The 57671-nt window shown below is 64.6% G+C and carries 50 protein-coding genes and 1 pseudogene (2 of these 51 only partly in view); 17 read left to right on the forward strand and 34 right to left on the reverse strand.

What is annotated here, in order from left to right; genetic code table 11:
* On the forward strand, positions 1–1215 hold the 3' end of the coding sequence (locus ACQR1H_RS14780; RefSeq protein WP_316238671.1) for a bifunctional [glutamine synthetase] adenylyltransferase/[glutamine synthetase]-adenylyl-L-tyrosine phosphorylase. The gene continues 1743 nt to the left of window position 1, outside the view; only the last 1215 of its 2958 coding nucleotides appear in the window; its start codon lies beyond the left edge, outside the window; it ends in the stop codon at positions 1213–1215.
* Positions 1216–1244: 29 nt separating this feature from the next.
* On the opposite strand, the gene ACQR1H_RS14785 is transcribed toward ACQR1H_RS14780, so the two are convergent.
* The 5 genes from ACQR1H_RS14785 to ACQR1H_RS14805 are packed head-to-tail and all read right to left on the reverse strand — an operon-like array spanning position 1245 to position 7261.
* Complete coding sequence (locus tag ACQR1H_RS14785) at positions 1245–1487, reverse strand: formate dehydrogenase subunit delta (protein WP_315805076.1); 243 nt, start codon at positions 1485–1487, stop codon at positions 1245–1247.
* A complete protein-coding gene (gene fdhD / locus ACQR1H_RS14790) occupies positions 1477–2325 on the reverse strand; it encodes a formate dehydrogenase accessory sulfurtransferase FdhD (protein ID WP_315805077.1) in 849 nt (282 codons plus the stop codon). Before fdhD ends, ACQR1H_RS14785 begins: the two co-directional genes overlap by 11 nt.
* A 1-nt stretch (position 2326) precedes the next feature.
* Positions 2327–5206, reverse strand: a complete 2880-nt coding sequence (gene fdhF, locus ACQR1H_RS14795) for a formate dehydrogenase subunit alpha (RefSeq protein ID WP_316182737.1) — start codon at positions 5204–5206, stop codon at positions 2327–2329.
* Between the two features lie 25 nt (positions 5207–5231).
* On the reverse strand, positions 5232–6788 hold the full coding sequence (locus ACQR1H_RS14800; protein ID WP_316238670.1) for a formate dehydrogenase beta subunit: 1557 nt from the start codon (positions 6786–6788) through the stop codon (positions 5232–5234).
* Positions 6785–7261: a formate dehydrogenase subunit gamma gene (locus ACQR1H_RS14805; RefSeq protein WP_316238745.1), complete on the reverse strand. Its 477-nt coding sequence runs from the start codon at positions 7259–7261 to the stop codon at positions 6785–6787. The genes ACQR1H_RS14800 and ACQR1H_RS14805 overlap by 4 nt, the downstream gene beginning before the upstream one ends.
* A 262-nt stretch (positions 7262–7523) precedes the next feature.
* On the opposite strand from ACQR1H_RS14805, the gene ACQR1H_RS14810 reads away from it, so the two are divergent.
* Complete coding sequence (locus ACQR1H_RS14810; RefSeq protein ID WP_316238669.1) at positions 7524–8417, forward strand: LysR family transcriptional regulator; 894 nt, start codon at positions 7524–7526, stop codon at positions 8415–8417.
* 57 nt (positions 8418–8474) lie between these two features.
* Here the strand turns inward: ACQR1H_RS14810 and ACQR1H_RS14815 are convergent, their stop codons facing one another.
* From ACQR1H_RS14815 to ACQR1H_RS14840, 6 genes are all read right to left on the reverse strand, one after another.
* Positions 8475–8816 (reverse strand): antibiotic biosynthesis monooxygenase, encoded by a 342-nt coding sequence (locus ACQR1H_RS14815; RefSeq protein WP_434864280.1) that lies wholly within the window; start codon positions 8814–8816, stop codon positions 8475–8477.
* 115 nt (positions 8817–8931) lie between these two features.
* Positions 8932–9444 (reverse strand): isoprenylcysteine carboxyl methyltransferase family protein, encoded by a 513-nt coding sequence (locus tag ACQR1H_RS14820; protein WP_434864281.1) that lies wholly within the window; start codon positions 9442–9444, stop codon positions 8932–8934.
* 337 nt (positions 9445–9781) lie between these two features.
* Positions 9782–10120: an antibiotic biosynthesis monooxygenase gene (locus ACQR1H_RS14825; RefSeq protein ID WP_434864282.1), complete on the reverse strand. Its 339-nt coding sequence runs from the start codon at positions 10118–10120 to the stop codon at positions 9782–9784.
* A 99-nt stretch (positions 10121–10219) separates the two neighbouring features.
* Complete coding sequence (locus ACQR1H_RS14830; protein WP_434864283.1) at positions 10220–11560, reverse strand: hypothetical protein; 1341 nt, start codon at positions 11558–11560, stop codon at positions 10220–10222.
* A gap of 1193 nt (positions 11561–12753) precedes the next feature.
* Positions 12754–15078, reverse strand: a complete 2325-nt coding sequence (locus ACQR1H_RS14835) for a sensor histidine kinase (protein WP_315805085.1) — start codon at positions 15076–15078, stop codon at positions 12754–12756.
* 207 nt (positions 15079–15285) lie between these two features.
* Complete coding sequence (locus tag ACQR1H_RS14840; protein WP_315805086.1) at positions 15286–16599, reverse strand: cation diffusion facilitator family transporter; 1314 nt, start codon at positions 16597–16599, stop codon at positions 15286–15288.
* Here ACQR1H_RS14840 and ACQR1H_RS14845 point away from each other — a divergent pair.
* Positions 16580–16708: a hypothetical protein gene (locus ACQR1H_RS14845; RefSeq protein ID WP_315716165.1), complete on the forward strand. Its 129-nt coding sequence runs from the start codon at positions 16580–16582 to the stop codon at positions 16706–16708. The genes ACQR1H_RS14840 and ACQR1H_RS14845 overlap by 20 nt on opposite strands.
* 74 nt (positions 16709–16782) lie before the next feature.
* Here ACQR1H_RS14845 and ACQR1H_RS14850 read toward each other — a convergent pair whose 3' ends face one another.
* From ACQR1H_RS14850 to ACQR1H_RS14885, 8 genes are all read right to left on the reverse strand, one after another.
* Positions 16783–17751: a quinone oxidoreductase family protein gene (locus ACQR1H_RS14850; protein ID WP_316238664.1), complete on the reverse strand. Its 969-nt coding sequence runs from the start codon at positions 17749–17751 to the stop codon at positions 16783–16785.
* 136 nt (positions 17752–17887) lie between these two features.
* The gene (locus tag ACQR1H_RS14855; RefSeq protein ID WP_172114347.1) at positions 17888–18307 is read right to left on the reverse strand and encodes a CBS domain-containing protein; all 420 of its coding nucleotides are present in this window, start codon (positions 18305–18307) and stop codon (positions 17888–17890) included.
* Between the two features lie 212 nt (positions 18308–18519).
* Complete coding sequence (gene oxlT / locus ACQR1H_RS14860) at positions 18520–19833, reverse strand: oxalate/formate MFS antiporter (protein ID WP_316238663.1); 1314 nt, start codon at positions 19831–19833, stop codon at positions 18520–18522.
* 244 nt (positions 19834–20077) lie between these two features.
* A complete protein-coding gene (oxlT, locus tag ACQR1H_RS14865; protein WP_315716169.1) occupies positions 20078–21364 on the reverse strand; it encodes an oxalate/formate MFS antiporter in 1287 nt (428 codons plus the stop codon).
* Between the two features lie 209 nt (positions 21365–21573).
* A complete protein-coding gene (locus ACQR1H_RS14870; protein WP_434907741.1) occupies positions 21574–23073 on the reverse strand; it encodes a tripartite tricarboxylate transporter permease in 1500 nt (499 codons plus the stop codon).
* A gap of 41 nt (positions 23074–23114) precedes the next feature.
* Positions 23115–23609: a tripartite tricarboxylate transporter TctB family protein gene (locus tag ACQR1H_RS14875; protein ID WP_434907742.1), complete on the reverse strand. Its 495-nt coding sequence runs from the start codon at positions 23607–23609 to the stop codon at positions 23115–23117.
* A 9-nt stretch (positions 23610–23618) separates the two neighbouring features.
* The gene (locus ACQR1H_RS14880) at positions 23619–24617 is read right to left on the reverse strand and encodes a Bug family tripartite tricarboxylate transporter substrate binding protein (protein ID WP_316238661.1); all 999 of its coding nucleotides are present in this window, start codon (positions 24615–24617) and stop codon (positions 23619–23621) included.
* Between the two features lie 388 nt (positions 24618–25005).
* A complete protein-coding gene (locus tag ACQR1H_RS14885; protein WP_315805093.1) occupies positions 25006–25143 on the reverse strand; it encodes a hypothetical protein in 138 nt (45 codons plus the stop codon).
* A gap of 451 nt (positions 25144–25594) precedes the next feature.
* Between ACQR1H_RS14885 and ACQR1H_RS14890 the strand changes: the two genes are divergently transcribed.
* Positions 25595–26071: a peptidoglycan-binding domain-containing protein gene (locus ACQR1H_RS14890; protein ID WP_434907743.1), complete on the forward strand. Its 477-nt coding sequence runs from the start codon at positions 25595–25597 to the stop codon at positions 26069–26071.
* A gap of 197 nt (positions 26072–26268) precedes the next feature.
* On the opposite strand, the gene ACQR1H_RS14895 is transcribed toward ACQR1H_RS14890, so the two are convergent.
* The 4 genes from ACQR1H_RS14895 to ACQR1H_RS14910 form a co-directional block, all read right to left on the reverse strand.
* The gene (locus tag ACQR1H_RS14895; protein ID WP_315805095.1) at positions 26269–26604 is read right to left on the reverse strand and encodes a hypothetical protein; all 336 of its coding nucleotides are present in this window, start codon (positions 26602–26604) and stop codon (positions 26269–26271) included.
* A 592-nt stretch (positions 26605–27196) separates the two neighbouring features.
* Entirely contained in the window at positions 27197–28474 is a 1278-nt protein-coding gene (frc, locus tag ACQR1H_RS14900; RefSeq protein WP_316182746.1) for a formyl-CoA transferase, read from the reverse strand.
* 65 nt (positions 28475–28539) lie between these two features.
* Positions 28540–30273, reverse strand: coding sequence for an oxalyl-CoA decarboxylase (gene oxc, locus ACQR1H_RS14905; protein WP_434907744.1), 1734 nt, complete (start codon positions 30271–30273; stop codon positions 28540–28542).
* A 61-nt stretch (positions 30274–30334) separates the two neighbouring features.
* Positions 30335–31030, reverse strand: coding sequence for a GntR family transcriptional regulator (locus ACQR1H_RS14910; RefSeq protein WP_409997984.1), 696 nt, complete (start codon positions 31028–31030; stop codon positions 30335–30337).
* Between the two features lie 225 nt (positions 31031–31255).
* Between ACQR1H_RS14910 and ACQR1H_RS14915 the strand changes: the two genes are divergently transcribed.
* From ACQR1H_RS14915 to arr, 8 genes are all read left to right on the forward strand, one after another.
* The gene (locus ACQR1H_RS14915; RefSeq protein ID WP_434872435.1) at positions 31256–33397 is read left to right on the forward strand and encodes an acetate--CoA ligase family protein; all 2142 of its coding nucleotides are present in this window, start codon (positions 31256–31258) and stop codon (positions 33395–33397) included.
* A gap of 124 nt (positions 33398–33521) precedes the next feature.
* Positions 33522–34337, forward strand: a complete 816-nt coding sequence (locus tag ACQR1H_RS14920) for an IclR family transcriptional regulator (RefSeq protein ID WP_434907745.1) — start codon at positions 33522–33524, stop codon at positions 34335–34337.
* Between the two features lie 52 nt (positions 34338–34389).
* Positions 34390–35796, forward strand: coding sequence for a hypothetical protein (locus tag ACQR1H_RS14925; RefSeq protein WP_434907746.1), 1407 nt, complete (start codon positions 34390–34392; stop codon positions 35794–35796).
* Between the two features lie 146 nt (positions 35797–35942).
* Complete coding sequence (locus ACQR1H_RS14930; protein ID WP_434907747.1) at positions 35943–37745, forward strand: adenine deaminase; 1803 nt, start codon at positions 35943–35945, stop codon at positions 37743–37745.
* Between the two features lie 168 nt (positions 37746–37913).
* Positions 37914–39701, forward strand: coding sequence for a glyoxylate carboligase (gene gcl / locus ACQR1H_RS14935; protein WP_434907748.1), 1788 nt, complete (start codon positions 37914–37916; stop codon positions 39699–39701).
* A 33-nt stretch (positions 39702–39734) separates the two neighbouring features.
* Positions 39735–40526: a hydroxypyruvate isomerase gene (gene hyi, locus ACQR1H_RS14940; protein ID WP_434907749.1), complete on the forward strand. Its 792-nt coding sequence runs from the start codon at positions 39735–39737 to the stop codon at positions 40524–40526.
* Positions 40527–40861: 335 nt separating this feature from the next.
* Positions 40862–41836 (forward strand): N-acetyl-gamma-glutamyl-phosphate reductase, encoded by a 975-nt coding sequence (gene argC / locus ACQR1H_RS14945; protein ID WP_434907750.1) that lies wholly within the window; start codon positions 40862–40864, stop codon positions 41834–41836.
* Between the two features lie 90 nt (positions 41837–41926).
* The gene (gene arr / locus ACQR1H_RS14950) at positions 41927–42340 is read left to right on the forward strand and encodes an NAD(+)--rifampin ADP-ribosyltransferase (protein WP_316218501.1); all 414 of its coding nucleotides are present in this window, start codon (positions 41927–41929) and stop codon (positions 42338–42340) included.
* Positions 42341–42473: 133 nt separating this feature from the next.
* On the opposite strand, the pseudogene ACQR1H_RS14955 reads toward arr, so the two are convergent.
* Positions 42474–42746 (reverse strand): annotated as a pseudogene (locus ACQR1H_RS14955) (alpha/beta fold hydrolase); the annotation flags it as partial.
* Between the two features lie 157 nt (positions 42747–42903).
* On the opposite strand from ACQR1H_RS14955, the gene ACQR1H_RS14960 reads away from it, so the two are divergent.
* On the forward strand, positions 42904–43827 hold the full coding sequence (locus ACQR1H_RS14960; protein WP_434907751.1) for a LysR substrate-binding domain-containing protein: 924 nt from the start codon (positions 42904–42906) through the stop codon (positions 43825–43827).
* Positions 43828–44025: 198 nt separating this feature from the next.
* Here the strand turns inward: ACQR1H_RS14960 and ACQR1H_RS14965 are convergent, their stop codons facing one another.
* The 5 genes from ACQR1H_RS14965 to ACQR1H_RS14985 form a co-directional block, all read right to left on the reverse strand.
* Positions 44026–45444 carry an ABC transporter substrate-binding protein gene (locus ACQR1H_RS14965; protein WP_434907752.1) on the reverse strand — a complete coding sequence of 473 codons (1419 nt, stop codon included), beginning with the start codon at positions 45442–45444 and terminating at the stop codon, positions 44026–44028.
* A 605-nt stretch (positions 45445–46049) separates the two neighbouring features.
* Positions 46050–46385, reverse strand: coding sequence for a hypothetical protein (locus ACQR1H_RS14970; protein WP_434907753.1), 336 nt, complete (start codon positions 46383–46385; stop codon positions 46050–46052).
* 89 nt (positions 46386–46474) lie between these two features.
* Positions 46475–47131 (reverse strand): DUF1007 family protein, encoded by a 657-nt coding sequence (locus ACQR1H_RS14975; RefSeq protein WP_434907754.1) that lies wholly within the window; start codon positions 47129–47131, stop codon positions 46475–46477.
* Between the two features lie 214 nt (positions 47132–47345).
* On the reverse strand, positions 47346–47837 hold the full coding sequence (locus ACQR1H_RS14980; protein ID WP_434907755.1) for a hypothetical protein: 492 nt from the start codon (positions 47835–47837) through the stop codon (positions 47346–47348).
* 120 nt (positions 47838–47957) lie between these two features.
* Entirely contained in the window at positions 47958–48935 is a 978-nt protein-coding gene (locus ACQR1H_RS14985; protein ID WP_434907756.1) for an alpha/beta hydrolase family protein, read from the reverse strand.
* A gap of 895 nt (positions 48936–49830) precedes the next feature.
* On the opposite strand from ACQR1H_RS14985, the gene ACQR1H_RS14990 reads away from it, so the two are divergent.
* Positions 49831–50220: a DUF1236 domain-containing protein gene (locus tag ACQR1H_RS14990; protein WP_434907864.1), complete on the forward strand. Its 390-nt coding sequence runs from the start codon at positions 49831–49833 to the stop codon at positions 50218–50220.
* Between the two features lie 55 nt (positions 50221–50275).
* On the opposite strand, the gene ACQR1H_RS14995 is transcribed toward ACQR1H_RS14990, so the two are convergent.
* The 3 genes from ACQR1H_RS14995 to ACQR1H_RS15005 form a co-directional block, all read right to left on the reverse strand.
* Positions 50276–50629, reverse strand: coding sequence for a VanZ family protein (locus tag ACQR1H_RS14995; RefSeq protein ID WP_316218496.1), 354 nt, complete (start codon positions 50627–50629; stop codon positions 50276–50278).
* 129 nt (positions 50630–50758) lie between these two features.
* A complete protein-coding gene (locus ACQR1H_RS15000; RefSeq protein WP_315805112.1) occupies positions 50759–51358 on the reverse strand; it encodes a thiamine pyrophosphate-dependent enzyme in 600 nt (199 codons plus the stop codon).
* Positions 51355–51906, reverse strand: a complete 552-nt coding sequence (locus ACQR1H_RS15005) for a thiamine pyrophosphate-binding protein (protein ID WP_316218495.1) — start codon at positions 51904–51906, stop codon at positions 51355–51357. Before ACQR1H_RS15005 ends, ACQR1H_RS15000 begins: the two co-directional genes overlap by 4 nt.
* 149 nt (positions 51907–52055) lie before the next feature.
* Between ACQR1H_RS15005 and ACQR1H_RS15010 the strand changes: the two genes are divergently transcribed.
* Together ACQR1H_RS15010 and ACQR1H_RS15015 are read left to right on the forward strand one after the other, a co-directional pair.
* The gene (locus ACQR1H_RS15010) at positions 52056–53105 is read left to right on the forward strand and encodes a hydroxyacid dehydrogenase (RefSeq protein ID WP_434907757.1); all 1050 of its coding nucleotides are present in this window, start codon (positions 52056–52058) and stop codon (positions 53103–53105) included.
* Positions 53106–53536: 431 nt separating this feature from the next.
* Positions 53537–53749, forward strand: a complete 213-nt coding sequence (locus tag ACQR1H_RS15015; protein ID WP_315805115.1) for a hypothetical protein — start codon at positions 53537–53539, stop codon at positions 53747–53749.
* A gap of 8 nt (positions 53750–53757) precedes the next feature.
* Here ACQR1H_RS15015 and ACQR1H_RS15020 read toward each other — a convergent pair whose 3' ends face one another.
* Together ACQR1H_RS15020 and ACQR1H_RS15025 are read right to left on the reverse strand one after the other, a co-directional pair.
* The gene (locus ACQR1H_RS15020; protein WP_316182759.1) at positions 53758–54330 is read right to left on the reverse strand and encodes a GNAT family N-acetyltransferase; all 573 of its coding nucleotides are present in this window, start codon (positions 54328–54330) and stop codon (positions 53758–53760) included.
* An 8-nt stretch (positions 54331–54338) separates the two neighbouring features.
* Positions 54339–56696 (reverse strand): Orn/Lys/Arg decarboxylase N-terminal domain-containing protein, encoded by a 2358-nt coding sequence (locus ACQR1H_RS15025; RefSeq protein ID WP_434907758.1) that lies wholly within the window; start codon positions 56694–56696, stop codon positions 54339–54341.
* Between the two features lie 143 nt (positions 56697–56839).
* Here ACQR1H_RS15025 and cobT point away from each other — a divergent pair, with 143 nt between their 5' ends.
* Positions 56840–57671, forward strand: the 5' portion of a protein-coding gene (gene cobT / locus ACQR1H_RS15030) for a nicotinate-nucleotide--dimethylbenzimidazole phosphoribosyltransferase (RefSeq protein WP_434907759.1). 224 nt of this gene lie beyond the right edge of the window; only the first 832 of its 1056 coding nucleotides appear in the window; it begins with the start codon at positions 56840–56842; the stop codon falls past the right edge of the window.

The raw sequence follows: 57671 nt of genomic DNA on the forward strand, positions 1-57671 counted from the left end.
GTCGCGCTCGTGCTCGGCGCTGCGCCGCGGCTCGGCGACATGCTGGCGCGGCAGCCGCGGCTGATGGACGGCCTGATCGATCCGCGCTTCTTCGGCGCCATCCCGGACCGGCGCGAATTGTCGGAGCGGCTGGCCTCGACGCTACAGGATGCCGGGACCTATGAGGAGTTTCTCGATCGCCTCCGGCTGTTCGGCCAGGAAAGCCTGTTCCTGATCGGCACGCGCATCCTCTCCGGCACGGTGTCGGCGCAGCAGGCCGGCACCGCGTTCGCCGACGTCGCCGAGGGCATCGTGCACACCGTGCATGATCTCGTGACCGAGCGCTTCGCCGCCCAGCACGGCCGCATCAAGGGCCAGGAGACCGCGATCGTCGCGATGGGACGGCTCGGGGCCCGCGAGATGACGGCCTCGTCCGATCTCGACCTGATCCTGCTCTATGATTTCGACGGCGATGCCCCGGATTCCGACGGCGAGCGCTCGCTGCAGGGCGCCCACTACTTCGCGCGCTTCACTCAGCGGCTGATCTCAGCCTTCACCTCGCGCACCAATTACGGCGTGCTCTACGACATCGACATGCGGCTGCGGCCGTCGGGCCGCGCCGGCCCGCTGGCCTCGCACATCGACTCCTTTGCGCATTATCAGGAGCAGGAGGCGTGGACCTGGGAGCACATGGCGCTGACGCGGGCGCGGGTGATCTCGGCTTCGCCGGCGTTTCGGGTTCGGATCGAGGAAATCATCCAGGCTGCGCTGCGGCGGGTGCGCGACAGGAGCGCGATCGCGCGCGATGTCGCCGACATGCGCCGCGCGATCGCGGCCGAGAAGGGCGAGGCGGATCTGTGGGACCTCAAGCATGCCGCCGGCGGCATGGTCGACATCGACTTCGTCGCGCAATATCTGCAGCTCGTGCATGCGGCGACGACGCCGGAGATCCTCGACGTCAGCACGCTCGCGGTGCTCGACAATGCCGAGCGGCTCGGCGTGCTGCCGCGTGCCGAAGCCGTGATCCTGCGCCAGGCTGCGCGGCTGTATCACGATCTGACGCAGATCGTGCGGCTGTGCGTCAGCGACAAGTTCAGGCCGGATCAGGCCGGCGAGGACCTGCTGCGGGTGATGGCCCGCGCAGGCGACGCGCCGGATTTCTCGGCGCTCGAGGCGCGGTTGCGCGAGACTCAGACCGAGGTGCGGCGCGTGTTCACGGCACTCGTGGAGGGATGACCTGACCGGGAGCGCGGTCGGACGGCCGCCTATGCCTTTTCCTTGGCGACCGCCGCCTGCTTCAGCCGGCCGATCGCTTCCTTCACCGCCGGGTCGAGGCCGGCGCCGCCGGCATCGTGGTGCGCATAGATCGTCTTGAGCATGCGCGGGTCCCAGAACTTCTTGATGTGCTCGGCGACGCCGGCGACCTCTTTCTCCCGGCCCTGGCTCTGGAAGAACTTGCCGATCTGGTTGGCCATGTAGACGAGGCGCTCGGAGGGGTTATGCGACATGGGTGTTGTCCGTCTGTGTTGGTCGCGCGCCGGTCTCGGCGCCCGCGACGATCCGGTCGGGATGGGTGAAGATTTCGAAGCCGTCGTTGCGGGCCACGGCAATGAGCGTGATGCCCGCGGCGTCCGCCATGCGAATGGCGAGCGCGGTCGGCGCTGACACCGCGACCATGATGGGTGCGCCCATGGCAGCCGCCTTCTGCACCAGCTCGACCGAGACGCGGCTCGTCAGGATCACGAGGCCCTCGCTCGCCGCACAGCGCGCTTGCGCGAGGTGGCCGGCGAGCTTGTCGAGGGCGTTGTGGCGGCCGACATCCTCGCGGAGCGCGACGATGCCGCGCGCCGGCGTCCAGAAGGCGGCGGCGTGCACCGCGCGGGTCTCGTGGTTGAGCTTCTGCAGCGGCTCGATCGCCGCCAGGGCCGCCATGACGTCGCGCGGCGTGAAACGCCGGCCGTCGGGGACATGCGCTGCCGGCCGGACCGCTTCGCTGATGGAATCGATGCCGCACAGGCCGCAGCCGGTGGGGCCGGCGATGTTGCGGCGGCGCTCGGCCAGGCGTTCGGCGAGAGCGTCGGGCAGCCACATCCTGAGTTCGATGCCGTCATCCAGCTCGACGACGTCCAGCGAGATGATGTCGTCGCGGCTCGTGACCAGACCTTCGTTCAGGCTGAAGCCGATGGCGAAGTCGCGGAGGTCCTGCGGCGTCGCCATCATGACGGCCTGGGTGCCGCCATTGTAGGTCAGCGCGACCGCAGTCTCCTCCGGCACGCGGCGGTGGCCCTCGGTGAGGGCTCCGTCGCGCCAGACCAGACGATCCGCGATGCGCACTGCATCGGTCATGCTACTCCGCCGCCTCCACGACCGGGGCGATGCGGCGCGAGTTGCGGGCCTGCTCGTCATAAGCCTTTTGCCAGTCCGACGGACCGTTGGACTGCGACACCTGCACCGCCGTGACCTTGTACTCCGGACAATTGGTCGCCCAGTCCGAGTAATCGGTGGTGATGACGTTGGCCTGGGTCAGCGGATGGTGGAACGTGGTGTAGACCACGCCCGGCGCCACGCGCTCCGAGATCAGCGCATGCAAGGTGGTCTCGCCGGCGCGGCTCGTCAGCCGCACCCAGTCGCCGTCGCGAATGCCGCGCTGCTCGGCATCGTGCGGATGGATCTCCAGCACGTCCTCGCCATGCCACACCACGTTGTCGGTGCGCCGCGTCTGGGCGCCGACATTGTACTGCGACAGGATGCGCCCCGTGGTGAGTAGCAGCGGGAAGCGCGGGCCGGTGCGCTCGTCGGTCGCGACATATTCGGTGACCACGAACTTGCCCTTGCCGCGGACGAAGCCGTCGACATGCATGATCGGCGAGCCCTCGGGATACTTCTCGTTGCAGGGCCACTGCACCGAGCCCATCTCCTCGAGCTTCTGGTAGGAGACGCCGGTGAAGGTCGGCGTCAGCGCCGCGATCTCGTCCATGATCTCGGACGGGTGGTTGTACGTCATCTCGAAGCCCATCGCCTTGGCGAGGCCGATCGTGACCTCCCAGTCGGCCATGCCATTGCGCGGCGTCATCACCTTGCGCACGCGCTGGATGCGGCGCTCGGCATTGGTGAAGGTGCCGTCCTTCTCCAGGAAGGTCGAGCCGGGCAGGAACACGTGGGCGTAGTTGGCGGTCTCGTTCAGGAACAGGTCCTGCACGATGACGCATTCCATCGACGACAGCGCCTGCACCACATGCGTGGTGTTCGGATCGGACTGCAGGATGTCCTCGCCCTGCACATAGAGGCCCATGAAGGTGCCTTCGATCGCCGAGTCGAACATGTTGGGGATGCGCAGGCCCGGCTCGGGGTTGAGCTTGACGTTCCACATCGCCTCGAACTGCTCGCGCACCGCGTCGCCCGCAATATGCCGGTAGCCCGGCAGCTCGTGCGGGAACGAGCCCATGTCGCAGGAGCCCTGCACGTTGTTCTGGCCGCGCAGCGGGTTCACGCCGACGCCGCGGCGGCCGATATTGCCGGTCGCCATTGCGAGGTTGGCGATCGCGATCACCGTGGTCGAGCCCTGGCTGTGCTCGGTGACGCCCAGGCCGTAATAGATCGCGCCGTTGCCGCCGGTGGCGTAGAGCCGGGCGGCGCCGCGGATCGCTTCCGCATCGACACCGGAGATCTTTGCGACCGCTTCGGGGCTGTTCTTCTCCAGCGCGACGAACTCGGCCCAATCCTGGAATTCGCTCCAGTCGCAGCGCTCGCGCACGAAGGTCTCGTTGACGAGGCCCTCGGTGACGATGACATGCGCCATCGCGGTTAGGATCGCGACGTTGGTGCCGGGCAGCAGCGGCAGATGGTAGTCCGCCGCGACATGCGCCGACTTCACGAGATCGATCTTGCGCGGATCGACAACGATCAGCTTGGCGCCCTGGCGCAGCCGCTTCTTCATGCGCGAGCCGAACACCGGATGCGCGTCGGTCGGGTTGGCGCCGATCACCATGATGACGTCGCTGTCCTCGACCGAGTCGAAGTCCTGCGTGCCGGCCGAGGTGCCGAAGGTGGTGGCAAGGCCGTAGCCGGTCGGCGAATGGCAGACGCGGGCGCAGGTGTCGACGTTGTTGTTGCCGAAGCCGGCGCGGATCAGCTTCTGCACCAGATAGGTCTCTTCGTTGGTGCAGCGTGACGAGGTGATGCCGCCGATCGAGTCGCGGCCATACTTCGCCTGGATGCCACGCATCTTGTCGGCGGCGAATTTGAACGCCTCGTCATAGGAGACCTCGCGCCAGGGCTGGTCGATGCTCTCGCGGATCATCGGCTTGAGGATGCGCTCCTTGTGGGTCGCATAGCCCCAGGCGAAGCGGCCCTTGACGCAGGAATGGCCGCGATTGGCCTTGCCGTCCTTGTACGGCATCATGCGCACCACTTCCTCCCCGCGCATCTCGGCCTTGAAGGTGCAGCCGACGCCGCAATAGGCGCAGGTGGTGACGGCCGAGTGCTCGGGCTGGCCGATCTCGATCACGCTCTTCTCGGTCAGGGTCGCGGTCGGGCAGGCCTGCACGCAGGCGCCGCAGGAGACGCATTCCGAGCCGAGGAAGCTCTCGCTCATGCCGGGCGACACCCGGCTGTCGAAGCCGCGGCCCGAGATGGTCAGCGCGAACGTGCCCTGGACCTCCTCGCAGGCGCGGACGCAGCGCGAGCAGACGATGCACTTGGAGGGATCGTAGGTGAAATAGGGGTTGGACTCGTCCTTCGGCAGCCAGGCCGGATTGGCCTCGCCGCAGGCGTCGGCGAACACGTGGTTCTCACCCTGGTTGCCGTAGCGCACGTCACGCAGGCCGACCGCGCCGGCCATGTCCTGCAGCTCACAATCGCCATTGGCGGCGCAGGTCAGACAGTCGAGCGGATGGTCGGAGATGTAAAGCTCCATCACGCCCTTGCGCAGCTTCTTCAGCCGCTCGGTCTGGGTGTGCACGACGAGGCCCGCGGCCACCGGCGTGGTGCACGAGGCCGGCGTGCCGGCGCGGCCCTCGACCTCGACGAGGCAGAGGCGGCACGAGCCGAACGCGTCGACCATGTCGGTCGCGCACAGCTTCGGGATCTGCGTGCCGGCCTCCATGGCCGCGCGCATGATCGAGGTGCCCTCGGGAACGGTGATGCTCTGGCCGTCGATGGTGAGCGTGACCATCTTTTCGGACTTGGAGAGCGGCGTGCCGTAATCGGTTTCGTGGATGAGCGACATGGTCGGTGTCCTTGTTCCCGATATCTTATTCCGCAGCCTGCAGGCGCGGCTGCTGGGGGCCGAAATCTTCGCGGAAGTGCTTCAGCGCCGAGAGCACAGGGTAGGGCGTGAAGCCGCCGAGTGCACAGAGCGATCCGAGCTTCATAGTGCCGCAGAGGTCCTCGACCAGGGCGATGTTCTCGGCGACGCGCTCGCCGCGGCGGATCTTGTCGATGGTCTCGGCGCCGCGCGTCGAGCCGATGCGGCAGGGCGTGCACTTGCCGCAGGATTCGATGGCGCAGAACTCCATCGCGAAGCGCGCCTGCTTCGACATGTCGACGGTGTCGTCGAACACGACGATGCCGCCATGGCCGATCAGGCCGTCCTTGGCGGTGAACGCCTCGTAGTCGAACGGCGTGTCGAACAGGGCGCGTGGGAAGTAGGCGCCGAGCGGACCGCCGACCTGCACCGCACGAACGGGACGGCCGGTGAAGGTGCCGCCGCCGATGTCGTCGACCAGTTCGCCCAGCGTGATGCCGAATGCGGTCTCGAACAGGCCGCCGAACTTGACGTTGCCGGCGATCTGGATCGGCATCGTGCCGCGCGAGCGTCCCATGCCGAAATCGGCATAGGCCTTGGCGCCCTCGTCGAGGATGAACGGGATCGCGGCGAACGACAGCAGGTTGTTGACCACGGTCGGCTTGCCGAACAAACCATGATGGGCGGGCAGCGGCGGCTTGGCGCGCACGATGCCGCGCTTGCCCTCGAGGCTCTCCATCAGCGCGGTCTCTTCGCCACAGACATAGGCGCCGGCGCCGGTGCGGACCTCCAGCTCGAACGTATAGTTCGAGCCCGCGATCTTGTCGCCGAGCAGGCCCGCCTTCCTGGCGATGTCGATCGCCTTGGCCATGGTCGCGATCGCGTGCGGATATTCCGAACGCGTGTAGATGTAGCCCTTGGTGGCGCCCACCGCGATGCCGCAGATCGTCATGCCTTCGATCAGGACGAAGGGGTCGCCTTCCATCAGCATGCGGTCGGCGAAGGTGCCGCTGTCGCCTTCGTCGGCGTTGCAGATGACGTATTTGCGGTCGGCTGCCGTCTGCGCCACCGTCTTCCACTTGATGCCGGTCGGGAAGCCGGCGCCGCCGCGGCCGCGCAGGCCGGAGGTGGTGACCTCGGCAATCACGGCGTCAGGCGTCAGCGACAGGGCGCGCGTCAGGCCCTTGTAGCCGCCATGGGCGCGGTAGTCGTCGAGCGACAGCGGATCGACGATGCCGCAGCGGGCGAAGGTGAGGCGGGTCTGCCGCTTCAGCCACGGGATCTCCTCGGTCAGGCCGAGCGAGAGCTTGTGCGACTTGTCGGCGATAACAGCGTCGAGCAGCGACGGCACGTCGTCTGCTGTCACCGGTCCGAAGCCGAACCGGCCCTGCGCCGTCTCCAATTCGACCAGCGGCTCCAGCCAGTACAACCCACGCGAGCCGTTGCGCACGATCTCGATATCGACCTTCCGCTCCAGCGCCGCCTTGTGCAGCGCGTGGGCGACCTCATCGGCGCCGACGGCGAGTGCGCCGGCATCACACGGGACAAAAAGACGCATGCTCATCGCTGGGCCTCCGAGACGAGAGCATCGATCCGGGCTTCGTCGAGCCGGCCGACCAGCCGGCCGTCGATCATCGCCGATGGCGCGGTGGCGCACAGGCCGAGGCAGTAGATCGGCTCGAGCGTGACGCGCTCGTCGGCCGTGGTGTTGCCCATCGCGATCCCGAGCTTGGCCTCGGCGCGGGCCGCGAGCGCGTCGCCGCCAGCGGCCTGGCAGGCCTCGGCGCGGCACAGCTTGAGCACGTGACGACCGGCCTTCTTGGCCCGGAAATCATGGTAGAACGTGAACACGCCGTAAACCTCGGCGCGCGAGAGGTTCAAAGCGGATGCGATCATCGGAATGGCATCCTCCGGCACGTGGCCGAACGTCTCCTGCAACGCATGGAGGATGGGCAAGGTTGCTCCCTCCATCTTGCTATGTTCGGCGATGATCTCGGCGCCGCGCGCCGCGTCCCAACTTTCGTACACCGGCGTCATCCTGATCCCGATTCTGCGTTGCAAGCGTTTCGCACATCCAAATTGGAATTGCTCAAGATATCAATAAAGCAGTCCCGTGCTGCGATAGCGAAACGCAATCGAGAGATAGCTAGAAGTTGACGAAAAACGGGCCTTCGCGCGACCGGCTTGCGGCCGCGTTTTACCGTGTCGGCGACACCCTCGTCGTGATAGGTTTCACCCTGGCCGGCAGCCGCCGAAAACGCGTGGAACCGGGCCGTTCAACCGCTGGAAGGCCGCCCTCTTGATCGACAAGCTCGAATTGCTGCTGGCGCTGGCCAAGGAGCGTCATTTCGGCCGGGCGGCGGAGGCGTGCGGCGTCACCCAGCCGACCATGTCGACCAGCATCAAGCAGCTCGAGGAGATTCTCGGGGTGATGCTGGTGCAGCGGGGCTCGCGGTTCCAGGGGTTCACGCCCGAAGGCGAGCGAACGCTGGATTGGGCGCGCCGGATCGTCGGCGACTTCCGGGCGATGCGCCAGGAGATCAACGGCCTCAAGGACAAGCTGTCCGGCGAGATCCGCATCGCGGCGGTGCCGACCGTGCTCGGCATGGTGGCCTCGCTGACGACGCCGTTCCGCGCCAAGCATCCGGAGGTCCGGTTCCGCATCATGTCGTGCACCTCGGCCGACGTGCTGGGACTGCTGGAGAACCTCGAGGTCGACGCCGGACTGACCTACATCGAGAACGAGCCGATCGGCCGTGTCAGAACCATCCCGCTCTACAACGAGAGCTACCGCCTGCTGACGGCGCCTGACGCCATGTTCGGCGATCGCGAGCAGGTGACCTGGAAGGATGTCGGGCAGGTGCCGCTGTGCCTCTTGACGCCCGACATGCAGAACCGCCGCATCATCGACCGCGCGCTGCGCGCCGCCGGCAACGACGTCACGCCGACGCTCACCTCGAACTCGCTGCTCGTGCTCTACACCCATGTAAAGACCGGCCGCTGGGCCAGCGTGATGCCGGCCAAGCTTGCCGAGACGCTCGGCCTCGCCGACAAGGTGCGCTCGATCCCGATCGTCGATCCCGTGATCAACTACCAGATCGGCCTCGTCATCCCGCAGCGCGACCCGATGACGCCGCTGATCGCGGCCCTGGTGCAGGTGGCGCGCGAGGTCGCGCCCAGCCTGCAGGCGTGAGGCGCATGTCGGCACCGTCACCCGACCTCGCCGGCGTCATCGGCGGACTTCGGGCTCTCATGCGGTCGCGGAGCTCTGGCCTTGCGCGTGGCGAGTGGCCCGGAGCTCGTAATGCGCGGCATGGCCGTCGTAGCGGCTGAGCAGCTTCCGCGCCGCGGGCGGAACCACCGCCGTGTCATGGGCTGGACCCGCAAAGCGAAGCACCGCCGCCTGATCGGCGAAGGTCATGATCGTCACGAATTCGACCTCGGCCTCCAACGGTCTGCGCAGCAGCTCAATGCCCAGAAATCCTTGGATTGCCCGATCGACGATGGCTGGAAAGATCGTCGACCGCAGCAGCTCCTCATAGGCATCGGCATCCACCGCCCTGGTCCAGCCGCGCCAAATCCGCTTCAGCATCGCTGATGCTCCCTTGGGTCCGATGATGATCACCGAACCCTTGCACGGGCTTCGAGCGCCGGACTTGGTGAAAGTTGCGGTCCGCGCTGCGAACTGGCGGAGCGGCTGCCTCCGCTCAGTAGGCCGCAAATTGCTCCCGCATGATCTTCTCCTCCTGCCGGATCCGCAAGGTCAGTGGCACGGCATAGATGATCAGGCCGGCCACGAGCGTGAGATAGGCGTGCAGGGTCAGCGCGTAGCCGATCAGCTCGGGCAGGATGTTGAGGAAGTAGTTCGGGTGGCGCACGATCCGGAACAGCGGATGGGTCACCAGCGCGTGGTCGCGCGCGAGCATCAGCTTGACGGTCCAGAGGCGGCCGAGCAGCTGCGACACCACAAGCAGCATCGCCGCGCCGAACAGATAGATCATGAATCCGATGATGCTGACGGCGTCGAGCGGCGCATCCCGGACGAGGCCCTCGGCCGTGGCGGCGAGATAGAAAGCGACATGGGCGATGGCCAGCCAGCGCGACACGGACGCGCCGTATTCGACGGCGCCTTCGGCGCGCAGCCGCTTCTCGTTGCGGATCGAGATGCCGAGCATGGCAAAGCGATAGGCGAAGGCGGCAACGATAAAGGCGATGATCACACGCGGTACTCCAGTTTTCGGAGCGATTGCCTTTAGTTGCCCATGCGTAGGTGCGTCAATACCATGTTCCGCCAATGTTGCTTACCAAGCACGAAGCGATGTCGTGATGCCGTCATCCCCCTGCGTCATGGAGCCCGCGCTGCCCTTCTGAAGGGCAAGCCGATCGCATCCCTGGGCATCATCCGCCGCGTCCGTGCCTGGGCACGCATCATCAGTCGTGACAGCATACGCCTCTCTCCACCCGTCATTGCGAGCGCAGCGAAGCAATCCAGGCTGCCGCCGCAGGGATGGTCGGCGCTGCAGGTAGGCCTCGCTAGTGCCATCGGCCGGCGAGGGCTCATGCGCTCCCCGAATGCTGAGCTTGCGCCTGGCCCGTGACTCTTAGCTCATAATGCGCGGCTTGGCCGTCATAGCGGCTGAGCAGCCGTTGCGCTGCCGGTGGCACCACGGCTGTCTCATGCATCGGACCGGCGAAGCACACCACCGCCGCCTGATCGGCGAACGTCATGATCGTCGCGAACTCGTCGCCGTCGATCGGCCTGCGCAGCAGCTCGATGCTCAAAAACCCCGCGATGTTCCGGGCCTCGATCCCTGGAAAGATCGCCGCGCGCAGCAGGTCCTCATAGGCATCGGCATTTGCGGGAGTGCTCCAGCCGCACCAGATACGCTTTAGCATCAGATTGTCCCTCGACAGTGCGATCTCGACTCTCGCGCAGTGAGGTCCGCCAAACTTGGCAATAATTGCTGATCGCCGTCGACGACTGCCACGTGCGGATCAGGCGCCGCCGATCCTCGCCAACAACTCGCGCTGCCAAGATTTGAGGCCAGGGTCGTTGGAACGCATCCTGGCGCTGGCCCTCAACTCAGGTGAAATGTCTTTGCGTTCCGGAGCGAACTGTCGCTCCAGGAGACCTTGCAGCACGGCCTCTGCGTGTCCCGAAACCGGCACACCGATGAGGTCGAACAGGAGCTCGTCGGCTCCAGCCCAGCCTGGAGCGGAAAGCGGCGTTACGGCGCGATACAGGCTGAGACCCAGTGCGACCCGGAGAGGATCGCGACTCGCGAACAGGCCGAGCATGCGCCCCTTGATGCGGTCGGGAAATTGCGTGTATTCCAGAAGCGCGATATTCCTCCAGCGATCGACGGCCATGGCTTCGAGCGTACTCGCGCCAGAGCCGACCAACTGCTGTCGACCGAAATACTGTTCAATCCCGATCAGGACCTCGTCGTAGGGAAACGGATCGACCGGGTGTCGGAGGGCATCGCGACTGACACCGATCGACTCGGCCAGAAGCACCTCGCCATCGACCGGCGGACCAGCCTCCACAGGGGTTGGTCGCTTCTCGAACAGGGCCAGTGGAAGAACCCACTTCATGTCCATGGTCCCCTTGATCCGTCGGGCCAGGACGCGGCTATGTCCGGAGTTTCGTTCCAGAAGTTCGTAGACATAGCCGTGGAAGCGGATCGGCAGGTCGTCCGCCGCCAGCCAATATCTGCCGTCATGGTTTCTCTCCGAAAGGAAGAGGCCATCATCGAAATCGACGACCGAACTTTTCGTGGCGCACTTTCCTGGATAACCGAGACGGAGAAAGTCGAGCGCGCGGACGGCATTCTCCGGTGCGAGACACGCCGCGCCATCCGCCGGCCGATACAGCGTCCAATCGATCCGGCCATAGCCGGTGGACTTCAACGCCACCTCGTGAGCTGACGTGGCGAGCACGCGAATGCTGGCGTCCTCATAGGACTTCGAGCTTTCGATCGCGAGAAGGGCGTGGTTCTGCTTGTCGGGCTGCTGCCGCGGCACAGCCATCTCGACCAGTGCAGCTTCATCTTGCTGCACTCGCCACGAGGAGTGGAGATAAATGGCGCCGGCAAGGACGATGGGACCCAACAGAAAGCCGTAGCGGCCCTTTACGAGCCCATAGAGCGGAATCGCCAAAAAGGGAGCGCAGGCCAGACCGAGGGGAATCAAAAGAAGCGGCGATGCAAACATCGCCACGAAGACGAGGCTGTTCGGGAGTGACGCAAACAGAGCTGCTTCGGCAAGTGATACGAGGAATACGATGCCAGCCGAGAGCACCACGTCGAGCAGAAGCAGAAGAAGGCGGCGAAGCATTGGTGCACCATGCTTTGGCGACAGGCCATGGGAAGACCCAGCCTCCCGGTTGCAGACCTCCAATCTGCAGGCAAAGAGTTAAGGGCTTGATGATCAAGTCCATCGGCGTAGCACCGCCTTGTCATGTTCGCGGGATCTCATTGCGTAACGCGGTCGCGAGCGCGGGGTGAGTCGCCCGTCGAGCGAGACGAGGCCTCGAGATGCCTTGCGAACAGGTCTCGCGTATCCCCGCGGGCCTGCGCCGAGATATAGAATTCGCAAGCGAAATCAACGTGCGACGCTCTGTCAAGATTGCCAGTGAAAAATATTCTGCTTTTCAGAATTAAAATCCTGTGTCTTCCTATGTTCATCCCGCCTCAAGCAAAGGGGCGTTGCGCGCGATCGTCACGACACGCGAGGCGGGGATGCGGTGGCCGCGGGCGTTCGCAGCGTCGTCTCAGGATGGCGCGGACGAACGGATGTCTTGCGGACGTGAAGTCGCAGCGGCCTGACACCCCGAAGCTGGTGTCCAACTCGGAGCGAGGCTTGGCTTCGCGCGGGAATGGTGGCCAACAAGCCGGCGCACCAGGGCGACTGCGTATAAGCGTGAAGACCATCGCGCAGGGAAGGCCGGGTTTGTCCGGCTGCACCTGTGGTACCTGCCGCCTGCATTTTTTCTCGCAGGCGGGCCGCAGGCGTCAGCCGACGCCTGGCCTTCCCTGCGCCCTTTGCAATTCGAAGGGCATGACTGATCGCATCACTCGGGCATCGTGTGCCGCGAGACCGCGGTGTCATGTTCGAAGCGTCCACGGTGTTCGAATGCATGGCTGTATGAGACGTAAATCCGATCTTTCGCGTGTCGTCCCGGGCAAGCCGCGTCGCGCGAGAGCACGTTGCGGCGCCGACCCGGGACGAATACTCCGCGGCGGGTGTGAGATGCGAGATGGTTGACGAGCGTGCCTCAAACGGCTGCCTGGGGTTATGGGTCCCGGCTCAAGGCCGGGACGACGGCGGTGGTTGTCGATGCAGACAGGGTACGACCAGAGTTCGTAGTTGGGCGCGCTGCCGTAGGGTGGGCAAAGCGGCGCCGTCAGGCGGCGCGTGCCCACCGTCTGCGTCGTGAACATCGGTGGGCACGGCGCGCGATGAAGCGCTGCTCGACACGCAGCTTCACGGGCGCGCCTTTGCCCACCCTACGGCATCGCGCATGCCCCTCAGGCCGCGACCGAGATGCTCGCCGTCGCCTTGTACGCGTCGCGGGGCAGGGTGACGCGGACGACGGTGCCGCACTCCAGCCGCGAGCGCAGCCGCATCGAGCCGCCGTGCAACTGGGCCAGCGAGCGGGCGATGGCGAGGCCGAGGCCGGAGCCGTGATAGGTCTTGGTCATCTGGCTCTCGACCTGCTCGAACGGGCGGCCGAGCCGCGCCAGCGACTGCGCGGGGATGCCGATGCCGGTGTCGGCGATGATGAGCACGACCTTGTCCTCGAACACGCGGCTCCGCATCGTGACACGGCCGCCTTCGGGGGTGAACTTCACCGCGTTCGACAGCAGGTTGACCATGATCTGCTTGGTGGCGCGACGGTCGGCGACGACGGGGATGCTGCCTCCGATGTCGGCGTCGAGGACGAGGCTCTTGTCCAGGGCGCGACCGGAGACGACGCGCAGCGATTCCGCCAGCGTCTTGGCGAGGTCGAGCGGCTCCATGTCGAGCTTCATGCGGCCGGCCTCGATCTTCGACATGTCGAGGATGTCGTTGATCACCTCGAGCAGATACTGACCGGAGGTCAGGATGTCGTGGCAGTATTCCTGGTACTTCTCGGAGCCGAGCGAGCCGAACATGCCGCTGCCCATGATCTCGGAGAAGCCGATGATGGCGTTGAGCGGCGTGCGCAGCTCGTGGCTCATATTGGCGAGGAATTTCGACTTGGTCTGGTTGGCTTCCTCGGCGCGGGTCTTCTCCTGCGAGTATTTCTCCGCGAGGTCGGCAAGCTCGATCGCCTGGCGCTCGAGCGCGCTCTGCGAGCGCTGCAGGTCGATCACGGTGGCGCGCAGGCGCAGGTCGTTGTCGACGAGCTTCTGCTCGTGCTCCTTGATACGGGTGATGTCGGTGCCGACCGAGACGTAGCCGCCGTCCTTGGTGCGGCGCTCGCTGATGTGCAGCCAGCTGCCGTCGTCGAGCTGCGCCTCGAAGGTGCGGCCGCCCGGCGCCTGCTGGCTGTGATCGTGCAGCCGCGTGCGGATCTCCGGCATCTTGCCGACCTCGATGACGGTCTCATAGGAGGTGCCGGGGATCACGGCGGAGTCCGGCAGCTTGTGCAGCTTCTGGAAATGCGAGTTGCACAGCACCAGCCGGTTGTTGGCGTCCCACAGCACGAAGGCTTCCGAGATCGTCTCGATCGCGTCGCGCAGGCGGAGGTCGGCCTCGACGGTCTTCTCGACCAGGCTCTTCTGCTCGGTGACGTCGACGGCGATGCCGATCAGGTGCAGGCCGGAATCGGAGGTGCCCTGGCTGAGCTCGCAACGCACCCGGAGCCAGATCCAGTGACCCTCGGTGTGGCGCATCCGGAAGCTCTGATCGATCTGGTGGATGTCGCCGGCGACGAGCTGGTCAGCGATCTCGAACAGGTCGATGTCGTCGGAGTTCACCAGCGCGTTGACCTCGCCGAAGGTGAGGAGGTCGGTGCGGTTTTCCAGGCCGAGCATCGCGAACATCGAGTTCGACCAGAAGATGCGGCCGCGCGACAGGTCCCAGTCCCACAGCCCGCAGCGGCCGCGATTGAGCGCGGTGTCGATGCGGCCCCGCACGGCGTCGTTGATCAGGTCGCCCTCGCGGGCGCGGGTCGACTGCCAGTGGAAGGCGAAGCCGAGGATCAGCACGACGAAGCCCGTCGTCGCCGACAGCGTGACCGAGAGTGCGGCGTCCGAGCCCCAGATCGGCTCGAGCTTCTCCTGGATCACCACGACGCGGCCAGGCAGCGCCTTGATCAACTGCGACACCGCGAAGGCCGGACGGCCGTTCGGCAGCGTGATCTCGGTGACCGCGCCCTGCAGGCCCGGCGTCGCCAGGAGCTGCGCGGTGGAGATCAGGTCGAGGATACGGTCGTTCTCGCCGAGTCCGGTGTCGACCGGAACCCGGGCGAGAATGCGGTGGTCGGCGCCGGTCACGATCACGTGGCGGCCGGGCGCTGCGCCCCAGGCGGGGATCAGGTCGGGCAGCAGGCTCTGCAGGTGCTCGATATGGGCGATGCGGTCCGGGCGCATCGCCAGATTGCCGATGCGGTCGGCGAGCAGGTCGGAGATCGCGGCCAGGTCGCGCTTGGTCGCGCCGCGCTTCTGACGGCTCTGGTCGAGCACCTGGACGAAAGCGCCGAGGCAGATGGTGACGAGAAAGGCGATGATCAAAGTAGGGACAGCACGACGCAATACCGGCTCAGCAGTCAGCAGCCTTTGATAGGCCGGTTTCGCGATCGATTGCGCCAACCCCTTGATGGAATCAGAAGATTGGACGCACGCGTTCGCGGCATGCGCACGCGTCATGCTGTAGACCCCCGAAACTTCTTGGATACCCGAATTTCGAAAGAGCCCCAGCCGCTTCCGAATCAAGTTGATTTGAATCCAGATTTCTCGGGCTGTCGAGAGTCAACGATTTGGCAAAAGCTAATAAATCTTATCCAATGCGGATTTGCCATGGCGAAAAGCCGGCAGAGTGAGTCCGAAGCGGGAACGCAGCGTGACGTTCAGGCCTCAACCGTGCGGCGGCTCGGCGTGACTGATGACGCGCTTGACGCTCGGGAAGGCGCGACGCACTCCGCGCTCGATGTGGTCGACATTGTCGTGCACCTTCAGCACGCTCATCGACGGCGCTGCGCGGCAGTGGAAGTTGACGATCTCGCCAGCCTCGGTGTTGCGGACGCGGACATTGTGCACGTCGTACATGTCGGTCTCGGCGGCGAGGCGCTGCAGGGCCGCGGCGATCTCGGCGATCCGCTGCGCCGGCGCGTCGACGCCGAACGGCAGCTCGGGCTCGAGCGGCTCGATATGGGTGTCGACCTCGACATCGGCGCCGAATTCGTCGCGGATCGAGCGTTCCAGCTCGTGCGCGATCGCATGTGCCGCGAACAGGCTCATGTCGCCGTCGACCTCGAGGTCGATCGCGACGATCAGGCGCCCGCCGACATCATGGACGGTGACGTGATGGATCGCGAGGCCGGAATTGCGCGCGATCACCATGATGCGCTCGCGCACGCTCTCATTGCTGAGCGCGACCGGTACCGTCGTGAAGGTGACGTCGGCGCCGGACAGGCTGGCATCGACCGCGGCCTGCGCATCGCGCTTGATCTCGTGCACGCGGTCGATCGGGTAGGTGCGCGGCACCTGCACCGTGGCGTCGACAAAATGCGTCGCGCCGACGAGCCGCACCCGCAGCCGCTCGACGTCGACGACGCCATTGATCGAACGGATCGCGGCGCGCGCCTTTTCGGCCGCGCCCTCCGGCGCGCGGTCGAGCAGTGTTTCTACGGTGGAGCGCGCCAGCCGCAGGCCGAGCATCGAGATCATCAGGGCGACGGCGACCGCGGCGGCGGAATCCCCCCACCAGAACCCGAACGCGGTGAGGACCAGGCCGGCGATGACGGCGATCGAGCCGAGCACGTCGGAGGCAAAATGCAGAGCGTCGGCGGCGAGCGCCTGGCTGTGGGTCTCGTGCGCGGCCCGGTGCAGCGCGCGGGCGCGCCAGAAATTGACGGCGATGTCGATCAGCAGCACCACGAACGGAATCGCCGACAGCGACGGCGGTGCCGCCGCCTCGCGCAGCCGGCTGACGGACTCGACCAGCACGCCGCCGGCCAGCACGTAGAGCAGGGCGATGACGCCAAGCGCCGACAGGCTCTCCAGCTTGCCGTGGCCGTAATGATGCTCGTCGTCGGCCGGCCGGTCCGATACCCGAACCACCATCCACGTGATGACGGTGGCGACGACGTCGACGGCGCTGTGCAGGGCCTCGGAGACGAGCGCGAGGCTGCCGATCAGGATGCCGACGATGAACTTCGCCGCGGCCATGCTGGCGCTCGCCGCGATCGAGATCGCGGCGACACGGGTTTTCCCGGAATCGACATGGGAGGCGGCGTCTCTCATGGCGGCGGATGTAGCAGCCGAGGCCGCACCATGAAAGCCGGGATCGCGCGGTCTATGTGCGTGGACCGCGCGCTGTTTCGAGTGCTTCTAAATCTCAGAAGGTTGCGTTCACAAGGTCACCACGATCTTGCCGAGATGCTTGTTCGCCTCCATGTGCGCGAACGCCGCGCCAATGTCGTCGAAGGCGAAGACGCGGTCGATCGGCAGCCGCAGCGTGCGCTGCTCGACCGCACCCCAGATGTCCTTCTTCACCTCGGCGAAGATCGCGCGGATCTCCTCGATCGAGCGGGTGCGGAAGGTGACGCCGACATAGGTGATGCGGCGCGCCGCGTGCAGGTCGAAGTTGAAGTCGGCATGGGTGCCGCCGAGCCGGCCGACATTGACGATGCGGCCGAGGACCTTGGTTGCGGCGAGGTTCTGATTGGCGACCTTGCCGGACACCTGGTCGATGATCAGATCGACGCCCTCGCCGTTGGTCGCCTGCAGCACCTGGTCGACCCAGGCAGGATCGCTAGAGTCGATGGCGAGATCGGCGCCGAACTCCTTGAGCCGTCCGCGGCGCATCGCATCGGTCGAGGAGCCGATCACGAGCCGGGCGCCCTTGAGCTTGGCGATCTGCATCGCCATCAGCCCGACGCCGGAGCTCGCACCCTGCACCAGCATGCGCTGGCCCGGCTGCAAAGCGCCGTTGGTGACGACGGCGTTGTGCATCGTGGTCAGCGCGATCGGCAGCGTGGCGGCCTCGTCGAAGTTCATGTTCGACGGCGCGTGGAACAGCCGGCCATGGTCGGCAAGGGTGTATTCGGCGAACGCCGCGCTGCCCGAGCCCATGACCTTGTCGCCGATCTTCACGCCCCTGGCGTCGGGCCCGAGCTCGGCGACCTCGCCGGCCCATTCCATGCCGAGGACGGTGCCGACGCCGCCGGCGGCGCCATGCACATGCCCCTTGGTCATGCCGAGATCGGCGCGATTGAGGCCGCAGGCGCGCACGCGCACCAGCACCTGCGTGCCCTTCGGCGTGGGCTTGGCGATATCGGTGATCGCGGCGCCCTGGGCGCCGTAGACATAGGCTTTCATCGCAAGGAATCCTGTCGGGTCAGAATGAGCGGCGACCTTACTGTGCCGCACCTCTCCGCGCACCGCCTAACAGGCGGCGCGCTGCTCCGACAAGGTTCTCTCAGTATTGAGCTGGTTCCGCTGACCGGGCTGGACGTCAGGCAGCGACCGGAGCTTCCGCTTCGTCGAAGGCCGAGGAGACGTCGCGCATGCTGATGACGCCGGCGAGCGCGAAGTCGACGATGACCGGGAGGTGGCGGATGTGGTGCACGTTCATCAGGTGCCGCACGTGCTCGAGCGTATCCTCGGTGCTGCAGGAGATCAGCCGCTGCGGCGAGATCAGCTGCGAGACCTTCAGGTTGACGCCGGCGGCGCCATGCTCGGCGATGGCGCGCACGACATCGCGCTCGGTGAACATGCCGGCCGCGGTATTGCCTTCGGTGCGGACGACGTCCTTGACGACGAGGGCGCTGACATTGCTGGCGCGCATCAACTGCGCCGCGACGCCGACGGTCTCGTTCATTCGCACCGTGATCACGCGCGCCGTCTTGTTGCGCAGGATGTCTCCGACCTTCATGGCACCCTCCCGTTTGGATTGGTAGTGGACGAGAGGAAGTCTGGTATACGTTATGCCAGAAGTCAATCGACTCTGATGGCTTTTTGTGCGGTCGGCCACCGGAAAACACGTCAGTGACACTGCCAGATATGACCGGGGGCGTCCCGCCCTGGCGCAAAAAAAGAGGCGCACCGCTGGTGCGCCTCCTGAAGTCGCGGGAAGAAACCGTGGCGTCACGCCATCCTGGCGTCCTGCGTGACCGACTCGGTGACCGGCTCCTTGCCGAGGATGAAGGCCCGGCGCAGCGGCTTGATCACAAACAGCGCCATCAAGGCGGCCGTCGCGTTCAGCGCGACGCCGATCACGAACACGGCCTGCCAGCCATATTTTGCGGAGACGATGCTCGCGAGCGGGACCAAGAGCGAGGCGGTGCCCTTCGCAGTGTAGAGCATGCCGTTGTTGGTCGCGGCGTATTTGCTGCCGAACGTATCGCCCGAGGTCGCCGGAAACAGGCTGTAGATTTCGCCGAAGACGCCGAAATAGACGGCGGTGGCGAGCACGAACACGATCGGGTTGTGCCCGTAGCTCGACAGCGTCAGCAGCATCAAAGCGGCCGTGCCGAAGGCGATGAACATGGTGTGCTCACGACCGATCGTGTCGGAGATCCAGCCGAACACAGGGCGGCCGAAGCCGTCGAAAATGCGATCGAGCGAGATCGCGAACGTCAGCGCCGCCATCTGGAAGCCGGCGAGCGACACCGGCTCGTTGGCGATCTTGAAATCGTGGGCGATCGGGGCGATCTGGGCGGCGGTCATCAGGCCGCCGGAGGCCACCATGACGAACACCAGATACATGATCCAGAAGATCGGCGTGCGCAGCACCTGCGGCGGCGTGTAGTCGATCTTGGTCTGCGGCAGGTTGAGCTGCTTCTTGCGGGCCGGCACCGCAACCGTCGGCGGCCGCAGGAAGATCGCGAGCACGAACACGACCAACCCCTGGCCGATGCCGAAGGTGAAGAAGGCGCTCTGATAACCGCTCGAGGCGATCATGCTGGCGATCGGCACCACGGTCAGCGCCGCACCGGCGCCGAAGCCCGCGGCGGTGGCACCAGCGGCGAGCCCGCGGCGGTCGGGAAACCATTTCAGCGCATTGCCGACGCAGGTGCCATACACCGCACCAGCACCGATGCCGCCGATGACGGCGCCGGCGTAGAGCAGGGTGAGCGAGTCGGCGTAGGAGTTCAGCACCCATGCCAGCGAAATCATGACGGCGCCGAACATGATGACGAGGCGCGGGCCGTATTTGTCGACGAACCACGCCTCGACCGGCACGAGCCAGGTTTCGGTGACGACGAAGATCGTGAAGGCCAGCTGGATCGCCGTGCGACCCCAGTGAAACTTCGCGTCGATCGGATCGACGAACAGTGTCCAGCCATATTGCAGGTTGGCGATCATCGCCATGCAGATGATGCCCATCGCGAGCTGGAGCCAGCGGAAGCCGCTGGACTGTGCCTGGACAGGCGGTGTTGCCTCTGTGCTGGAAACCATGTGTCCTCCCAAACGCGCGCTCTGTTGGAGGATGCCGCTGCGAGCGCGCTCCTCATCTGCGCATCGAGCCATTCTGGTATAACATATTCCAGTCTGCAATATGGCCTGCGACACAGGGTGCGACATGTTGCTTCGCAGCGAAACCGAAATCGTCCGCCAAGCAAAAGAAAACGCTCGGCAAAATGCCGAGCGTCGTCAATCTGGAAGCGTTCTTTTTTATTTTTGCTGCAGCGCGAAGGGTGCGTCAGAGCGTTGATTTCTGCACCACGACCCGCCGCCAGGGCTTGAGCACCGCGATCGCGAGGATCGACGCCAGGATGTTGGCGCCGGCCGCGATGATGAAGACGCGGTCCCAATTGCCGGAGGACTGCTGCATGTAGTTCGCGATCGGCACAAGCAGCGCTGCCGTGCCCTTGGCGGTGTACAGCAGGCCGGCATTGGTGGTGGCGAACTTGGTGCCGAACGTGTCGGTGCAGGTCGAGGGGAAGAGCGAGTAGATCTCACCCCAGGCGAAGAACACGAAGCCGGAGAGGATCACGAACCACACCGGATCGTGGCCCAGCATGTACAGCGCCCAGATGCCGATGCCTTCCATGCCGAAGGCGATGAACATCGTGTTCTCGCGGCCGATCATGTCCGAGATCCAGCCAAAGAACGGACGCGTCAGGCCGTTCAACACGCGGTCGATGGTGGCGGCGAACGTCACCGCCGTCATGGTCATGCCGATCAGCGTCACCGGAATGTTGTCGACCTTCCAGTCGCCGGCGATCGGCTTGAGGTTGGCCGTCACCATCAGGCCGCCCGCGCCGACGATCACGAACATGAAGTACATCAGCCAGAAGATCGGCTGGCGGATCACCTCGGTCGGATTGTAGTTGCGGCGGCTCTGGACGAGGTTGGTGTTCTGCGTGACCGCGGGCACCTGGCCTTCCTTGGGCGCGAACAGGAAGAAGGCGAGGATGACGATGATGATGCCCTGGCCGAGACCGAAATACAGGAAGGTGGTCTGGAAGCCGGAGTCGCGGATCATGGCCTGGATCGGTGCGACGGTGAGCGCCGAGCCGGCGCCGAAGCCGGCCGCGGTGATGCCGGCCGCGAGGCCGCGCTTGTCGGGAAACCACTTCAGCGCGTTGCCGACGCAGGTGCCGTAGACGCCGCCGGCGCCGATGCCCGCGATGATCATGCCGAGATAGTAGCCGTTGAGCGAGGTGGCGTAGGCGTTGATCATCCAACCGATGGCGCACAGCACGCCGCCGACGAGCACGACGATGCGCGGGCCGTATTTGTCGACGAACCAGCCCTCGACCGGCACCAGCCAGGTCTCGAACAGCACGAACAGCGTGAAGGCCCACTGGATCGAGGCGCGATCCCAGCCGAACGTCTTGGCGATATCCGGGACGAAGAAGGTCCAGCCATATTGATAGTTGGCGATCATCACCATCGCCAGGACGCCAACCGCGAGCTGCGTCCAGCGGTAGGCGTCGCTTACTCTTGCAGATGCGGGCGCCCCCGCGTGAGCCAAGTCCGTCATGCTTCCTCCAGGCTGTCTATTTTTGTCCTAACAGCTATGCGGGAGTTTGGTATATGATATGCCAATAGACAAGCGGATTCATCGAGCAGGCGGGCGCTGGTAGACCTGCGATCGACGAAAAAAGCCTGCAGAAGCAAGGCAAATCGCTGCAGCGACAATACGACGCAGCAGAGGATATTTGTAGCTCAACTATCGAAGTAAGAACGGGCTCATGCGGCGAACGCCCGCAACCGGTTGTAGCCCTGCTGGATCGCCGACCAGAACAGCGCGATCAACCCGAGCGCCATGATGGTGGCGACCAGCCCGTTGGAGAAGAAGATCGCGAGCGATCCCTGGGATCCCAGCAGCGACTGTCGGAAGGCCTCCTCGGCCTTGTCGCCGAGCACGATGGCGAGCACCAGCGGCGCGAGCGGATAGCCGCACTTCTTGAACAGATAGCCGAGCACGCCGAACACCAGCATCAGCACCACATCGAACGTGCTGCTGTGCACCGAATAGGCGCCGATGGCACACAGCACGAGGATGAGCGGCGCGATGATGCTGAAGGGAATGCGCAGGATCGCCGCGAACACCGGGACGCAGGTCAGCACGACGAGCAGGCCGGCGAGGTTGCCGAGATACATCGAGGCGATCAGGCCCCAGACGAACTCCTTCTGCTCGACGAACAGCATCGGCCCCGGTTGCAGGCCCCAGATCAAGAGACCGCCGAGCAGCACCGCCGCCGTGGGGGAGCCGGGCACGCCGAGCGACAGCATCGGCAGCAGCGCCGCCGTGCCCGCCGCATGGGCTGCCGTCTCCGGCGCGACGACGCCCTCGATCTCGCCATGGCCGAACTTCTTGCCGCGCTTGGAGAGGCGCTTGGCGATGCCGTAGCTCATGAACGAGGCCGGCGTGGCGCCGGCGGGGGTGATGCCCATCCAGCAGCCGATCAGGCATGAGCGCAGCGCGGTGAGCCAGTGTGCCGGCATCTCCTTCCAGGTGTGCAGCACCACGCGCAGATTGATCTGCGCGTTGCCGCCGCGGAAGCTTAGTCCTTCCTCCATCGTCAGCAGGATCTCGCCGATGCCGAACAGGCCGATCACGGCGATCAGGAAGTCGAAGCCGTTGAGCAGTTCGGTGATGCCGAAGGTGAGCCGGAGCTGGCCGGTGATGGAATCCAGGCCGACGGCGGCAAGCGCGAAGCCGATCATCATCGCCGCGATCGTCTTGAACGGCGGCTCCTTGCTCAGGCCGACGAAGCTGCAGAAGGCGAGAAAATAGACCGCGAACTTCTCGGCCGGACCGAACTGAAGCGCGAAACCTGCCACCAGCGGCGCGATCAGCGTGATCATGATGACCGCGAACAGCGCGCCGATGAAGGACGAGGTGAAAGCTGCCGTGAGCGCCTCGCCGGCCTTGCCCTGCTGCGCCATCGGATAGCCGTCGAACGTGGTCGCCACCGACCATGGCTCGCCGGGAATGTTGAACAAGATGGATGTGATCGCGCCGCCGAACAGCGCGCCCCAGTAGATGCAGGACAGCATGATGATCGCCGAGGTCGGCGGCATGCTGAAGGTCAGCGGCAGCAGGATCGCGACGCCGTTGGCGCCGCCCAATCCCGGCAGCACGCCGATGATCACCCCGAGGACGATCCCGAGGATCATCACCATGATGTTGAAGGGTTGGAGGGCGACGGCGAAGCCGTGAAACAGATTGGCGAGTTCTTCCATGCCGGCTTGGTCCTGCAACCCTCAGCGGATGAGTTTTCTTGTTAGAGTCCGAGCCATTCCTCGACCGGCCCCTTGGGCAGGGGAACCATGAACCAGCGCTCGAAGATCAGATAGGTCACGACCGGCATGCCGATCGCGACCGCCGCCACCGTGAGCCAGCCATATTTGCCGAGCCACCGCATGAACCATGCGATGAAGACCATGGAGGCGACGTACAGGCCGGTGAAGGGCAGGGCGCCGACATAGATCGCCGTCGGCACCACCACGCTCATGACCTGGCGCAGCTGCCCCCATTCGGCGAAGACACGGCCGTCATCCTCGCGCAGCGTGCTGCGGAAGTTCATCGCGCTGGCCGCGACGATGAAAAGTCCGACGTAGAACGGGAAGAACCCCGCTCGCGGCCCTTCGGCGCCCCAGTTGATCCCGGCCTTCACGCTGCCGAGGATCACGATGATCCCGAACAGCGCGATCGCGAGCGTGACGCCGACCTCGACCGCCTTGTGGCTCGGGCCGGCGGATCCATCTTGACGGCTCATGCGAGGCGCTCAGTTCGAGGCCAGGAAGCCGGCTTCCTTCATCAGGAGCTCGTGCCGCTTCTCTTCGGTCTCGACCCATTTGGCATAATCGGCGCCGGTCATGAAGGTGGTGTTGAAGGCGCCGGTCTTCATGAACTCCTGCCACTCCGGCGTCTCCCGCACCTTCTTGAACAGGTCGACGTAGTATTCGATCTGGTCCTTGGTGGCCCGTGGCGACATGAAGATGCCGCGCAGCATCAGATATTCGATGTCGAGCCCCTGCGACTTGCAGGTCGGGATGTCCTTCCAGGCCTTGCCGTCGGTGATCGGCTCGTCATAGCCCATCGGCTTGTCGTCGAAGACGCAGAGCGGCCTGACCTTGCCGCCGCGCCACTGCGCCACCGCCTCGATGGGATTGTTGACGGTGGATTCGATGTGGTTGCCCACCAGTTGCACGGCCACTTCGCCGCCGCCCTTGTAGGGAATGTAGGTGAACTTCGCGCCGGTCGCCTTCTCCATCGCCACCGTGATGATCTGGTCTTCCTGCTTCGAGCCGGTGCCGCCCATCTTCAAGGTGCCGCCGCCTTGCTTGACCGCATCGATGTAGTCCTTGGCGGTCGCATAGGGCTTCTCGGCGTTGACCCAGAGCACGAACTCGTCGAGCGCCAGCATGGCGACGGGAGTGAGGTCCTTCCAGTTGAAAGGAATGCCGGTCGCGAGCGGCGTCGTGAACAGGTTCGACAGCGTGATGATGATCTTGTGCGGGTTGCCAGCGGAAGCCTTGACGTCGAGGAAACCTTCGCCGCCGGCGCCCCCGGACTTGTTGATCACGACCAGCGGCTGCTTCATCAGGTTGTGCTTGGTGACGATGCCCTGGATGGTCCGGGCCATCTGATCGGCACCGCCACCGGTGCCAGCCGGAACGATGAACTCGACCGGCCGGACGGGCTCCCATCCCGCCAGAGCCGGGATATGCCCTGCCATCAGGGCGATGCCGGCCATAACGGCCACGCGCACGGAACGCTTCATCACGCTTTCTCCCCTTCATTCCCGGAACGCACGGCTTCTTGCGGCCGCTGTGCCCAATCGAACCACTGACCTGTCGAGCCCGGCCGGTGGCGTTTTCCGCCGTGCCGCGTTTCAGGCCGTCGTCAGCTCCGGACTCCCCTGCGATGCCCATGCAGCCAAAAGTTGTGTTGGCAGCCGGGATCAGGCAGCAAGAGGTGCATCCGCAGCCAATCGACCGATTTGATTTTGGTATGAAGAGGTGACCGACCGCAATTGAGGAGATTGGGTGGGATGCCTAGCAGGCCAATTTGTCGCAGGCGGTGGGGTGTCGCGAAAAGCAAAAGCCCCGGAGGTCCGGGGCTCTTGGTTGGGCTTCGGTGCTGGCTGCGCGCCGGAAGCGCCTTCGGCCTCAGAGACCGAAATAGGGCAGGTCGCCGTTGCGGTTGGCAGCGCGGGCGCTGATCATCAGCACGCGGTCGAGGGCGGCGAGGAAGCGGCCGAACAGGGACACGGGCTGAACGAGGGGGAGGGCAACGGTCTTGGCCATGGTTTGTCTCCTTCAGTGAGGCGGTATGACGTTCTGACTGAGGAGAATTTACGTATACCAGATGCCAGATACAACGATCGATATTGCATAGCGGCATGAGCATTTTGCGATGCGGCAGGAATGTTACGATTGGGGTTTCTTATCGAGAACGGCATTTTCATATGGAAAGAGCCGCCCAACCGAGGCGCCGGTCGGTCTCGATCCCTCCTCGGCGGACCGAGCCGGCAAACTCCGGGTATCTCGGCGACTGCCGACATCTGCCATCCCGTGCGCCGATCCCGCGCGTGCAACGCGACGGAACAATCGGCCCGAGGTGAGGGAACTGTGCTGCCCGGGCCGCAGTTACTCTGCAACGAAGCGGAGTGGCGTCGCCGGATGTTGATCGTTCAGTGCGTCGCGCTGTATTCCTCGAAACGTGTCATCGGCAGACCTGAGGGCGAAGGATAAGGCCATGCGCGCCTTGATCGTGGCACTGTCCATCCTGGCGATCGCCGGAAGCGCGCAGGTCGCTCACGCTGGTCTGAGCAGCGCACCGCGTGAAGCGTCGGCACCCGCCGATACGGTGATCGCCGCCCAGGAAGCCAATCAGGAGACCGAGAATCAGATCGGCCTCACCAAGGCGAAGCGTCGGGCCGTGCAACGGGGGCTGACCAGGCTCGGGTTCGGCACCAGGATCAACGGGACGTTCGACGAGCAGACTCGCGCCGTCATCGCCCGTTGGCAGGAGGAGCGCGGCTATCCCACGACCGGCTTCCTCAACGCCGCTCAGCACAAGGTCCTGATGGACGCAGCCACCGAGGCAGCCAAATCCGACCGCCAGGCCCGTCGCAGCACGGGGCGCGCGCGACATCAGCGGAACGTCGGAGGTCCCATCGGCGCGATCGGCGGCGCGATGCACCGTGTGGTGGGCGGAATATTCGGCAGGTAGCTCGTCAGATCTTCAAAGAGTCGGAAGACGCTCGAGGCAATTTCTACCGTAGGACCTGCCCGCTGAAGCGGCCTTCGTCTTCTCGACGCCCTGCGCTTGCCGACGGCGGCGATATGAAAGCCCCGCCGAAGCGGGGCCGGATCAGGAGCTGCTGGAGGCGACCTCCGGACCACAACTGACGCGCGCCAGCTCGATCGCTATCGGAAGAACCCCCAAAGTCGAACCACAACCGTGTCGCCGCTCTGGCTGCCGTTTCTCACCACGAACGGCGTCGAGAAAGCAATTCCGGTGCTGAAGGTCCGCTCGACATTGGCTGTCGTCTCCCCGACGAAGCTCCAGCGATTTGTCGTTCCTCCGCTGGAGGGAATATCCTGCGTCAGCGAGACCTCCAACAACATCGCCGTACCAAGGACGGACAGCCGCTGAACGGAGACATCGGTTACCACGAATGTCTTGCCGGCGGGGATCGAGAACGCGGTGTCGTGGCCGTCCGGGTGGACGATGTTTGGGGTCTTGGTTCCGCCCTTCGGCACGGACGTTTCGAGTTGGACGGGAGGGTGCCCCAGGATTGGGGGCTTCCTGATCGGACTTACCAAGACATCCCTCCATCGCACCACAATCGCCATACGCCGCGTTCCAACGCGTTCTCAAGCTCCGGCAGTGTGAAGTTGGGACGCATCGCTGCACACCTCCACGGGAGCCCTCGCAGAATGCACATCGAAGCGCGAGAGGACCTTGCTCTGGATCAAAACGAAATGTTTCTCGGAGGTCTGCGAGTGGGCAGGGCTATGCCAGTGTGCTCTTCGGGGGCGGTTCGCGTCCGCTCTGGCTGCATATCGTGATTTTCGATCATCCGCGGGACAAAACATCAAAGATCGTAGCAATCGAGGCTGTGGGTCACGAGCAATCGGGTCGGCGACAACTGCTCCGTACATCCCATATTTCAGACACTCTCGACAGGTGCGATCGCCGGCCGTAGCCGGACCAAGGTCATCGTCGATGTGCGCTGGGCGCGGGAAATAGACGGGAACGTGAGAATGAAAAAGCCGCCGGCTGATGCCGGCGGCTTGATGTCGAGGAGCTTCACATTCGGCGGTCGCGCCGCCGATCGTCTCTGGCGCTCGATTACTCCGCAGCTTCCTTCCGCGGCGGATCCAGCGCGCCGGAGTCGTGGATCTCGGCGACTTGGTGGTCGCTGAAGCCGAGCACCTGGCGGAGGACCTCGTCGGTGTGCTCGCCGAGCAGGGGCGAGCGGGTCACGTCGGCCGGGCTGTCCGAGAGCTTGATCGGGTTGCCGACCGAGAGATACTTGCCGCGGGTCGGGTGGTCGACCTCGACCAAGGTGCCGGTCTTGCGCAGCGACTCGTCCTCGGCGATCTCCTTCATCGAGAGAATGGGACCGCAGGGGATGTCGAACTCGTTCAGGATGTCCATGGCCTCGAACTTGGTCTTGGTCATGGTCCACTGCTCGATGCGGCCGAAGATCTCGTTCAGGCGCGGCAGGCGGGCGGCGGGCTTGGCGTAGTTCGGGTCGGTCTTCCAGGTCGGCTCGCCGATCACGTCGCAGATCTTCTCCCAGACCGGCGCCTGGGTGATGAAGTAGATGTAGGCGTTCGGGTCGGTCTCCCAGCCCTTGCACTTCAGGATGCGGCCGGGCTGGCCGCCGCCGGAATCGTTGCCCGCGCGCGGCACGGCGTCGCCGAACGGCACGCCCTCGCCGAACTGGCTGTATTCCTTGAGCGGACCATGCTCGAGCCGCTGCTGGTCGCGCAGCTTGACGCGGCAGAGGTTGAGCACGCCGTCCTGCATCGCAGCCGTGACGCGCTGGCCGCGTCCGGTGTGGGTGCGCTGATAGAGCGCGGTGACGATGCCGAGCGCCAGGTGCAGCCCGGTGCCGGAATCGCCGATCTGCGCGCCGGTGACCAGCGGCAGGCCGTCACGGAAGCCGGTGGTCGAAGCGGCGCCGCCGGTGCACTGCGCGACGTTCTCGTAGACCTTGCAGTCCTCGTAGGGGCCGGGGCCGAAACCCTTGATCGAGGCGACGATCATCTTCGGGTTGATCGCCTGGATCTTCTCCCAGGGGAAGCCCATGCGGTCGAGCACGCCGGGGCCGAAATTCTCGACCAGCACGTCGCACTTCTTGATCAGCTCGGTCAGGACCTCCTTGCCCTTCGGGTTCTTGGTGTCGAGCGTGATCGACCGCTTGTTGTGGTTCAGCATCGTGAAATAGAGGCTGTCCACGTTCGGAATGTCCTGCAGCTGGCCGCGGGTGATGTCACCCACGCCCGGACGCTCGACCTTGATCACGTCGGCGCCGAACCAGGCCAGCAGTTGCGTGCAGGTCGGTCCGGACTGGACGTGGGTGAAGTCGAGAATGCGAACGCCCTCGAGCGCCTTGGTCATGTGTTGCTCTCCGTAACGATTGGTCATCCCGCATGGCGCGGGCAGGTGATGTCTTGCGGGTGGCCTTACTTCTTCTTCGTCAGCACGCTCTGCGGATTGAGGTTGCCGATACGGCCGCTCTCGGATCCGGCCGCGGGATCAATCACGGCGTTGATCAAGGTGGGCTTGCCGGAATCCATCGCCGCGTTGACGGCGCGCTTCAGCTCGTCCGGCGAGGTGGCGTTGACGCCGACGCCGCCGAAGGCCTCCATCATCTTGTCGTAGCGCGCGCCCTTGACGAACACGGTGGTCGCCGGATCGTCGCTCGCCGCGTTCTGGTCGGTGCCGCGATAGATGCCGTCATTGTTGAAGATGACGACGCAGATCGGCAGATTGTAGCGGCAGATGGTCTCGACCTCCATGCCGGAGAAGCCGAAGGCGCTGTCGCCCTCGATCGCCAGCACCGGCTTACCGGTCTCGACCGCGGCGGCGATCGCCGAGCCCATGCCGATGCCCATCACGCCCCAGGTGCCGACGTCGAGCCGCTTGCGCGGCTGATACATGTCGATCACGCCGCGGGCGAGGTCGAGCGTGTTGGCGCCCTCGTTGACCAGGATCGCGTCCGGATGCTCCTTGATGATGGTGCGGAGCACGCCGAGCGCGCCGTGATAGTCCATCGGCGAGTTGTTGTTCATCAGCCGCGGCGCCATCTTGGCGACGTTGTCCTCGCGCTTCTTCTGCACCGCGCTCAGCCACTCGGCCGGCGCCTTGGCCCAGTTGCTGCCCATCGCGTCGGAGAAGGCGGTGACGACCGAACCGATGTCGCCCACCACGGGGGCGGCGATCTCGACGTTGGAGTCCATCTCCTTCGGCTCGATGTCGACCTGGATGAACTTCTTGGGCTGTTCGCCCCAGCTCTTGCCCTTGCCGTGCGACAAGAGCCAGTTGAGGCGGGCGCCGATCAGCATCACGACGTCGGAGTCCTTCAGCACGGTCGAGCGCGCAGCACCGGCGCATTGCGGATGCAGGTCGGGCAAGAGGCCCTTGGCCATGCTCATCGGCAGGAACGGCACGCCGCTCTTCTCGACGAAGGTCTTGATCGCCTCGTCGGCCTGCGCATAGGCCGCGCCCTTGCCGAGGATGATCAGCGGGCGTTTCGCGTTCTTCAACAGATCGAGCGCGCGCTTGACGGAGTCGGGCGAGGGGATCTGCGCCGGCGAGGGATCGATCACCTTGACCAGCGAGGCGCTGCCTGCCTGCGCGTTCATCACCTGGCCGAACAGCTTGGCCGGCAGGTCGAGATAGACGCCGCCGGGACGCCCGGAGACCGCGGCGCGGATGGCGCGGGCGAAGCCGATGCCGATGTCCTGGGCGTGCAGCACGCGGAACGCCGCCTTGCACAGCGGCTTGGCGATCGCGAGCTGATCCATCTCCTCGTAGTCGCCCTGCTGCAGGTCGACGATCTCGCGCTCCGAGGAGCCCGAGACCAGGATCATCGGGAAGCAGTTCGTGGTCGCATGCGCCAGCGCGGTGAGGCCGTTCAGAAAGCCGGGAGCGGAGACGGTGAGGCAGACGCCCGGCTTCTTGGTGAGGAAGCCGGCGATCGCTGCGGCGTAGCCGGCGTTCTGCTCGTGACGGAAGGAGAGCACGCGGATGCCTTCAGCCTGCGCCATGCGACCGAGATCGGTGATCGGAATGCCCGGCACGTTGTAGATCGTGTCGATCCCGTTCAGCTTCATCGCGTCGATGACGAGATGGAAACCGTCCGTGAGCTCCTCGTGCGTGTCCGGTGCCTCGGTCTTAACAGCAGTCTGCGCCATGCGCCTCTCTCCCTGGTCGTCTACGAAGGCGCTTTGCGGCGACTTCTTCTGTTTGAACCCGTCAGCTGAATAGTTCCTGGCCGTGCGTCTCGACATAGCTCGCAAGGCCCAGCGTGTGATCCCGCGCGCGCTTCTCGGCGAGCTCGGTGTTGCGTTCCTCCAGCGCCTCGATGATCGCGAGATGCTCGGGCAGGGAGGCCGCGATACGGTCGGTGCGCCCGATCGTGAGCTGGCGATAGCCGCGCACGTGCAGCAGGATGTCGTTGGTCATGTCGACGAGCACCGGCGATTCCGACAGCGAGATCAGCGCCTGATGAAACGCGATGTTCGCCTTGGAATATTCCTCGATGTGCTCCTGCGGCGGGCGATCCTTGCCGAAGTCCTTGAAGTAGTCGCGCAGCGCGCTGATGTCCTTCTTGCGCGCGATCGTGGTGATGAGCCGCGCGGCCATGCTCTCCAGCGCCGCCCAGGCGCGGATCATGTCGACGATCTCGCTCTTCGTCCTGCGGACGACGACGATGCCACGGCGCGGCACGGTCTTCACGAAGCCGTCCTGCTCGAGCATCGCGATCGCTTCGCGGATCGGCGTGCGGCTGACACCGAGGCGCTCGGAGAGCGCGCGCTCGTCGAGCATCACGGGCTCGGGCGAGGCGTAGATGTCCATCTTCAGAATGGCTTCTTTCAAGGCCTCGTAGGCCTTATTCTTGAAGCTCGTCTCCGGGGCGATGCGAGCGATCGCGATGTCGGCCTCGGCCATGATGGGCAATGCCTTGTTTGTTTTCTCTGTAGACAAGACCGATCTCCTCTCCTTGGGAGATGCTTGTTTACAGCATTTTGCGTCCAAGATTTTTGGCATACCAGATGCCAGACTGTCAAGCTGCGTGCTTTTTCAGCGTTTCCACATCTTCGTCGCGCTTGACAAAGTTTGCTTCTGGCATACCAAATGCCATAAACGACGAGCAATCCCCAGGAGGAAGCCCCGATGTCTGACGCCATCCCGAATGCCAAGGCTACGATCCGAGACGTTCTCGATCGTGTGAAGGCGGATAAACGCACCAGCCTGACCGCGCCCGAAGGCAAGATCGTCTGCGATGCCTACGGCATTCCGGTGCCGAAGGAGGGATTGGCGAAGTCAGCCGCCGAGGCGGCCAAGCTCGCGGGAGATATGGGTTTTCCGGTCGTCATGAAAATCGTCTCGCCGGACATTCTGCACAAGACGGAAGCCGGTGGCGTCATCGTCGGCGTCAAGACCGCTGACGACGCGCAGAAGGCGTATGAGACCATTCTCGCGAATGCGAAGAAGTACAAGGCCGACGCCAAGATCGAAGGCATCCAGGTCCAGCAGATGCTGACCGGCGGTACCGAGGTCATCGTCGGTTCGATCACCGACGGCTCGTTCGGCAAGCTGGTGGCGTTCGGCCTCGGCGGTGTGCTGGTCGAGGTGCTGAAGGATGTGACATTCCGCCTCGCCCCCGCGACCAAGGACGACGCGCTGTCGATGCTCGACGGCATCCAGGCGCATGAGATGCTGAAGGGCGTGCGCGGCGGCGATGCGGTGAGCCGCGAGGCGCTGTCCGACGTCATCGTCAAGGTGTCGCAGCTGGTCAGCGATTTCCCCGAGATCGTCGAGCTCGACCTCAACCCGGTGTTCGCGACCAAGACCGGCGCCATTGCCGCCGACGTCCGCATCGTCGTCGATTTCGACTACAAGCCCCGTCCGGCGCCGCGCTCGAACGAGGAAATCGTCACGGCGATGAACCGGATCATGAAGCCGCAGGCGGTCGCCGTGATCGGTGCCTCCGCCGAGGACGGCAAGATCGGCAACTCCGTGATGAAGAACCTGATCAACGGCGGCTACAAGGGCGAGATCTATCCGATCCATCCGAAGGCCTCCGAGATCCTCGGCTACAAGGCTTACAAGAGCGTCAAGGACGTGCCCGGCGTGATCGACACCGCGGTGTTCGCGATCCCCGCGAAGTTCGTGGCCGCGGCGCTGACCGAGTGCGGCGAGAAGAAGATTCCGGGCGCGGTGCTGATCCCGTCGGGGTTCGCCGAAGCCGGCGCGCCGGAGCTGCAGGCCGAGATCGTCGAGGTCGGCAAGAAGTACAACATCCGCCTGATGGGCCCGAACATCTACGGCTTCTACTACACGCCGGCCAATCTTTGCGCGACCTTCTGCACCGCCTATGACGTCAAGGGCCACGCCGCGCTGTCGTCGCAGTCGGGCGGCATCGGCATGGCGATCATCGGCTTCTCGCGCTCGGCCAAGATGGGCGTGTCGGCGATCGTCGGCCTCGGCAACAAGTCCGATATCGACGAGGACGATCTGCTCGCCTTCTTCGAGCAGGATCCGAACACGAACCTGATCGCGCAGCACTGCGAGGACCTCAAGGACGGCCGCGCCTTCGCGGAAGCCGCCAAGCGCGTCTCCAAGAAGAAGCCGGTCATCGTGCTCAAGGCCGGCCGCACCTCGGCCGGCGCCAAGGCCGCCTCGTCGCATACCGGCGCGCTCGCCGGCAACGACAAGATCTATGAGGACGTGCTGAAGCAGTCCGGCGTGATCCGCGCCCGCTCGCTGCGCCAGCTGCTCGAGTTCGCCCGCGGCGTGCCGGTGCTGCCGACGCCGAAGGGTGAGAACGTCGTCATCATCACCGGTGCGGGAGGCTCGGGCGTGCTGCTGTCCGACTCCGTCGTCGACAATGGCATGTCGCTGATGGCCATGCCGGCCGACCTCGATGCCGCCTTCCGCAAGTTCATCCCGCCGTTCGGTGCCGCCGGCAACCCGGTCGACATCACCGGTGGCGAGCCGCCGATCACCTATGTGAACACGGTCAAGCTCGGCCTGTCGGACGACCGCATCCACGCGCTGATCCTTGGCTACTGGCACACGATCGTGACGCCGCCGATGGTGTTCGCGCGCAACATGGTCGAGGTGAAGAAGGAGATGGAGGCCAAGGGCTTCGTCAAGCCGATCGTCGCCTCGCTCGCCGGCGACGTCGAGGTCGAGGAAGCCGCCGAATATCTCTACCAGAACGGCATCCCGGCCTACGCCTATTCGACCGAGCTGCCGGTCGAGGTGCTCGGCGCCAAGTACAAGTGGGCGCGGGGCGCGGGCCTGCTCTGATTGATCTGACGCGATTGCCGCTCCGGCCCTGGCCGGGGCGGCACTTTCTTTGATAGCGTGACGTAGCAAGATCCGTCCGTCCTGCAACGGCGCCGCCTGCGATGGCGGTGCAGAGAGGCGCCACGTGATCCGTCGCAAGACGATCGAGCCACGCGCGGATGCTGCGGCCGAGCCCCGCGACGGCGGCGTGCAATCCGTCGGCCGTGCCCTGCAGATCCTGGAAATTCTCGCCGAGGACGACGAGGGCTATCGCCTCAGCGATCTCGCCGTGCGGGCCGGGCTATCCACATCGACCGTTCATCGCCTGCTGACGACCTTGGAGAAGCGCCGCTTCGTCCAGTTCGACCGCATGGAATCGAAATGGCACGTTGGCGCGCAGAGCTTTGCGGTCGGCGCGACCTTCACCCGCCGGCGCAATTTCGTCGCGCTCGCCATTCCCTATCTGCGGCGCTTGCGTGATCAGTCGCGCGAGACCGCCAATCTCGCCGTCGTCGATGATGAATCGCTGATGGTGCTGCTGCGGCTCGACAGCCGCGAGATCATGCGCTCGCTGACCAAGGTCGGCGGCCGCCTCGCCATGGTCGCCTCCGGCATGGGCAAGGCGGTGCTTGCGACCTATTCCGACGAGGATGTGAACGGCATCATCCACCGCCAGGGCATGCCGCGCCTGACCGAGAAATCCATCATCCGCGCCAGCGACCTGTTCCGGGAGCTGGAGACCATCCGCCGCCAGGGCTACGCCGTCGACGACGAGGAGGCGCGTCTCGGCCTGCGCTGCATCGCCGCCGTCGTCCACGATTCCTGCCGCGAGCCGCTGGCGGCGATTTCGGTGTCCGGCCTGGCGAGCCGGCTGACGGAGGAGCGGGTGCCGGTGGTGGGGGGAATGGTGCGGGACATTGCGGCAGAGCTGACGGCGGCGCTGGGTGGGGTGGGGCGGTGACCCAGCGTAGAATAAGGCGAAGAAAGACTGTAAATTGCGATTGTCTTCCTTCTTGAAACGGATCGAGAGTTATAAATACACGTCTTTTTCAGTTCCCTCGGTTGGGCACGATCGTCTGATCTCCCGTGCGGGGTACAGTGAGATGAAGCAATCGAGTAAGGATGCAATTAGAACTGCTCTCGTGTCCCTTTTCGCGGAGCTACAAAAGTCGCCCGTTCCCCAAGAAGGGCAATGGGTCTATCAACGCGGCCAGAATGGCGGGTGGCAGGGTTCGTTCCTTGAACGACCAAGTACTTATGGCCTTATTTCGCTTCACGAGCCGCTCGTTGAGCGACTCTCTAATAATTTGATGCCGGTTTTGGTGTCCGATTATCCCGAGTATATGACGAAGCTAATCGGATTACCCGGTGCCGGTGCGGGTATACTGCAGCCGCGAATGATCCTGTGGACACTCGCGCGTGAGAGTCTGAAGCGCTTCGGTGGCTGGGATCTCAAAAATGAGCAGCTAGAGAGCTTGCTGGAGGAGACCGAGCGCTTTTTCGACCGCGGAACTGTCAATATCCAGATTCTATCTCCTGTACTGAACGTCCACGGACCGATGGAGGTCCCACCTATCACGTTTGGTAGTGGGATGATCATGCGGCCAATCACTGACGAGGAGGTTACGACCCTCTATGGCGGCAGCCCGCTTTATCAAGCCGCGGGCCGGATGTTTAGCTTTCCAGATTTCCTGTTCGTCCACGAGCTCGAAGTCCCTAAGGTTTTCCATGACCCGACCAACAACGCGCAACCTCAAGAACCATTCTGGAAAGCGACCCAAGATGTTCTTGATCGATCCATGCTCGCTTTGTCTTCGTTCAAAGAAGGTGGTGCCGTTGGGTATGATGGTATCCGCATCGCAGTCGCAGAACTAGCTTTCGGCTTCTTTGGCGGGCAGCATTTTTGGGGAGGTGATCATGTCCCAGCTGGTCACTACGAGCTGACAGCTGACGAGCTCTCCAAGTTTGAATCTTACGTAAGATTGTTTGAGAATATTCACCCAACGCTTGAGATGGCTTGCCAGCGTCTTGTTGATGCTACCCGGCGGACCAAGCCGCGTGACAGCATCGTTGATGCAATTGTAGGCCTAGAAAGCATATTGCTGGTCGAAATTGGCGAAAGACAACGCGGCGAAACAAGGTACAGATTTTCGCTTAACTATGCCTCACTCTTCCCGGTAGCCGAGCGAAAGAGTGCGTTCTACCGCGCTCGCGATTTATACGATCTACGCAGCAAGATTGCGCATGGAGGTGAACCAAAGGCAAAAGAGAAGATAGACGGAAAGGAAATCACGCTTCACGAGATCGCGGCGCAGGCTAGGGCTGTCTTACGCGAGACGATTGGTCGATTCCTACCCAACTCTGCAAAGCCAGAATTCTTGGCGGAAAATTACTGGCTGACGAAAGCGCTTGGTCTTTGACGCAATTTAAATGCCCGTGACATAGCACTGGCATCCCGCGTATGCTCAAGGCGTAAGCAGTCGTTTTCTTGTATTTGTGCTTGCCGCCGGGTGTGCATCAGGCAACGATCGCAGTGGATCACCCGAACACGCCCAGCGAGCCAGTCATGTCCAAACTCACCCGCTTCTCGGTCGCGCCCCTGCACAGCATGACCCGGCGTCTCGCCGACGTCGCCTCGGGCCGCGTCGCGCCCGATCTCGTCATCACCGGGGCGCGGGTGCTGTCGACCTACTCGGAGCGTATCCATCCCAACCGTGAGCTCTGGATCACCGGCGGGCGTGTCGCGGCTGTGAAGCCCGCTGGTGCGCACAAGTCACTTCCCGGCGGCTTTGCGGTCTACGACGCGGCCGGCGGCATCATCGCGCCGGGCCTGGTCGATCCGCACATCCACATCGAATCCTCGATGGTCACGGCCTGCGCCTATGCCGAGGCCGCGCTGCTCAACGGCACCACGACGATCTTCTGCGACAGCCATGAGATCGGCAACGTGATGGACGTCGCCGGCGTCGAGGCGATGCTGGAGGACGCACGGCAGGCGCCGCTGTCGATCTTCCTCACCGTGCCCTCGACGGTGCCGGCGACATCGGCGGCGCTGGAAACGGCCGGCGGTGATCTCACGCCGGACAAGATCGCCGGCCTGTTCGATCGCTGGCCGGAGGCGGTGGCGCTCGGCGAGAAGATGGATTTCGTGCCGGTCTGCATGGGCGACGAGCGCAGCCATGCCATTCTCGCTGCGGCCCTGCAGCGCGGGCGGCCGGTGTCGGGCCATGTCTATGGCCGCGAGTTCGTCGCGGCCTATGCCGCGAGCGGCGTCACCGACACGCATGAGGCGATCGACCGCGACATCGCCGACGATCTGCTCGATGCCGGCGTCTGGATCTTTCTGCGCGGCGGTCCGCCCACGACACCGTGGCACAGCCTGCCGCAGGCGATCCGCACCATCACCGAGCTCGGCGCGTCGCACAAGCGCACGGCTGTCTGCACCGACGACCGCGATGCCGACGATCTCATGCTGTTCGGCCTCGACTGGGTGGTGCGCGAGGCAGTCAAGGCCGGGATGTCGCCCGAGCAGGCGTGGTCGATGGGCTCGCTGCACGGCGCCACGCGCTTCGCGTTGGATGGCGAGATCGGCGGCCTCGGCGGCGGCCGCCGCGCCGACCTCGTGCTGCTCGACGACGGCCTGAAGCCGCAATCGACCTGGTATGGCGGCGAGCTCGTCGTCGACAACGGCAAGATCACCGCGCGGCTCGATCAGGCGCTGTCGCAGCGCTATCAATATCCGAAGGCGGCCTATGCGACCGTGAAGCTGCCGGCGCAGATGACGCTGACGCCGCAGCTTCCCACCAAGGCCTGCACCGTCAACGCGATCAAGACGGCGCTGCCGGGCATCACGTTGATCCACGACAAGGTCGCGATCGAGCCGGCCAACGATTGGGAGACGCTGTTCGCGCGCCATGGTCTCTGCTTCGTCGCCGTGATCGAGCGCCACGGCAAGTCGGCGGGGAACGTCGCGCATGGCCTGTTGAAGGACTTTGGCCTGAAGCGCGGCGCCGTCGCCTCCAGCGTCGGCCATGACAGCCACAATATCATCGTCGCCGGCACCAACGAGGCGGACATGCAGGCCGCGGTCGCCGCGATCGGCCAGCACCAGGGCGGCGTCTGCGTGGTCGCCGACGGCGAGGTGAGGGCGATGGTTCCCTTGCCGATCGCGGGACTCTTGTCGGACAAGCGCGTCACCGAGGTCGCCGAGGAGGTAAAGCTGTTGAAGAAAGAGTGGGCGGAAGCCGGCTGCACCATTCCCTACATGGGCTTCAATTTGATTCCTCTATCGGTCATTCCGGAAATTCGCATCACCGACAAGGGCCTCGTGCTCGTGCCGCAGATGGAACTAGCGCCGCTGTTCGAATAACTACTCGCGTCTCATCCTGTTAGGACATGTCAGTGTCGTTCTGTCCTAACTAATTGAGGCCGCCGGTGTTTTGCCGAGCGTGCCGCATCGTGGGAAAAATCGACGACTGAATTGAGATCGCAGCCCGCAGCAGCGATCCTCGCGCATCAAACAAGCGGGAGGCGCGAGATGGCGAAGATGCGGGCGATCGATGCTGCGGTGCGGATCTTGGAGAAGGAGGGCGTCACCTGCGCCTTCGGCGTTCCCGGGGCGGCGATCAATCCGCTGTATTCCGCGCTGCAACGCCGCGGCTCGATCCGCCACATTCTCGCCCGTCACGTCGAGGGCGCCTCGCACATGGCCGAGGGCTACACCCGCGCCAGGGCCGGCAATATCGGCGTGTGCATCGGCACCTCGGGGCCGGCCGGCACCGACATGATCACCGGGCTGTATTCGGCGATCGCGGATTCGATTCCGATCCTCTGCATCACCGGCCAGGCGCCGCGCGCCAGGCTCTACAAGGAGGATTTCCAGGCTGTCGACATCGAGCAGATCGCCAAGCCCGTGACGAAATGGGCGGTGACGGTGCGCGAGCCTGGCCTCGTGCCGCGCGTGTTCAGCCAGGCCTTCCACATCATGCGCTCGGGCCGGCCGGGACCGGTGCTGATCGACCTGCCGCTCGACGTGCAGCTCGCCGAGATCGAGTTCGACGACGAGACCTATACGCCGCTGCCGGTCTACAAGCCCGCGGCGAGCCGCAAGCAGATCGAGAAGGCGCTGGAGATGCTCAATGCGGCCGAGCGCCCGCTGATCGTCGCTGGCGGCGGCGTCATCAACGCCGACGCCAGCGATCTCCTCGTCACCTTCGCCGAGACCGTCAACGTGCCGGTCGTGCCGACCTTGATGGGGTGGGGCGCCATTCCCGACGATCATGTGCTGATGGCCGGCATGGTCGGCCTGCAGACCAGCCATCGCTACGGCAATGCCAATTTCCTGGAGTCCGATTTCGTGCTCGGCATCGGCAACCGCTGGGCCAACCGCCATACGGGATCGCTCGAGACCTACACCAAGGGCCGCAGCTTCGTGCATGTCGACATCGAGCCGACCCAGATCGGCCGCGTGTTCAATCCCGACCTCGGCATCGTCTCCGATGCCAAGGCCGCGCTGGAGATGTTCATCACGGTCGCACGCGAGTGGCGAAAGGCCGGCAAATTGCGCGAGCGGCAGGCGTGGCCGGCCGCATGTCAGGACCGCAAGCGTACGATGCTCCGGCGCAGCGATTTCGACCAGGTGCCAATCAAGCCGCAGCGCGTCTATCACGAGATGAACAAGGCGTTCGGCCGCGACACCTGCTATGTCAGCGTCATCGGCCTGTCGCAGATCGGCGGCGCGCAGTTCCTCAGCGTCAACCATCCGCGCCACTGGATCAATGCCGGGCAGGCGGGCCCGCTCGGCTGGACCCTGCCGGCCGCGCTCGGCGTCCGCGCCGCCGATCCCAAGCGCGAGATCGTCGCGCTGTCGGGCGACTACGACTTCCAGTTCCTGATCGAGGAGCTCGCGGTCGGCGCCCAGTTCAATTTGCCCTACATCCACGTCGTCGTGAACAACGCCTATCTCGGCCTGATCCGCCAGGCGCAGCGCGGCTTCTCGATGGACTACCAGGTGCAGCTGTCGTTCGAGAACATCAACGCGCCGGAGGTCGGCGGCTACGGCGTCGATCATGTCGCGGTCGCGCAAGGGCTCGGCTGCAAGGCGATCCGCGTCACCGATCCGCGCCAGGCCCAGGCGGCGTTCGCGACCGCGCGCGAATGGATGGCGGAGTACCAGGTGCCCGTCGTGGTCGAGTTCGTGCTCGAGCGCGTCACCAACATCGCGATGGGTACCGAGATCGACAATGTCGTGGAGTTCGAGGAGGTGCTCGACTTACCGGTCGACGAGACGCCGGCGGGGCCGGCGCGCACTTTGCTGCCGGCTTGATCTCAGCGCACTCCGATCATCGAGGATCACGCCATGCCGCGCTTTGCCGCCAACCTCACGATGCTGTTCAACGAGCTGCCGTTCATGGAGCGCTTCGCCGCCGCCAAGGCCGCCGGCTTCAGCGGCGTCGAATATCTGTTCCCCTACGAGTTCGACAAGGCCGAGCTGCGCGAGCAGCTCGCGCGCCACGGCCTGACCCAAGTGATGCACAATCTGCCCGCCGGCAACTGGGCGGCCGGCGAGCGCGGCATCGCGATCTTGCCCGATCGTGTCGACGATTTCCGCGACGGCGTGCGCCGCGCCATCGAGTATGCGCGGGCGCTCGACTGCCGCCAGCTCAACTGCCTCGTCGGCATCGCGCCCGACGATGCCGATCCGCGCGAGCTCAACCAGGTGCTGGTGCGCAATTTGCGCTTTGCCGCGATAGCGCTGAAGGCGCAGGGCATCAAGCTGCTGATCGAGCCGATCAACACGCTCGACATCCCCGGCTTCTTCCTCAACCGCACGGCCCAGGCGCTGCAGCTGATCTCAGACGTCGAGTCCGACAATCTGTTCGTGCAGTACGACATCTACCACATGCAGATCATGGAGGGCGATCTCGCCCGCACCCTGCAGAAGCATCTCGCCCGCATCGCCCACATCCAGCTCGCCGACAATCCCGGCCGCCACGAGCCGGGCTCCGGCGAGATCAACTACCCCTTCCTGTTCCGCCACCTCGACGCCATCGGCTATTCCGGCTGGATCGGCTGCGAGTACAAGCCGCTGACGACGACCGCGGACGGGCTGGGGTGGATGACGGACCGGGCGATCGTTCCGGCCGACTGAGCGTCGCCTGGTGCGCATTGTTCGTAAGCGATTTCCGACAGCGATGCGCCGCTATGTCCCAAGAGCAGCGAACGCCGGCCCCGGAGCACAATGCGCTCCCCGTTCTTCACGGGGAGAGGGTTGAGGTGAGGGGCTGCCGCACGGGAGGTGCGGGCATGTTGGGGCGGTGACCATGCACAGGCGGCCAGTCGTCCGTTTCGCCGCGCCGCGCTTGCTGCTCACGTCGCCGCCGTCTCGGAGTGTGCTTGACAGGCCCTGCGACCTACGCAATTTGCTGTCGCTCATGCAACGCGCGCTCGCGGCGCCAGCCGCCGCGGCAGCACGAGGACACCACGATGACCATTCGCGTCGGCATTGTCGGCATCTCCGGTTTTGGCGGCGGCGAGGCGATGCGCCTGATCGCGGGCCACCCCTCGTTCGAACTGGTCTACGCCGCGGGCGAGGGCAGCGCCGGCAGCCGGCTGGTCGACCGCTTTCCGGGCGTGCCGGCGCGGCTGGCCGGGCTGGTGATCGAGAAGTGGGATCCGGCCACGCTGCCGAAGCTCGACGTGCTGTTCGCCTCGTTGCCCACGGGCAACTCGGCCGAGGCGCTGGCGCGCGTGCCGAAGGAGGTGAAGATCGTCGACATCGGCGGCGACCACCGCTACGTCGAGGGCTGGTCGTATGGCCTCGCCGACGTCTGGCCGGCCGAGATCGAGGGGCGGACCCGCGTCGCCAATCCCGGCTGCTTCCCCGCGGCGACCTTGACCGCGCTGGCGCCGCTGCTGGCCGACAAATTGATCGAGCCCGGCAACATCGTGATCGACGCCAAGACCGGCATCTCCGGCGCCGGCCGGGGCGGCGGCTCCGGATTCGGCTACGCCGAGAGCAACGAGAACCTGGTGCCCTACGGCCTGCTGAAGCACGTCCACATGCCCGAGATCGAACGGACGATCGCGCGGCTGAGCGGCGGCAGCGCGGCAGGCCTGGTGTTCACGCCGCATCTCGTGCCGATGACCCGCGGCATCCTCGCCACGATCTACTGCCGCGGCCGTGCCACCACGGAGCAGTGCCTCGCCGCGGCCCGGCGCTTCTATGCCGGACGCGCCTTCATCCGCGTCACTGACAAGCCGCCGCAGACCAAATGGGCGACCGGCTCGAACCTCGCTTTCGTCAGCTATGCGGCCGATCCCGAGCGCAATCTGGTGATCGCGATGGGCGTGGTCGACAATCTCTGCAAGGGCGCGGCCGGCCAGGCCGTGCAGAACGCGAACCTGATCTGCGGCCTGCCGGAAACCGCAGGTCTGGACGGCGTCCCTGTCTGGCCGTGAGATCTCTCGCGAGGCCGCGCTGTCGCCGCTGTGAGGGTCCGACATCCGCCGCGTGATCCCACGCGCTGGAGAGTCCATGCGAGGTCACTGATGTCGTCTGTCGCGACCGTGTTTGCGCAATCGTTCTTCCACGGCACACGCGCCGATCTGCGGCCGGGCGATCTCGTCGCTGTCGGCCATCCCTCCAATTTCACCGAGGCGGAGCCACTGTCCTGGGTCTACTTCGCAGCCACGCTGGACGCGGCGATCTGGGGAGCCGAGCTGGCCGCCGGCAGCGGACGTGAGCGGATCTATGTCGTGGAGCCCACGGGACCGATCGTCGACGACCCGAACCTGACGGACAAGAAGTACCCGGGCAATCCGACAAAGTCCTATCGATCCCGCGCGCCGCTGCGGGTCGTTGCCGAGGTCGTCGATTGGCAGGGGCACGCACCGGATGTGCTGACCAAGATGAAGGAGGGCGTTGCGCGGGCGATGGCAGAGGGTCCGGGCATCATCGATTGACTGGCGGCTGGTGTGCGCCGGATCGCGTGCCGGGCCGCGCGGTCCTTGCCCGGAGACCAGCGGAAGGGAGATGCGCTCCGGCCAACGGCATCTCCCTTCGCGAGTGAGATGAACCTCAGTTCGGCCGACGGTCTCAAACGGCAGCGGAAGCCTTGCGAATGGCCTCGATGACGAGGTCGGGCTGCGACAGCATGGCGACATGGCTGCTGTCGGCCTCGATCACGGTCGCCTTCATGCGCTTGGAAAGAAACCGCTGCAGATCGGGGTGCACGGTCTGGTCGTTCTTGGCGAGAATGTACCAGCTCGGCTTCGATCTCCAGGCGACCGCGTCGAGATCTTGCTGCTCGAGCAGGTCGGCGGCCGGCGGATGGTGGGTTGCCCAGACCAGCTTCTGCTCCTGCTCGGCCCGAAGGGGCATGACAGAAGACGATGCTGGGCTTCGGCGTCGACAATGTTTCTTGTCCCATTTTGGGTTGCAGACGGCGCGACGGTAGATCTCATCTTTTGCCGATGACCAAGACCTTGTAAGCTTCGAGCTATGCTTGGAAGATATACGAGGGGGCATGGAGCTCAGGCATCTGCGCTATTTCGTTGCCGTCGCTGAAGAAGGCAGCCTGCTGACCGCTGCCCAGCGGCGACTGAACACCTCGCAGCCGTCGCTCAGCCGGCAGATCCGCGATCTCGAATCCGAAGTCGGCGTTCCGCTGTTGGAGCGCCAGGCCCGCGGCGTGGCGCTGACCTCCGCCGGACGCGTGTTTCTCGATCACGCGCGATTGGCGCTGCTTCAGGTCGAGGCGGCGACCGAGGGGGCCCGGCAGACGGCTCGCCCGCAAAAGCCTCTCCTTTCGATGGGATTCCTGGTTGGGCTGGAGGTCATGTGGCTTCCGCAGCTCTTGCGCATCCTGCGCGAGGAAGCCCCGGACGTCGACGTCACGCTCAGCACGCAATCCTCGCCGGAGCTCGCGCTGGCATTGATGCGGGGGAAGCTGGACATCGCCTTTCTCCGTCCCGAGAAAGACAACGAGGGTGTCGTCTTCAAGGTGCTGGCGAAGGAGCCGTTGATCGCGGTGCTGCCGGCCGATCATCGTCTGGCCTCGCGCAAGAAGATCCGGCCGCAGGATCTCGCCCGCGAAATCTATGTCAGCTCGGCGCGGACCTCCCCCGTGTTGCAGGAGGTCATCCAGGACTATGCCTCGCGGGTCGGCATCACCCTGGAGGCAAAGTACGCAGGCGAGAACATATCGTCCGCGATGTCGCTGGTGGCATCGACCGGCGGGATCAGCCTGGTTCCGCTCTATGCGCAGAACATGCTCGCCCCCAACGTCGTCGCGCGGGCGCTCGAGGGCGGCACCCCGACGGTCGACCTGGCCCTGGGATATAACCGCTCAAATCGGTCGCCGTTGCTCCGCCGGCTGTTGTCGCGCGCCGACGAGCTGGTCGCAAACGTTCAGAACCGGAGCATCATTCGCTATGTCGAAGCCGAATAGCGTGGACGATAGACGGCCGTACAGGTCAAAAGCAGCCTTCGGGCAGGCGCCTGCTGCTTCGGCTTCGGCCTGACCTTGGGACCTTTCCCGCCGAGCCTATCAAGGCGGAAGGCTCGCATTCTGATGGCTATCATATCGGGCGTCTAATGGGGCAGGAACTTGCAGCGCTTCGCCGCAATCCAAGGCGCCAATGAGGAGTCATTGGCCGGGCGCCCCTATCGAAGAGAGCCGAGGGTTACCCATCGTCCGTGGTTGATCGGTGGGACCGCCCTGCAGCGCTGTTCGCCTTTCGGCAATGGCATGGTTGAACAATTCAACCGCGAGACCGAATGCGGACAAGTCTTCTGGCTCGATGGCTCCATCGTCATAGCCCTTGAGAGTTTCGCCGATGATTGCGTCGACTTCCCGTTGCCATGTCAGCAGATCCTGTTCGGACCCGGCATTGCGAACCTTCGACATGGCCTCGAGAACGCGGCTGCGGCAGCTGGTGCTGTCGTTCGTTTCGTCCCGATTCAGATAGCGACGCAGCCAGGCGGCGGCCGAACCGATGCCGGAAAGTGCAAGCAAGGCAAACCAGAAGTAGTCGCTGTACTTGTCCAGAAAGGTTCGCTCCGTGCCGTTGATCACTGCCGCGGCGCCCCGGTGCACGGAAGGTTCGGTCTCCTTCTCCGTGTCGGGCTTCATGATGCGCGAAGCGCCGGCTGTGCCTTGCGTGATCGTGTCGCGGACCGCAAAGAGCTGCCGGTAGAACGCCGCCGCCTTGGCCTCGGAGAGTTCCTTTCTTGCCAGGATCAGATGACTGACGCTGACAGTGTCGATCTTGTCCTCCGGCCAGGCCGGTCTCGCGCTGAAGACGCTCGGCGGGATTTCCTCGGCCTCGTAGCGCGGGTGCTTCAGGGCAATAGCCTCGGATGCATCGATCGGAAGAAACGTGGGAGCTCCGCGCCCTCGGGAGGTGGCGGTGATTGCGTCCGCGGTGATCTTGCTGTCGAGCGGACCGACTGCGAGATACGCATCGAGGGTGGGATCTTGCGCAAGCTTTTGGATCTCATCTGTCCCGAATTGAGCCGTGGCCACCTTGTCGGGCTGCACGCCGGAGCCCTCCAGAATGGCCTGGAGGACTGCGACATTTGCCCCGGTCTTCCCGATAATCCCGACCTTATGACCCGCCAGACCGGCGATCTCTTTGATAGTGCCGGTACCCTTCTTCTTGGAATCGCTGCCGCGCCGTCCCGAGGGAGACCACAGGACGACGTAGTTCTTCCGCAGGACCGCCAATGTCTGCGCATCGGGCGGCATGCTGAGATCGCCGCGGCCGACCGCGAGGTCAGTTTTATCGGCGGCCAGGAGTGCGAGAGATTCAGCGGCTCCCCCGGTCGTGATCGGGGACAGCCTGACGGTCCTGCTTTCCTCGCCGAAAGCGTCGGCCATGGCTTGGACCACCCGGTGGTCGTCGCTGCCGGCCGGTCCAACGGCGATCCGGAGGGTCTCGGGCTGCAACACGTAGAAGAGGGCCGCCGCGGCGGCGCCAAACGCAACAAATCCCAAAGCCAACACGATCAGCAACCTTCGTTGACGACCATCGTGAGCACTTTTGACGGGATCGAGCGATGACATCGGCAGACCCTCTGAGAGCAACCGCCTGCAGGGTTACAAGCGCTATGGGAACTTGGGGGAACCGGTCTCGGCGCGCAATGTTCCCCCACCCTCAGCGAGTTCACAAAGGCGAATGGCTGTGCAGGGGCGGTCCTGAAGCTCCCCGAGGTCCTTTGAGTCATTGGCCGACATTCCGTTTCTCGCCTGATATGAAAGACGCTGCGAGCTGAGGCGGTCCTGGAGAACGAGATGACAGCAATTCTTAGCTGCCGGATGACGGCGACCCTTCGCTACCGAACGATGTTGGTTCTGGCGGTGTTTGGCTTCTGTTGTGGCATCGGGGCCAGCCTGGCTTGGGCAGTTGTTCTCTCTAGTCGAGAGGTACCCGATCTCGGCTCAAGGGTGGCCGCCATCCCGATCTTGATGTTGGCTTCGACGGGCGCGTCTTTCCTTCTGGCTCGGTTTGCCCGAAGGCGGCTCAGGACAATCGCATCCGCGAAATAACGTACCACAGGCCCAAGTCAGTCGTGGTCGTATTCGGTCAGCCAAGGGTCAGGACCGGATCCGTCGGTCGGGCCCAGACGTCGGCTTTGGGCCACCAGCAGACGTCCAGTGCTGTCGCTGGTTCACGTTGACCTAGTCGGGACAAAGGCGACGGCAAACTTGCACCACAGCGGGAAGTCGCTGGCGAACTCGAAGAAATCATCGAAATAGACGAGGCCCAAAGCGGTCAGCCTCCGCGTCAAAGCTTCGAGTGCTTCTGGACCGAAGCTTGGACCGAACGTGAGGAGTTCTTCATCCGCACCGAACGGCTTGTCGGCCTCAACGGCAGCGAGCACGGCCTGATAGGGCACGCCTCTCTCGCTCAAGGCATGACGGCGGATGACAATCCCGTATTCAGCAGTGGTCTCCCCCTCAGAGCCGACATGCAGGAGATAGGCGATTTCGTCGCGAAGGGCCAAAAGCAGATATCGGATTTGCGCCGTGACTTTTATCTTTGCGCTGGAGCGCGGAGCGCATCACGACCAGCGGTGGGGGCGAACGAGCGCCATCAGGGGCATTCCACCATGATCTTGTTCTCGAACAGCAGGCCGACACTGACATTCGCGCCACCCTCCCTGAAGGAGTCCTCGCTCGCAGCCTGTGCCATCTTGCGGTCGCGATCGTTACCAATTGGCCGAGCTAGCCACGCCTCGCAGCCGGCGGGTGCGCCCACGAGCTTGACCGGGTGATCCTTTGCCATCTGGAAGTCGATGAAATACGAAGGATCAACTATCTCTAGAAGGAGACTTTTCGACTTAATAGGCGTCTCTAGTGGCAGCGTGAAATGAAGAGTCAGTCGGTCGCCCGCGTAGTCGAGGAAATAATCGATTGGCGCTTCAAATGTCAGTTTTCCGCTTGCCTTCAGAGATGTGAAATAGCTGTGTTCCTTCAGCACCTCGATATTGAATTGCGCCAGAGATTGCAGCTCTTCGCGGGTATAGACGCCCTTCGTGTTGGCCTCGATGCCTAGCAGCGCGTGGCTTGAAAACATGTCGTCGAAGGTCCAGGCGTGTCTTACGCCTGTGACGGAGCCATCGGCCGCATAGACCAGTTCGCTTGTCGACGTGACCCAAATATGCGGATGCGCCTCAGCCGCGCTGCCAACCAGGAGGCCGCCGGTGAACAGCGCGAGCGCCGCCGATCTGAAGTCGCTGAGCAGACGCACGTTTTAGCTCCGAAATGTTGAATAGGACTGGCCCATCGGACGTACCAGCTATGGTCTACCATGTTGCGCTACCGATGTCGCCAATGGGTCATAAGCGGTCCTGATGTTTCACGGTCGCCAACGCCCGGTTGCACTCTGAAAGCGGATGTCGCGGGCGCGGGCTGGGAAGGGGCGCCATGGGCAAGAAGCGGAAGTGCGGGCCATTATAGTGCTGCTAATTTTGGTGCGTGCCGACTGCACCAATGATGCCAATAAGCAGGCCGCTGAAAATGGAAACAATCACCAACAGGGCATTCACTAAAATTGTCCCAAGTTCTGGCCCTGAAACACGAACTAGCAGGACGACCAGAAGCCCCAACCCTCCCACGCAGAGTGCTGGCAAAACCGCGCGCCGCCGCACGGCGAGCCGCTTGGATGGGCTCGCCAGCTCATACTCCCGGAATAGGTTCCAGGCCCAACGAGACGATATCTTTGCACTAACGACTATAAGGATCGCATAGGCAAGGAGTAAGTACATTGAACGTTGTCCCTGGCGCCAGCCGTTGCAAAAGCGAAGGTCGGGGGACGGCAAATAGCGTATATTGATTGTTTCGGCCTTAAGGTTACATTGAACATCAGCCGTATCAGGCCCATTCGAAGCCAGAATCTCACGCTGAGAAAAGCCAACTGATCGCGTCCGGCGGCGAACCGGGAACAGTCCCATCATAGGTCCGCTCTGGGTCAAAAGCAGTCTTCCGACGGTCGAACGACTTGCTTCCGGTTGAACCCGGGCCGCAAGATCTGGGATGAATCAATCAGCGACACCGGCAAGGGCTGCGTAGCCATGTCACTGGCTTCCAGCGAGATGCTGACGGAAAAACCTGATCATCTCAGCGTGAAGGTGTTGATGAAAATCGTGACGGTCGAAGCCCGGCGCATCGGTGCAAGCCGACGGGTTACCCTGCGCTTCCTTCGGTGTGCAGGTCGCAAGGAAAGAGAAGTGTTTGGCGTCTGTGACGAAGTGATAATCCGGTCTCGGAAGCCCTTGTTTGATCGCTGCCGCACAGCATCCTGACAGGCCATCGCCGTTCTGAGCAGGATCGGAACTCCACAATTGCACGGGAACCGCTACTTCCTTCAGGTTCTTCTCGGGGAACACAAATGCCGGATAAGGATCAACGATGACGGCGGCCCTCACACGCGGATCGGACGTGACTGGCTGACCGGGCGCGTCGCCGTTTTCCAGCTGCTTGCAGGCCAACAGGCTGGACGTCGCGCAATTGGGCAGGCCCTTTCGCAAATCGGGATGACCACCGATGACGGCAAGACCCGTATAGCCGCCAAACGAAAATCCGTAGAGACCGATACGCTGGGCGTCGATGCGCGCCGCGTCGGGCCAGCCATCGAGCATGTAGTCGATCAGCCGCTTGATATCCGCAGGGCGCTCCACCAGCACCGAAAGGCTATCGGTACGGCTGGTGTCGCGCCAGGTGTCACCGGGATGATTGAGTGCAGCGACGACAAAGCCCGCGTCGGCCAAGGCGGCTGCAGTGTCATGGTGGCCGCCGAACCATCCTCGTCTGCCGTGCGATATCACGATGAGGGGAAGCTTTTCCCCTGTCACGGCGCATCCGGGGACTGCAAGGAAAATGGCACCACGTGCATCCATTTCGCGCGGGGTCTCTGCACAAGGTGTCCAAACGAGCAGCCTGATCGCCGGTCCCATCCCGCCAGCAGGAATGTCGAAATTTTTGACACCCGCCGCGTTCGCCACTGTCAGCTCAAGGACAAAACAGAAAGCAGTTAGCAAAATAACGAGACGCATTCTTGGCTCCTGCGGGAAGAGGGCCTGCACAATGGGGAGTTGAACCAACCGATTATGTCGCCTTCGGGTCAAAAGCGGGATCAGCCGTTGTGGCCGAAACGCTGGCTCCCCGGCGTCTTCGACGTGCTCGTCGGGCAAATCACCGCCGATCCTGCGCGCAGCCATCGAACTCGCCAAGCGCAGCGCGCGAAACATGCCATGGATGTAGGTCGAAATTCGCTCGTCGGATCAATCCGATGTCGCAGCTCGTCGCTGCCAGGAAAAATCACTTTCTTTTTTCCAGAAATCATGCATGATGCACGCATCCTGTCCCGCCGAGAGGGGCGTAGCGCGCGATCGTCACGACACGTGGGGCAGGGATGCGGTGGCCGTGTTGTGTCGCAGCGTGCTCAGCGCATGTGGACGAACGACGCATCACGGACGCGAAGTCGTGTGGTCCTGGCCTCCCGGTGCCGAGGTCAAGTTCGCGACGAGGGCTTGTGCTCTCGCGCGATGCGACGGGGTCAATCAGCCGGTCCCCGAGGAGAGCGCGAAGGAAGCGTTAAGACCGCCGCGCAGGGAATGCCGGTTGATCGGCTTTGCCTGTGGTACCTGCCGCCTGCATTTTTTTCAGCAGGCGGGCCATGGGTGAGGCCCTCACCCGGCATTCCCTGCGCCCTCTCGATGTCATCGAAGGGCGGTCGATCGCAGGACTCGGGCGTGATCCGCCGCGAGAGTGCGAACGTGCGCGTGGTTGTTTGAAACGTGAATAGCAGCTGAGCCGTCTCTCCGTGCTGTCCACGAGTTCGAAGTTTTGTTCCCGCGGACATGATGAAGTTTCGGCCATTTGGAACCGGAACTGCAGCCGATCCCTTGGTGTTGAACGGCATCTCGAACACACTGGAGGAGAGAGATGATGAGAACCCGTCTTGCCGTTTCGCTGATCGCCACCTCGCTGCTGGCATCGACCGCCGCGTTCGCCCAGTCCACGACCGTCGAAGGTGCCGCCAATGGCGCGGCGGCTGGCGGCGCGGTTGCCGGTCCGGTCGGCGCCATGGTCGGCGGCACGGTCGGTGCGGCCGTTGGCGCCGCGGTGGAGATCCCGAATGCGGTGATCACGTCGATCGATGCCGAGCGTGCGCCCTCGGTCGTGGTGCATGAGCGCGTCGTGGTCGGCGAGCCGCTGCCCGCCACCGTCGAGCTGCGTCCCGTGCCGCGCTACACCGAGTATCGCTATGCGGTCGTCAACGATCGCCGCGTGATCGTCGATCCGCACACGCGCCGCGTCATCAAGATCATCGAGTGATCTGACATCATCGCGCCGGAAGGCCCCGTCGCATCCGTGGCGGGCCTTTCTGCGTTCAGGTGGTCTGGGTGCGGATCTGGCGCGCGAGCCAGTCGAGCGCGGCAGCCAGGCCGAAGCCGATGCAGGCGGTGGTGGCGTCGACGATGAAATCTTCCAGCCGCGCATGGCGCCCGGGCGCCAGGAATTGCGCCAGCTCCAGCGCCCCGATCAGGATGACCGCGATCCCTGTGGTCAGCAGCCGATGGCTGCGATAGGCGAGGCCGAAGGCCAGGCCGATCAGGACGAAGGCGAGGGCGTGCTCGCCGTCCTGTCCGAGATGGGAATGCGGCCGGTAGTTCGGCGGGCCCAGCGTCGCGAAGGCGACGGCTGCGGCGAGCAGCCAGGCCGAAAGGCGGAATACGATCTTCATGAGCTCTGCTTAGCACGATCCGGGCTGTGGGCCGGGCTCACAGCGGCTTGAGCCCCTAGTGTAGTTAACGCGGCGCGGGCCGAGGTTCATGGCGTCTCATCTTACCGCGCGGCGCCGTCGCCGGGCTTTTCAGATCGGCTGCCGCACGCCCAACCCCTGCATGAAGCGCTCGCGAATCTGCGCGGGATCGCGCCGGGTGGCGCCGACGCCGGGCTTGTCGTCGATGCGGGCCGCGATCAGCACCGGGCCGGCGGTTCCCAGCGCCAGATCGACGAGGCGTTCGAAATCCTCCTCATCTGCGGCCCAATGGCTGGCGCGAATGCCGCATCCTGCGGCAATGGCTGCGACGTCGGCCTGCCGGGCCGAGGTCGGCTGGCTGCCGGTGATCTGGTAGACGCCGTTGTCCATGACGATGATGGCCAAATTTTTCGGCGCCAGCGTCGCAATCGTGGCGAGGCAGCCGAGCTGCATCAGCAGCGAGCCGTCGCCTTCGAGCGCGAACACCCGGCGCTGCGGCTGCGCCAGCGCGACGCCGAGCGCGATCGGGCAGGCCAGCCCCATGCTGCCGAGCATGTAGAAGTTCTGCGGCCGCGGGCCCGCCGCCCACAGATCGAAATTGGTGTTGCCGATGCCGCCGATGACGGCTTCCTCATGCTTGAGCTTCGCAACCAGCCGGCAGGTAAGGTCATGGCGGTTCATGATCTTGGTGTTGAGGATCGGCGCGGTCATGCGAACACCTTTCCGCCGGTGAGCAGCGGGGAGAGGATCAGCGCCACCGGCGCCTGCGTCGCGACCGCCTGCTTGATCGAGCGGTCGACGATGAAGTCGAGCTCGTCGAGCCGCGTCATGGTGTGATGCTCCATCGCCAGCGCATCGAGCACCGGCCGCATGGTCCGGCACACCAGCGACTGGCCGACATTGAATTCGCCGAGCGTGCCGCGCTCCGACACGAGCATGATGAGCGGGATCTGGCAGGGCACGACCAGCGAGGCCAGCACGTTGGGCAAGGTCGCGAAGCCCGAGGTCTGCATCAGGAGCGCGCCGCGCCGCCCGCCCATCCAGGCGCCGGCGAGAATGCCGACCGCTTCCTCCTCGCGCGCGGTCGCAAACGTCGTGAAGAACGGATCGTCGTGCAAGCTCCGGATCAGCGGCGTCAGGACGCGGTCGGGAACGTAGGGGATGAGATCGACGTCGTTGCGCTTGAACGTCTGCAGCACGATCTCGTGCCAATTCGGCACAGCGGCTGCGGATCGCGCCGCGTCGGCATCGGCGGCCATTGCTGTTCCTCCGGTCGTCCCTGATGGGGCTCTGTTTGGTGCCGAGCTTGACGGCACCGGGACGATTGTCAACATGCCGGCCCGGCCGGTCAGGCATCCGCCTTTCAAGTCCGAAATCAAGAACCAAGATACCAGGAGGTCGCCTGTTCATGGCCGCGAATTCCAAGCGCGTCTTCTACGTCAAATATCTCGCGCACCCGATCTTCAGCGAGCTGCTCGCAGGCCGCCCCGACGTCCGGCTCGACCGGCTGGAGAACGAGAGCTCCGAGGCCGAGACGGCGCCGATCCTCGCCGCCGCCCACGCCTACCAGATCGGGGCGGCCCGCGACGAGCTCGCGCCGCGCTTCCATGTCGATGCGGAGCTGCTCGCCCGCGCGCCGAACCTCCTGATCGTGTCCAGCAACGGCGCGGGATACGATCCCGTCGATGTCGAGGCCTGCACCGCAGCCGGCGTCCTCGTCGTCAACCAGTCCGGCGGCAACGCGCATTCGGTGGCCGAGCACACGCTCGGCATGATGCTGACCCTGTCGAAGCGCATCATCCAGTCCGACCGCCGGCTGCGCCGGGAGGCGGACGTCAACCGCAACGATCTGATCGGCAACGAGGTGCAGGGGCGGACGATCGGCATCGTCGGACTTGGCAATGTCGGCCGCCGGGTTGCCGAGCTGTGCCGCGGCCTCCTCGGCATGACGGTGCTGGCCTATGACCCCTGTCTCGCGTCGGAGGAGATCGCGGCCCGCGGCGCGGAGAAGGTGGACCTCCATGACCTGATGCGGCGCTCGGATTTCGTCTCGATCAACTGCCCGCTGACGAGAGACAGCCGCGGCATGATCGGCGCCCGGGAGTTTGCGCTGATGCAGCCGCATGCCTATTTCGTCACCACCGCCCGCGGCTTCATCCACGATGAGGAGGCGCTGTTCGCTGCTCTGAGCGAAAAGCGCATCGCCGGCGCTGGGCTCGACGTCTGGGCCAAGGAGCCGCCGCCGCCGGATCATCCGCTGCTCCAATTCGACAACGTGCTGGCGAGCCCGCACACCGCCGGCGTGACGCGGGAGGCGCGGCAGAACATGGGCCGGATCGCGGCCGAGCAACTGCTCGCCGCGCTCGACGGCGGCCGGCCGCCGCGCCTGATCAATCCCGAGGCCTGGCCGCGCTACAGCGCCCGTTTCCGCGAGGCGTTCGGAGTGGCGCCGGGCTAGCCGGGAGAGGGGGAGTTGCGGGGAGAAGATTTCATGCGTCGCAAGCCGCGGGGTGGTAATGAATCTTCTCTTCCGGGCGGCTGCGGCGACGTGGACATTGCTATTTTCCGCGCCGTCTCGACAGCCCGGCGGCGGCTGATCATTTTTTCAGGGGCGCCATGAGCTTAGGCCATTTTTTTCGCTCGGCGCGGAAGGGAAACTGGTCCGATGCGCCGGCTGAACGCCATCCTGAAGTCGACCCATGGCCGCGTCCGTCGCGCCGTCTCGCAGTTCGTCGCGATTGCCGCCGCAAGCCTGCCTTCGGTCGGAGCCTAAGCGCCGGTTCCACGAGCTGCGTCAAATATTTGCGTCGGCCGCTTGATATCGGTCAACAGCGGACGGAGAAGCGCGCTAACATCTCCTCGATCACTGCGTGAGAGGCAGGAGGTTGCATGTCGCGCTACGTCATCCATTTCCTGAAGGACGTGCTGGGCGAGAATGGCCGCCAGTGCGAGATTTGCCAGAGCACGCTGGAGGTTGAGGCCGACAGCGAAGGCGAAGCCGCAGAAATCGCAAAGTCCAGGTTCTGCGAACAGCAGGAGCTGCGCGACTGGTCGCTGCACGCCGACCGCATCGAGGTGAAGGCGGCCGACTTTCCCTCCTGAGCTGCGGCTCAGCGGCTCAGCCCAGCCGGTGCATCGCGGGCCCCGGGGCCGAGCGAGCGCTGCACCATCACGGTGTCGCACCAGCGGCCGTAGCGGTAGGCGACGCCCGGCAGCAGCCCCACTCTGGCGAACCCGAAGCGTTCGTGAATGCCGAGCGAGGCGACGTTGTCGGCGTCGATATAGCCGATCATCTGCCGATATCCTGCCGCGGCGGACGCATCGATCAGCGCCTGCATCAGCAGCCGGCCGACACCACGGCCGAGATGCTCATGGTGGACATAGATCGAATGCTTGACCGCGAACCGATAGGCCGGCCGCTTCCTGAACAGGACGACATAGGCATAGCCCACGACCTCGCCGCGGAATGTCGCAACCAGATGCGGCAGGCGATGATTGCGCAGATTCTTGCGCCGCTGCTTGAGATCGTCCGGCTCCGGCGCGCCGGAACCGGGGGCGCTGTCCTCGACCCCGCGGCGGACATGCCGCCGGTAGATCGAGAGCATGGCCTCGACGTCCTCGTCGCGTGACGGCCTGACGAGGACCGGCGGCTCGGTATCGCCAGCCGTGATCGTGCTGTCCATGGTTCGAATTACTCTGCGCAGACATAGGTATGGAGCCGGACCCGGCCGGACTCGTCGAGCTCCTTGTACAGCCCCTGGATTTCGACGTCGAAGCCGGGATAGGCGTTGAACGCCCGCTCGAACATCTTGAGGTAATCGATCATCGGCTGGGCGCGCGCGGAGAGCCGCTCGCCCGGAACGATGGTAGCGATGCCCGGCGGATAGACCACGAACGGCGTCGTCGCAACGCGCCCGGCGATCTGGTCGATCGGCAGGTAATCGACCTCGTTCCGCATCAGCGCACGCGCTGCCTCACGCGGCGACATCGCGATCTCCGGCAAATGCTGCGGCTGGAACTGCTTTGCCTGCAGCGCGCTCACCTCGGCGTCGCGATAGAAACGATGCATCTCGCCGCAGAGGTCGCGCAGCCGCAGCTTGCCGTAGCGCGCAAAGCGCTTCCGGGTGAACTCCGGAATGGCGTCCTCCAGCAGCACGTTGTCATCGTGGAGCCGCTTGAAGGCGACCAGACCGCTGATCAGGGTTCCGGCCTTGCTGGCCTCGACACCCGGCGTCAGCAGGAAGAGCAGCGAATTGAGATCGTTCTTCTCCGCCACGATGCGGTTCTCGCGCAGATATTGCGCGACGATCGGCGCCGGGATGCCGTGGTCGGCATAGCCTCCGGTGGCGCGATCGAAGCCTGGGGTCAGCAGGGTCAGCTTGTTCGGATCGGTCATCGTGAAGCCGGCGGCGAGATCCGGAAAGCCGTGCCATGCGGCCCCGGGCGCGAGCTGCCAGAGGGACGCGTCGGTCGCGAGTTGGTCGGTCGAGATCGCCTCCCAGGCCACATCGTGGCTGGCTCCGGGATTGGCCGCATCGGGAATCGAGACGCGATCCGGAACGAACGGCTCGAAGAACCAGCGCCGTGCCGGATCCTTCTCCTTCTCCTCGAATTCCCTGCGCATCGCCCGGATCTTCTTGCGCAATTCGATGCCGAGCCGGATCGTGTCGTCCCACAGCACCTCGCCGGAGCGGCCCTTCATCATCTGCGCGCCGACGTCCAGCGAGGCGAACAGCGGGTAGAACGGCGAGGTCGAGGCGTGCTGCATGAAGCTCTCGTTGAAGCGCCGATGCTCGATCCGCCGCCGCTGCCCCTTGATGTGGCGGTCCTTGACGTGGATCTGCGAGGCCTGGGAGAAGCTCGCGAGCTGCTTGTGGGTCGATTGCGTGGCGATGATGCCTGGTGCGTCGGGTCCGAGATCGCCGAGGCCCATGGCGAAGCGGCCGGCATAGAGCGGGTGGAACTTCATGAACCCCGCCCAGGCCTCGTCGAACATGATGTACTCGCAGAGATGCCCGATCCGCTTGAGGATCATCTCGGCGCTGTGGATCGTCCCGTCATAGGTGCACTGCTCGACCACTGCGACACGGAACGGGCGCGGCTTGCGCCAGGCGTCGGGATCCTTGACCAGCGGGTTGTCGCGGATTTGTTGCCGCAGGTGCTGCTCGTCGAGCAGGTCCCAGCGCATCGGGCCGATCAGGCCCCAGGGGTTGCGAACTGTCGGGACGTAGATCGGGACGCCGCCCGAGATGAGCAGCGCACCATGATGGGCCGCCTTGTGGTTGTTGCGGTCGAACAGCACGAGGTCACCATCGGTGACCAGCGCGCCCAACACGACCTTGTTGGAGGTCGAGGTGCCGTTGAGGACGAAATAGGTCTTCTCGGCGCCAAAGATTTGCGCCGCTTCCTTCTGCGCGCGCAGCGCCGGTCCCTCATGGGTCAGGAGATCACCGAGATCGAGCACGGAATTGTCGAGGTCGTCGCGAAACACCGCCTCGCCGAGATGCTCGACGAAGATCCGGCCGATCGGGCTGCGGCTGTAGAACACGCCGCCATTGTGGCCGGGACAGGTCCAGAGCTGGTTGCCTTCCTCGGCATAGTCGACCAGCGTGCCGAAGAACGGCGTCTTCAGCGTCTCGGCATATTGCTTCAGCCGGCTGATCAGGTTCTTGGCGATGAAGGCGGGCGTCTCCTCGGAGAGGAAGACATAGCCGTCGATGAAATCGAGCACCTCGACCGGCAGGTCCTCGAAGCGCTTGCGCCGAATCAGCAGGATGATCGGGAAGTCCAGACCGCGCCGGCGCATCAGGTTGATCAGCGACGCCGTCTTGCCTTCCAGGCCCTTCTTGCCCCAATCGACGACCATGCAGCCGATCGCGGCATCCGTCTGCACCGCGATCTCGGCGTCCTCCAGCTTGCGGGCGCGCACCACCTCGAAGCCCGAGCGCTGGATCTCCTCAATGATCTGGTTGAAGCGGACGCCGGCGAGATCGTCGGTCTCGAACACCGGCGCGGCGAACAGGAAGGTGAAGCGGCGGAAGTAATCCATGAGCGTCTTTCGGGCTGGGTGGGGCAGCCACCTGTCGTCACGTTCGATGACGGTTCGATGACAATCGGGCACTCACGGAGCTTGTCTCGGCCGTCTCGCGGTGGCAATCGTCCCGAACCCGAGTGACGCTGAAAGGATCCGCGGTGCTTCCTGAATGGATCAGCCTTGATTGTGCGGCCCCGTCCGAACTCCATCGGCAGGCGGCGCTGGAACGCCAGGCGCAGTTGACCAAGCCGTTTGGCGCCCTTGGGCGATTGGAGCAGGTGGCGGTCGAACTGGCGGCGCTGCAGGCCCTGGAACGGCCGGGGGCCGACAGGGTCCCGGTGGTGCTGTTCGCAGGGGATCACGGCATCGCGGCGCAGGGCGTGTCGGCCTATCCGCCGGAAGTGACGGTGCAGATGCTGCACAACTTCGCGGCCGGTGGTGCGGCGATCTCGGTGCTGGCGCGCAGCCTGGGCTGCCCGCTTGAGGTGGTCGACGTCGGGACGCTGGCGCATGAGCCGGTGCCCGGCGTCGTCGTCGACAAGCCACGGCGCGGCACCCGCGATTTCAGCACCGAGGCGGCGCTGACGCCGGAGGAGGTTGCGTTCGCGGTGGAAGCCGGACGGCGCGCGGTGCTGCGGCAGGCCGATCACGCGCCGCAACTCGTGATCTTCGGCGAGATGGGGATCGGCAACACGACGTCGGCGGCAGCGATCGCCGCCGCGCTGCTGTCCTGTGCGCCTGCGGACACCGTCGGCAGCGGCACCGGGCTCGACGCCGACGGGCGGGCCAGGAAGGCCGCGGTGATCGTCGACGCATTGCGGCGACACGGGCTCACGGCGGGAGCGGCCGTCGCGGACATCCTGAAAGCGGTCGGCGGCTTCGAGATCATCGCGATGGCCGGCGCGATCGTCGCCGCCGCGCAGCGGCGCTGGCCGGTGCTGGTCGACGGCTTCATCGTCTCGGTCGCGGCGCTGGTTGCCGTCCGCCTCA

Source organism: Bradyrhizobium sp. HKCCYLRH2015, from assembly GCF_051168215.1.
Lineage (GTDB): Bacteria > Pseudomonadota > Alphaproteobacteria > Rhizobiales > Xanthobacteraceae > Bradyrhizobium.

Excerpts from the sequence above, each read along its gene's own strand:
- ACQR1H_RS14985 (WP_434907756.1), bottom strand. The coding sequence starts at position 48,935 with ATGCGTCTCGTTATTTTGCTAACTGCTTTCTGTTTTGTCCTTGAGCTG.
- ACQR1H_RS14870 (WP_434907741.1), bottom strand. The coding sequence starts at position 23,073 with ATGGAAGAACTCGCCAATCTGTTTCACGGCTTCGCCGTCGCCCTCCAA.
- ACQR1H_RS14980 (WP_434907755.1), bottom strand. The coding sequence starts at position 47,837 with ATGATGGGACTGTTCCCGGTTCGCCGCCGGACGCGATCAGTTGGCTTT.
- ACQR1H_RS14885 (WP_315805093.1), bottom strand. The coding sequence starts at position 25,143 with ATGGCCAAGACCGTTGCCCTCCCCCTCGTTCAGCCCGTGTCCCTGTTC.
- ACQR1H_RS14805 (WP_316238745.1), bottom strand. The coding sequence starts at position 7,261 with ATGACGCCGGTGTACGAAAGTTGGGACGCGGCGCGCGGCGCCGAGATC.
- ACQR1H_RS14880 (WP_316238661.1), bottom strand. The coding sequence starts at position 24,617 with ATGAAGCGTTCCGTGCGCGTGGCCGTTATGGCCGGCATCGCCCTGATG.
- ACQR1H_RS14855 (WP_172114347.1), bottom strand. The coding sequence starts at position 18,307 with ATGAAGGTCGGAGACATCCTGCGCAACAAGACGGCGCGCGTGATCACG.
- ACQR1H_RS15000 (WP_315805112.1), bottom strand. The coding sequence starts at position 51,358 with ATGACCGCGCCGATCCTCAACACCAAGATCATGAACCGCCATGACCTT.
- ACQR1H_RS14960 (WP_434907751.1), top strand. The coding sequence starts at position 42,904 with ATGGAGCTCAGGCATCTGCGCTATTTCGTTGCCGTCGCTGAAGAAGGC.
- ACQR1H_RS14835 (WP_315805085.1), bottom strand. The coding sequence starts at position 15,078 with ATGACGCGTGCGCATGCCGCGAACGCGTGCGTCCAATCTTCTGATTCC.
- ACQR1H_RS14965 (WP_434907752.1), bottom strand. The coding sequence starts at position 45,444 with ATGTCATCGCTCGATCCCGTCAAAAGTGCTCACGATGGTCGTCAACGA.
- ACQR1H_RS15015 (WP_315805115.1), top strand. The coding sequence starts at position 53,537 with ATGTCGCGCTACGTCATCCATTTCCTGAAGGACGTGCTGGGCGAGAAT.
- ACQR1H_RS14830 (WP_434864283.1), bottom strand. The coding sequence starts at position 11,560 with ATGCTTCGCCGCCTTCTTCTGCTTCTGCTCGACGTGGTGCTCTCGGCT.
- oxlT (WP_316238663.1), bottom strand. The coding sequence starts at position 19,833 with ATGGTTTCCAGCACAGAGGCAACACCGCCTGTCCAGGCACAGTCCAGC.
- ACQR1H_RS14800 (WP_316238670.1), bottom strand. The coding sequence starts at position 6,788 with ATGAGCATGCGTCTTTTTGTCCCGTGTGATGCCGGCGCACTCGCCGTC.
- gcl (WP_434907748.1), top strand. The coding sequence starts at position 37,914 with ATGGCGAAGATGCGGGCGATCGATGCTGCGGTGCGGATCTTGGAGAAG.
- ACQR1H_RS14875 (WP_434907742.1), bottom strand. The coding sequence starts at position 23,609 with ATGAGCCGTCAAGATGGATCCGCCGGCCCGAGCCACAAGGCGGTCGAG.
- ACQR1H_RS14825 (WP_434864282.1), bottom strand. The coding sequence starts at position 10,120 with ATGCTAAAGCGTATCTGGTGCGGCTGGAGCACTCCCGCAAATGCCGAT.
- argC (WP_434907750.1), top strand. The coding sequence starts at position 40,862 with ATGACCATTCGCGTCGGCATTGTCGGCATCTCCGGTTTTGGCGGCGGC.
- ACQR1H_RS14930 (WP_434907747.1), top strand. The coding sequence starts at position 35,943 with ATGTCCAAACTCACCCGCTTCTCGGTCGCGCCCCTGCACAGCATGACC.
- ACQR1H_RS14915 (WP_434872435.1), top strand. The coding sequence starts at position 31,256 with ATGTCTGACGCCATCCCGAATGCCAAGGCTACGATCCGAGACGTTCTC.
- ACQR1H_RS15010 (WP_434907757.1), top strand. The coding sequence starts at position 52,056 with ATGGCCGCGAATTCCAAGCGCGTCTTCTACGTCAAATATCTCGCGCAC.
- ACQR1H_RS14785 (WP_315805076.1), bottom strand. The coding sequence starts at position 1,487 with ATGTCGCATAACCCCTCCGAGCGCCTCGTCTACATGGCCAACCAGATC.
- ACQR1H_RS14840 (WP_315805086.1), bottom strand. The coding sequence starts at position 16,599 with ATGGCCGCGGCGAAGTTCATCGTCGGCATCCTGATCGGCAGCCTCGCG.
- ACQR1H_RS14815 (WP_434864280.1), bottom strand. The coding sequence starts at position 8,816 with ATGCTGAAGCGGATTTGGCGCGGCTGGACCAGGGCGGTGGATGCCGAT.
- fdhF (WP_316182737.1), bottom strand. The coding sequence starts at position 5,206 with ATGTCGCTCATCCACGAAACCGATTACGGCACGCCGCTCTCCAAGTCC.
- arr (WP_316218501.1), top strand. The coding sequence starts at position 41,927 with ATGTCGTCTGTCGCGACCGTGTTTGCGCAATCGTTCTTCCACGGCACA.
- ACQR1H_RS14845 (WP_315716165.1), top strand. The coding sequence starts at position 16,580 with ATGAACTTCGCCGCGGCCATGCTGGCGCTCGCCGCGATCGAGATCGCG.
- ACQR1H_RS15005 (WP_316218495.1), bottom strand. The coding sequence starts at position 51,906 with ATGGCCGCCGATGCCGACGCGGCGCGATCCGCAGCCGCTGTGCCGAAT.
- ACQR1H_RS14990 (WP_434907864.1), top strand. The coding sequence starts at position 49,831 with ATGAGAACCCGTCTTGCCGTTTCGCTGATCGCCACCTCGCTGCTGGCA.
- frc (WP_316182746.1), bottom strand. The coding sequence starts at position 28,474 with ATGACCAAGGCGCTCGAGGGCGTTCGCATTCTCGACTTCACCCACGTC.
- ACQR1H_RS14890 (WP_434907743.1), top strand. The coding sequence starts at position 25,595 with ATGCGCGCCTTGATCGTGGCACTGTCCATCCTGGCGATCGCCGGAAGC.
- ACQR1H_RS15025 (WP_434907758.1), bottom strand. The coding sequence starts at position 56,696 with ATGGATTACTTCCGCCGCTTCACCTTCCTGTTCGCCGCGCCGGTGTTC.
- ACQR1H_RS15020 (WP_316182759.1), bottom strand. The coding sequence starts at position 54,330 with ATGGACAGCACGATCACGGCTGGCGATACCGAGCCGCCGGTCCTCGTC.
- hyi (WP_434907749.1), top strand. The coding sequence starts at position 39,735 with ATGCCGCGCTTTGCCGCCAACCTCACGATGCTGTTCAACGAGCTGCCG.
- ACQR1H_RS14910 (WP_409997984.1), bottom strand. The coding sequence starts at position 31,030 with ATGGCCGAGGCCGACATCGCGATCGCTCGCATCGCCCCGGAGACGAGC.
- fdhD (WP_315805077.1), bottom strand. The coding sequence starts at position 2,325 with ATGACCGATGCAGTGCGCATCGCGGATCGTCTGGTCTGGCGCGACGGA.
- oxlT (WP_315716169.1), bottom strand. The coding sequence starts at position 21,364 with ATGACGGACTTGGCTCACGCGGGGGCGCCCGCATCTGCAAGAGTAAGC.
- oxc (WP_434907744.1), bottom strand. The coding sequence starts at position 30,273 with ATGGCGCAGACTGCTGTTAAGACCGAGGCACCGGACACGCACGAGGAG.
- ACQR1H_RS14850 (WP_316238664.1), bottom strand. The coding sequence starts at position 17,751 with ATGAAAGCCTATGTCTACGGCGCCCAGGGCGCCGCGATCACCGATATC.
- ACQR1H_RS14995 (WP_316218496.1), bottom strand. The coding sequence starts at position 50,629 with ATGAAGATCGTATTCCGCCTTTCGGCCTGGCTGCTCGCCGCAGCCGTC.